This is a genomic window from Allobosea sp. 2RAB26, from assembly GCF_052115465.1.
In the GTDB taxonomy this organism is placed as follows: Bacteria; Pseudomonadota; Alphaproteobacteria; order Rhizobiales; family Beijerinckiaceae; genus Allobosea.
Genome location: NZ_JBFRGS010000017.1, coordinates 1 through 55,461, shown reverse-complemented (window position 1 = coordinate 55,461; position 55,461 = coordinate 1). Strand labels below are relative to the sequence as shown.

General features: G+C 62.2%; 54 protein-coding genes and 5 pseudogenes (1 of these 59 only partly in view). 34 read left to right on the top strand and 25 right to left on the bottom strand.

Annotation, left to right across the window (positions count from 1 at the left end; translation table 11 throughout):
* Positions 1-245: the 3' end of an NAD(P)/FAD-dependent oxidoreductase gene (locus AB4118_RS26705; protein WP_441492666.1), read on the top strand. 1,081 nt of this gene lie to the left of the window's left edge; only the last 245 of its 1,326 coding nucleotides appear in the window; the start codon falls outside the window, past its left edge; it ends in the stop codon at positions 243-245.
* Between the two features lie 72 nt (positions 246-317).
* Here AB4118_RS26705 and AB4118_RS26700 read toward each other — a convergent pair whose 3' ends face one another.
* Positions 318-1,844: an ABC transporter substrate-binding protein gene (locus tag AB4118_RS26700; RefSeq protein WP_441492580.1), complete on the bottom strand. Its 1,527-nt coding sequence runs from the start codon at positions 1,842-1,844 to the stop codon at positions 318-320.
* Positions 1,845-2,248: 404 nt separating this feature from the next.
* Between AB4118_RS26700 and AB4118_RS26695 the strand changes: the two genes are divergently transcribed.
* From AB4118_RS26695 to AB4118_RS26665, 7 genes are all read left to right on the top strand, one after another.
* Positions 2,249-2,677 carry a Rid family hydrolase gene (locus AB4118_RS26695; RefSeq protein ID WP_441492579.1) on the top strand — a complete coding sequence of 143 codons (429 nt, stop codon included), beginning with the start codon at positions 2,249-2,251 and terminating at the stop codon, positions 2,675-2,677.
* A 14-nt stretch (positions 2,678-2,691) separates the two neighbouring features.
* Positions 2,692-3,849, top strand: a complete 1,158-nt coding sequence (locus tag AB4118_RS26690; protein ID WP_441492578.1) for an NAD(P)/FAD-dependent oxidoreductase — start codon at positions 2,692-2,694, stop codon at positions 3,847-3,849.
* A 12-nt stretch (positions 3,850-3,861) separates the two neighbouring features.
* A complete protein-coding gene (locus tag AB4118_RS26685) occupies positions 3,862-4,575 on the top strand; it encodes an SDR family NAD(P)-dependent oxidoreductase (protein ID WP_441492577.1) in 714 nt (237 codons plus the stop codon).
* A 120-nt stretch (positions 4,576-4,695) separates the two neighbouring features.
* Positions 4,696-6,249, top strand: a complete 1,554-nt coding sequence (locus tag AB4118_RS26680; protein WP_441492576.1) for an ABC transporter substrate-binding protein — start codon at positions 4,696-4,698, stop codon at positions 6,247-6,249.
* A gap of 154 nt (positions 6,250-6,403) precedes the next feature.
* Complete coding sequence (locus AB4118_RS26675) at positions 6,404-7,342, top strand: ABC transporter permease (RefSeq protein ID WP_441492575.1); 939 nt, start codon at positions 6,404-6,406, stop codon at positions 7,340-7,342.
* The gene (locus AB4118_RS26670; protein WP_441492574.1) at positions 7,339-8,229 is read left to right on the top strand and encodes an ABC transporter permease; all 891 of its coding nucleotides are present in this window, start codon (positions 7,339-7,341) and stop codon (positions 8,227-8,229) included. Before AB4118_RS26675 ends, AB4118_RS26670 begins: the two co-directional genes overlap by 4 nt.
* Positions 8,226-10,040: an ABC transporter ATP-binding protein gene (locus AB4118_RS26665; RefSeq protein ID WP_441492573.1), complete on the top strand. Its 1,815-nt coding sequence runs from the start codon at positions 8,226-8,228 to the stop codon at positions 10,038-10,040. Before AB4118_RS26670 ends, AB4118_RS26665 begins: the two co-directional genes overlap by 4 nt.
* A gap of 197 nt (positions 10,041-10,237) precedes the next feature.
* Here AB4118_RS26665 and AB4118_RS26660 read toward each other — a convergent pair.
* Positions 10,238-10,459: pseudogene (locus AB4118_RS26660) on the bottom strand (ABC transporter substrate-binding protein); the annotation flags it as partial.
* Positions 10,460-10,629: 170 nt separating this feature from the next.
* Here AB4118_RS26660 and AB4118_RS26655 point away from each other — a divergent pair.
* Together AB4118_RS26655 and AB4118_RS26650 are read left to right on the top strand one after the other, a co-directional pair.
* The gene (locus AB4118_RS26655) at positions 10,630-12,123 is read left to right on the top strand and encodes an ABC transporter substrate-binding protein (RefSeq protein ID WP_441492572.1); all 1,494 of its coding nucleotides are present in this window, start codon (positions 10,630-10,632) and stop codon (positions 12,121-12,123) included.
* A gap of 854 nt (positions 12,124-12,977) precedes the next feature.
* The gene (locus AB4118_RS26650) at positions 12,978-13,976 is read left to right on the top strand and encodes a DMT family transporter (protein WP_441492571.1); all 999 of its coding nucleotides are present in this window, start codon (positions 12,978-12,980) and stop codon (positions 13,974-13,976) included.
* A gap of 16 nt (positions 13,977-13,992) precedes the next feature.
* Here AB4118_RS26650 and AB4118_RS26645 read toward each other — a convergent pair whose 3' ends face one another.
* Positions 13,993-14,400, bottom strand: a complete 408-nt coding sequence (locus AB4118_RS26645; protein WP_441492672.1) for a hypothetical protein — start codon at positions 14,398-14,400, stop codon at positions 13,993-13,995.
* A 494-nt stretch (positions 14,401-14,894) separates the two neighbouring features.
* Here AB4118_RS26645 and AB4118_RS26640 point away from each other — a divergent pair, with 494 nt between their 5' ends.
* The 10 genes from AB4118_RS26640 (at position 14,895) to AB4118_RS26595 (ending at position 24,837) form a co-directional block, all read left to right on the top strand.
* The gene (locus AB4118_RS26640) at positions 14,895-15,617 is read left to right on the top strand and encodes a GntR family transcriptional regulator (protein ID WP_441492570.1); all 723 of its coding nucleotides are present in this window, start codon (positions 14,895-14,897) and stop codon (positions 15,615-15,617) included.
* Positions 15,614-16,321: a type 1 glutamine amidotransferase gene (locus tag AB4118_RS26635; RefSeq protein ID WP_441492569.1), complete on the top strand. Its 708-nt coding sequence runs from the start codon at positions 15,614-15,616 to the stop codon at positions 16,319-16,321. The genes AB4118_RS26640 and AB4118_RS26635 overlap by 4 nt, the downstream gene beginning before the upstream one ends.
* Before the next feature lie 28 nt (positions 16,322-16,349).
* Positions 16,350-17,387 carry an ABC transporter substrate-binding protein gene (locus AB4118_RS26630; protein ID WP_441492568.1) on the top strand — a complete coding sequence of 346 codons (1,038 nt, stop codon included), beginning with the start codon at positions 16,350-16,352 and terminating at the stop codon, positions 17,385-17,387.
* A 2-nt stretch (positions 17,388-17,389) separates the two neighbouring features.
* On the top strand, positions 17,390-18,520 hold the full coding sequence (locus AB4118_RS26625) for a M24 family metallopeptidase (RefSeq protein ID WP_441492567.1): 1,131 nt from the start codon (positions 17,390-17,392) through the stop codon (positions 18,518-18,520).
* Positions 18,521-18,525: 5 nt separating this feature from the next.
* A complete protein-coding gene (locus AB4118_RS26620; RefSeq protein WP_441492566.1) occupies positions 18,526-20,217 on the top strand; it encodes an ABC transporter permease subunit in 1,692 nt (563 codons plus the stop codon).
* Positions 20,214-21,212, top strand: a complete 999-nt coding sequence (locus AB4118_RS26615; protein ID WP_441492565.1) for an ABC transporter ATP-binding protein — start codon at positions 20,214-20,216, stop codon at positions 21,210-21,212. Before AB4118_RS26620 ends, AB4118_RS26615 begins: the two co-directional genes overlap by 4 nt.
* Positions 21,213-21,238: 26 nt before the next feature.
* Positions 21,239-22,168: a dihydrodipicolinate synthase family protein gene (locus AB4118_RS26610; protein ID WP_441492564.1), complete on the top strand. Its 930-nt coding sequence runs from the start codon at positions 21,239-21,241 to the stop codon at positions 22,166-22,168.
* 278 nt (positions 22,169-22,446) lie between these two features.
* Entirely contained in the window at positions 22,447-22,899 is a 453-nt protein-coding gene (gene tnpA / locus AB4118_RS26605) for an IS66-like element accessory protein TnpA (protein ID WP_441492563.1), read from the top strand.
* Positions 22,900-22,925: 26 nt separating this feature from the next.
* Positions 22,926-23,252 carry an IS66 family insertion sequence element accessory protein TnpB gene (tnpB, locus tag AB4118_RS26600; RefSeq protein ID WP_441492562.1) on the top strand — a complete coding sequence of 109 codons (327 nt, stop codon included), beginning with the start codon at positions 22,926-22,928 and terminating at the stop codon, positions 23,250-23,252.
* A 361-nt stretch (positions 23,253-23,613) separates the two neighbouring features.
* The gene (locus tag AB4118_RS26595; RefSeq protein ID WP_441492561.1) at positions 23,614-24,837 is read left to right on the top strand and encodes a glycosyltransferase family 4 protein; all 1,224 of its coding nucleotides are present in this window, start codon (positions 23,614-23,616) and stop codon (positions 24,835-24,837) included.
* On the opposite strand, the pseudogene AB4118_RS26590 reads toward AB4118_RS26595, so the two are convergent.
* Positions 24,834-25,779 (bottom strand): annotated as a pseudogene (locus tag AB4118_RS26590) (IS481 family transposase). The gene AB4118_RS26595 and the pseudogene AB4118_RS26590 overlap by 4 nt on opposite strands.
* 13 nt (positions 25,780-25,792) lie before the next feature.
* Here AB4118_RS26590 and AB4118_RS26585 point away from each other — a divergent pair.
* Positions 25,793-26,002 carry a cold-shock protein gene (locus AB4118_RS26585; protein ID WP_441492560.1) on the top strand — a complete coding sequence of 70 codons (210 nt, stop codon included), beginning with the start codon at positions 25,793-25,795 and terminating at the stop codon, positions 26,000-26,002.
* Positions 26,003-27,379: 1,377 nt separating this feature from the next.
* Entirely contained in the window at positions 27,380-28,342 is a 963-nt protein-coding gene (locus AB4118_RS26580; RefSeq protein ID WP_441492559.1) for an IS481 family transposase, read from the top strand.
* Positions 28,343-28,374: 32 nt separating this feature from the next.
* Here the strand turns inward: AB4118_RS26580 and scpB are convergent, their stop codons facing one another.
* Positions 28,375-29,088, bottom strand: coding sequence for an SMC-Scp complex subunit ScpB (gene scpB / locus AB4118_RS26575; RefSeq protein ID WP_441492558.1), 714 nt, complete (start codon positions 29,086-29,088; stop codon positions 28,375-28,377).
* A 3-nt stretch (positions 29,089-29,091) separates the two neighbouring features.
* The gene (locus AB4118_RS26570; protein WP_441492557.1) at positions 29,092-30,048 is read right to left on the bottom strand and encodes a DUF1403 family protein; all 957 of its coding nucleotides are present in this window, start codon (positions 30,046-30,048) and stop codon (positions 29,092-29,094) included.
* Positions 30,049-30,317: 269 nt separating this feature from the next.
* Here AB4118_RS26570 and AB4118_RS26565 point away from each other — a divergent pair, with 269 nt between their 5' ends.
* The 3 genes from AB4118_RS26565 to AB4118_RS26555 all read left to right on the top strand — a co-directional run bounded on the left by AB4118_RS26565 (position 30,318) and on the right by AB4118_RS26555 (position 32,054).
* The gene (locus AB4118_RS26565) at positions 30,318-30,569 is read left to right on the top strand and encodes a type II toxin-antitoxin system Phd/YefM family antitoxin (RefSeq protein ID WP_441480374.1); all 252 of its coding nucleotides are present in this window, start codon (positions 30,318-30,320) and stop codon (positions 30,567-30,569) included.
* Positions 30,569-30,973 carry a PIN domain-containing protein gene (locus AB4118_RS26560; protein ID WP_441492556.1) on the top strand — a complete coding sequence of 135 codons (405 nt, stop codon included), beginning with the start codon at positions 30,569-30,571 and terminating at the stop codon, positions 30,971-30,973. The genes AB4118_RS26565 and AB4118_RS26560 overlap by 1 nt, the downstream gene beginning before the upstream one ends.
* A 61-nt stretch (positions 30,974-31,034) precedes the next feature.
* Positions 31,035-32,054 carry a tyrosine-type recombinase/integrase gene (locus AB4118_RS26555; protein WP_441492665.1) on the top strand — a complete coding sequence of 340 codons (1,020 nt, stop codon included), beginning with the start codon at positions 31,035-31,037 and terminating at the stop codon, positions 32,052-32,054.
* 489 nt (positions 32,055-32,543) lie between these two features.
* Here the strand turns inward: AB4118_RS26555 and AB4118_RS26550 are convergent, their stop codons facing one another.
* The 9 genes from AB4118_RS26550 to AB4118_RS26510 form a co-directional block, all read right to left on the bottom strand.
* Positions 32,544-33,062 carry an RES family NAD+ phosphorylase gene (locus AB4118_RS26550; protein ID WP_441492555.1) on the bottom strand — a complete coding sequence of 173 codons (519 nt, stop codon included), beginning with the start codon at positions 33,060-33,062 and terminating at the stop codon, positions 32,544-32,546.
* Positions 33,059-33,448 carry an MbcA/ParS/Xre antitoxin family protein gene (locus AB4118_RS26545; RefSeq protein ID WP_441480371.1) on the bottom strand — a complete coding sequence of 130 codons (390 nt, stop codon included), beginning with the start codon at positions 33,446-33,448 and terminating at the stop codon, positions 33,059-33,061. The genes AB4118_RS26550 and AB4118_RS26545 overlap by 4 nt, the downstream gene beginning before the upstream one ends.
* A 591-nt stretch (positions 33,449-34,039) precedes the next feature.
* The gene (locus tag AB4118_RS26540; protein ID WP_441492664.1) at positions 34,040-34,279 is read right to left on the bottom strand and encodes a WGR domain-containing protein; all 240 of its coding nucleotides are present in this window, start codon (positions 34,277-34,279) and stop codon (positions 34,040-34,042) included.
* A gap of 222 nt (positions 34,280-34,501) precedes the next feature.
* Complete coding sequence (locus AB4118_RS26535) at positions 34,502-34,651, bottom strand: ParB N-terminal domain-containing protein (protein ID WP_441480370.1); 150 nt, start codon at positions 34,649-34,651, stop codon at positions 34,502-34,504.
* 436 nt (positions 34,652-35,087) lie between these two features.
* Positions 35,088-35,402 carry a WGR domain-containing protein gene (locus AB4118_RS26530; protein WP_441492554.1) on the bottom strand — a complete coding sequence of 105 codons (315 nt, stop codon included), beginning with the start codon at positions 35,400-35,402 and terminating at the stop codon, positions 35,088-35,090.
* A gap of 184 nt (positions 35,403-35,586) precedes the next feature.
* Positions 35,587-36,816, bottom strand: coding sequence for a plasmid replication protein RepC (gene repC / locus AB4118_RS26525; RefSeq protein WP_441492553.1), 1,230 nt, complete (start codon positions 36,814-36,816; stop codon positions 35,587-35,589).
* Between the two features lie 284 nt (positions 36,817-37,100).
* The gene (repB, locus tag AB4118_RS26520) at positions 37,101-38,141 is read right to left on the bottom strand and encodes a plasmid partitioning protein RepB (protein WP_441492552.1); all 1,041 of its coding nucleotides are present in this window, start codon (positions 38,139-38,141) and stop codon (positions 37,101-37,103) included.
* Entirely contained in the window at positions 38,138-39,349 is a 1,212-nt protein-coding gene (repA, locus tag AB4118_RS26515) for a plasmid partitioning protein RepA (RefSeq protein WP_441492551.1), read from the bottom strand. Before repA ends, repB begins: the two co-directional genes overlap by 4 nt.
* Before the next feature lie 765 nt (positions 39,350-40,114).
* Complete coding sequence (locus tag AB4118_RS26510) at positions 40,115-40,363, bottom strand: helix-turn-helix domain-containing protein (protein ID WP_441492550.1); 249 nt, start codon at positions 40,361-40,363, stop codon at positions 40,115-40,117.
* A gap of 85 nt (positions 40,364-40,448) precedes the next feature.
* Between AB4118_RS26510 and AB4118_RS26505 the strand changes: the two genes are divergently transcribed.
* From AB4118_RS26505 to AB4118_RS26490, 4 genes are read left to right on the top strand one after another with little or no spacing between them, the layout of a single operon-like run.
* The gene (locus AB4118_RS26505) at positions 40,449-40,904 is read left to right on the top strand and encodes a hypothetical protein (protein WP_441480364.1); all 456 of its coding nucleotides are present in this window, start codon (positions 40,449-40,451) and stop codon (positions 40,902-40,904) included.
* Positions 40,905-40,910: 6 nt separating this feature from the next.
* Complete coding sequence (locus AB4118_RS26500) at positions 40,911-41,540, top strand: HAD family hydrolase (RefSeq protein ID WP_441492549.1); 630 nt, start codon at positions 40,911-40,913, stop codon at positions 41,538-41,540.
* 50 nt (positions 41,541-41,590) lie between these two features.
* Entirely contained in the window at positions 41,591-41,977 is a 387-nt protein-coding gene (locus AB4118_RS26495; protein WP_441492548.1) for a metallophosphoesterase family protein, read from the top strand.
* On the top strand, positions 41,953-42,381 hold the full coding sequence (locus tag AB4118_RS26490; RefSeq protein WP_441492547.1) for a metallophosphoesterase family protein: 429 nt from the start codon (positions 41,953-41,955) through the stop codon (positions 42,379-42,381). The genes AB4118_RS26495 and AB4118_RS26490 overlap by 25 nt, the downstream gene beginning before the upstream one ends.
* Before the next feature lie 202 nt (positions 42,382-42,583).
* Here AB4118_RS26490 and AB4118_RS26485 read toward each other — a convergent pair.
* A pseudogene (locus AB4118_RS26485) lies at positions 42,584-42,808 on the bottom strand (IS481 family transposase); the annotation flags it as partial.
* A gap of 81 nt (positions 42,809-42,889) precedes the next feature.
* Here AB4118_RS26485 and AB4118_RS26480 point away from each other — a divergent pair.
* Positions 42,890-43,205: pseudogene (locus tag AB4118_RS26480) on the top strand (IS110 family transposase); the annotation flags it as partial.
* Positions 43,206-43,363: 158 nt separating this feature from the next.
* On the opposite strand, the gene AB4118_RS26475 reads toward AB4118_RS26480, so the two are convergent.
* Complete coding sequence (locus AB4118_RS26475) at positions 43,364-44,038, bottom strand: LuxR C-terminal-related transcriptional regulator (protein ID WP_441492546.1); 675 nt, start codon at positions 44,036-44,038, stop codon at positions 43,364-43,366.
* A gap of 238 nt (positions 44,039-44,276) precedes the next feature.
* On the opposite strand from AB4118_RS26475, the gene AB4118_RS26470 reads away from it, so the two are divergent.
* Positions 44,277-44,636, top strand: a complete 360-nt coding sequence (locus AB4118_RS26470; protein ID WP_441492545.1) for a DUF7957 family protein — start codon at positions 44,277-44,279, stop codon at positions 44,634-44,636.
* Positions 44,637-45,831: 1,195 nt separating this feature from the next.
* Here AB4118_RS26470 and AB4118_RS26465 read toward each other — a convergent pair.
* Positions 45,832-46,308, bottom strand: a complete 477-nt coding sequence (locus AB4118_RS26465) for a Ros/MucR family transcriptional regulator (RefSeq protein WP_441492544.1) — start codon at positions 46,306-46,308, stop codon at positions 45,832-45,834.
* Between the two features lie 484 nt (positions 46,309-46,792).
* On the opposite strand from AB4118_RS26465, the gene AB4118_RS26460 reads away from it, so the two are divergent.
* The gene (locus AB4118_RS26460) at positions 46,793-47,329 is read left to right on the top strand and encodes a hypothetical protein (protein ID WP_441492663.1); all 537 of its coding nucleotides are present in this window, start codon (positions 46,793-46,795) and stop codon (positions 47,327-47,329) included.
* Positions 47,330-48,208: 879 nt separating this feature from the next.
* Here AB4118_RS26460 and AB4118_RS26455 read toward each other — a convergent pair.
* Positions 48,209-48,487: a hypothetical protein gene (locus tag AB4118_RS26455; protein ID WP_441492543.1), complete on the bottom strand. Its 279-nt coding sequence runs from the start codon at positions 48,485-48,487 to the stop codon at positions 48,209-48,211.
* A 392-nt stretch (positions 48,488-48,879) separates the two neighbouring features.
* On the opposite strand from AB4118_RS26455, the gene AB4118_RS26450 reads away from it, so the two are divergent.
* Positions 48,880-49,077 (top strand): hypothetical protein, encoded by a 198-nt coding sequence (locus AB4118_RS26450; RefSeq protein ID WP_441492542.1) that lies wholly within the window; start codon positions 48,880-48,882, stop codon positions 49,075-49,077.
* An 8-nt stretch (positions 49,078-49,085) separates the two neighbouring features.
* Here the strand turns inward: AB4118_RS26450 and AB4118_RS26445 are convergent.
* Positions 49,086-49,505, bottom strand: a pseudogene (locus AB4118_RS26445) (SOS response-associated peptidase family protein); the annotation flags it as partial.
* Between the two features lie 126 nt (positions 49,506-49,631).
* Here AB4118_RS26445 and AB4118_RS26440 point away from each other — a divergent pair.
* On the top strand, positions 49,632-50,219 hold the full coding sequence (locus AB4118_RS26440; protein WP_441492541.1) for a transglycosylase SLT domain-containing protein: 588 nt from the start codon (positions 49,632-49,634) through the stop codon (positions 50,217-50,219).
* A 198-nt stretch (positions 50,220-50,417) separates the two neighbouring features.
* On the opposite strand, the gene AB4118_RS26435 is transcribed toward AB4118_RS26440, so the two are convergent.
* The 5 genes from AB4118_RS26435 to AB4118_RS26415 all read right to left on the bottom strand — a co-directional run bounded on the left by AB4118_RS26435 (position 50,418) and on the right by AB4118_RS26415 (position 55,190).
* Positions 50,418-50,639 (bottom strand): hypothetical protein, encoded by a 222-nt coding sequence (locus AB4118_RS26435; protein WP_441480352.1) that lies wholly within the window; start codon positions 50,637-50,639, stop codon positions 50,418-50,420.
* Between the two features lie 41 nt (positions 50,640-50,680).
* On the bottom strand, positions 50,681-50,875 hold the full coding sequence (locus AB4118_RS26430; RefSeq protein WP_441492540.1) for a hypothetical protein: 195 nt from the start codon (positions 50,873-50,875) through the stop codon (positions 50,681-50,683).
* Positions 50,876-50,986: 111 nt separating this feature from the next.
* On the bottom strand, positions 50,987-52,534 hold the full coding sequence (locus tag AB4118_RS26425) for an SH3 domain-containing protein (RefSeq protein WP_441492539.1): 1,548 nt from the start codon (positions 52,532-52,534) through the stop codon (positions 50,987-50,989).
* Between the two features lie 409 nt (positions 52,535-52,943).
* Positions 52,944-53,489, bottom strand: a complete 546-nt coding sequence (locus tag AB4118_RS26420; protein ID WP_441492538.1) for a thermonuclease family protein — start codon at positions 53,487-53,489, stop codon at positions 52,944-52,946.
* Between the two features lie 1,404 nt (positions 53,490-54,893).
* Positions 54,894-55,190 (bottom strand): DUF7673 family protein, encoded by a 297-nt coding sequence (locus AB4118_RS26415; protein ID WP_441492537.1) that lies wholly within the window; start codon positions 55,188-55,190, stop codon positions 54,894-54,896.
* Positions 55,191-55,461: the final 271 nt, after the last annotated feature.

The following is a 55,461-nucleotide window of genomic DNA, read 5'->3' as shown; positions in this document are numbered from 1 at the left end:
AGGTCGCGCAGGCCTGGGGCGGCTTCATCGATGCGACGCCCGATGCCGTCCCGGTGATCGGCGAAGTGCCGCGCCTGCCCGGCTTCTTCATCGCCAGCGGCTTCTCCGGCCATGGTTTCGGCATCGGCCCCGGTGCGGGGCGGCTCGTCGCCGACCTCATCAGGGGGGCGACGCCGATGATCGACACCAAACCCTTCCGGCTCGAGCGTTTCGCCCGGCTGGCGCGCCCCACGCGCGTGGCGTGAGCCCGTCATATCGCGTCCGGCGCTTCCCGGAATGACCGAGCTCGATTGGGCAATACGTAGCCGTGCCGCCGCTTAGCCTAGTGCCGTCTCTTCCATTGCATAGGCCGAGAAGAAGTTCGTGCCGCCGGGCAGGCCCTTGAAGCCGGTGACACCCTTCACCATGCCATAGCCCTGCGAGCGCCAGGCCAGGCCGACCAGCGGCGCCTGCTCCAGCGCAAGCCTTTCGAGTTCGGCATAGATCGCTTTGCGCTTGGCGATATCGAACTCGGCGCGGCCCTTGGCAAAGAGCGCGTGAATCTCCGGTGTCGGCAGGCCGAAGCTGCGCGAGATATTGGCCGGCAATTCGCCGTCGAGCAGCGGGGCGAGCCCGTCGGGGTCATTATTGTCGGCGGTCGTACCCTGGACGCAGAATTCGTAGCGCCCCTTGCCGCCGAGATCGACACGCTGTGCCCAGTCCGGCAGGTTGAGCTTCACGTCGATACCGATTTCGCCGAGCTGGGCCTGCACCACCTCGGCCGTCGATTTGTGCATGCCGTATTGCGCGGTCGAGAGCAGCGTGCAGGGGAAGCCTTTCGGCACGCCCGCTTCCGCCATCAGTTTTTTCGCCCGGTCGGGATCATAGCTCCAGAACGTCGCGCGGCCGGTATCGTAGTAAGGGCTCGTATCCGGAATCGGGATTCCCTGCAGCGGCGTGCCACGCCCGTAGAAGGCGGCCTGGACGATCTCCTCGCGGCGGATCGCGAAACCCACGGCCTGACGCAGCCGCGCATCCTTGAAGGGCCCGGTCGTGCCGTTGAAGTTCAGCCCCATGAAGGGGCCATTGGCGGCGTCGAGCTTGAGGCGTGGATCCTTCTCGATCGAAGCCATATGTTGCCAGGGCACATATTCGATCAGGTCGATATCGCCGGCCTGCAGCCCCGCCACCCGAAGATTCTCGTCGGCATAGGCGGTGAGCTTGATGCCCGCAAGCTTGGGAAGGCCGGGCTTGTAGTATTTGTCGAAGGCCGCGACCTCGATCGAGACCCCCCGTTCCTGATCCTTGATCATGAACGGGCCGGCCCCGATCCCAAGCCCGCGCCCCTCGATCGAGTCCTTTGCGATGATCGGCGCATGGGGGCTCGCGAGCCAGATCGGCAAGGTCACCGTAGGCTGCTTCATCACGATGCGGACGGTGCGCGGATCGGGCGTCTCGATCTTCTCGATGCCGCCGAATTCGGATTTCAGAAACGCTGTGGAGTTCGGCAGGGCGATCTGTTCGAGCGTCCATTTCACATCTTCTGCCGTGACCGGCTTGCCGTTGTGGAAGCTCGCCGGCCTGAGCTTGAAGATCCAACCGGTCTCGCCGTCCTGCGTCCAGGATTCCGCCAATTCCGGCCTGACCTCGCCCTTTTCGTCGAAACCGGTGAGACCGCGGAAGATGAGCAACTTGACCGTCAGCGCGGCGGTGCCGGTGTGGACCCAGGGCTGCAGGCTCGGCGGAAAGCTCGACAGCCCGAAGCGCAGGATCTTCTTTGGTGATGCTTGCGAGAAGGCGGAGCCTTTGAGCAGTGGCAGGCTCGCACCAGCGGCGAGAAGGGCACGGCGCGAAATCATCGTCATCGGAGATCCCCTTATTATCGGCCTTCGGGGCAGCATGGATTGGTGTATACCAGTCTGTCAAATCATGATTTGGCTTACGGATGAGGCATCGTGTCCGGCCTGTTTCTGGCGATGCTACGCCGGTGGATGGAGGCGGGGGGATGGTGTTCGCTCACAGAAAGCCGCTCGGCGAGAATGATTGCTTCGGCAACCAACGGCGTTGGAGCAAGATTAGTGCTCCGCTCTCCTCGAAGACGGCGGGCGAGGCCGGCCGAGCGCAAGGGCCCCGCGCTCGCCTCGCACCACACATTCCGCCTCTCGCGACGTCCTTGACAGCTTCGTATCGCTTCGATGGTATATACCAATCTTGCCTGCCTTGAGCCGGCGAGGCGATTGACCGAGCTGTGCCTTAAGGGAGAAGCCCCGTGAGTGAGATCATCAAAGTCAAATCCGGGAGCAAATACGAGGAGCTGAACAGTTATTCGCGGGTGGTGGTCGCCGGCGACATGATTTTCGTCTCCAATACGGCGGGGCGGAATTACAAGACCCGCGCCATCGCAAGCGATGCCCGCGGCCAGGCTGAGCAAGCCTTCAGCAATATCGAGGGTGCGCTTGCGGCGGTCGACGCCTCCCTGAAGGACGTGGTCGCGATCAAGGTGTTCGTGCCTGATATCGCCGACATGGAGCAGGTCAACGACGTGGTCAGCCGCAAGTTCAGGGGGATCGATCCGGCCAACACCACGACCTGTACGCCGCCCGGCCAGCCCGAACTGAAGGTCGAGTTCGAGATCACCGCCTATAAGCGCCGCAACCCCGGCGAAGCCGAAAAGCGGATCAGCGTCGACCTCTCCTGAGCCAAGGCGCTGCCATGCCGGATGTCGTTATCGTCGGAGGCGGGATCAGCGGCGTCGCGGCCTCTTACGAGATCGCCCGTGCCGGCCATTCCGTGACGCTCTTCGAAGCGCGCCACCTGGCGTCGATGGCCTCGGGCTGGACCCTCGGCGGCGTCCGGCAATCCGGGCGCGATCCGGCCGAACTTCCGCTCGCCCGGGCCGCCGTTGAACGCTGGGGCGGGCTCGACACGGAACTCGATGCCGCGACGGGCTATCGCCGTCGCGGAAATCTGCGTCTTGCCCGGACCGAGACTGAAGTCGAAACCATCCGCGAACTGGTGGTGCAGCAACGGCGCCTCGGTCTCGAGATCGACTATCTGCCCGACAACGCGGCGATCCGTACGGTCGCGCCGGCAATCGGCCCGTCGATCCTCGCGGCCTCCTTCTGCCCTGGCGACGGCCATGCCGATCCGGTTCCCGCTGTCCGTGCCTTTGCGGCAGCGGCGTCCCGTCACGGCGCTACCTTCCGCGAGGATGTGACGGTCCGCGCAGTGACACGGTCCGGCTCCAGGGTCACCGGCATCGAGACGATGAGCGGTGAGCTGGTTTTGGCGGATTGCGTCATCGTCGCGACCGGCATCCACGCGCCTGAAATGCTGCAGCCGCTCGGACTTGCATTGCCGCTGATGGTGAAGCTCGTTTGCGTGCTGCAGAGCGTGCCGCTGCCGCCCCTGTTCGAGCAGGTTTTCGGCGTCGCCAATGCCGATGCCGCGGGCCGGCAGGAGATCGACGGGCGCCTACGCGTCACCACCGGCATCGGCGACTGGCTACATGAGCCGCGCTCCTTGACGGCGGATGCCCTCGCGCCGCGCGCCTGCGATATCGCGACACTGATCGCGCGGGTGACGCAGGTGCTGCCGGCGCTGGCCAATGCCGGGATCGCGCGGCTCTGGGGCGGGCTGATCGACCTGACGCCCGATGCGCTGCCGGCAATCGACGCCCATACCGGCATCGAGGGACTGATCATTGCCGCCGGCTTTTCCGGGCATGGGTTCGGCATCGGCCCGGTCACTGGCGAGATCCTGGCCGATCTCGCCCTGGCGCGGCAGCCGCGCTTCGATCTTGCGCCGTTCAGGCTAGATCGCTTTGCCGGCGTCGCAAGACGCGATGCTGAACTGACCCTGCACGGCTAGAGGACGCCCGACATGCTTGCCCCCGATGGACGCGTGATTCTGATTTCCGGCGCCAATCGCGGGATCGGCCGTGCCATCGCCGAGCTGCTCCATATGGAAGGCTACAGCCTGAGCCTGGGCGGGCGCGATCTCACCTCACTCAAGGCGATGAGTACCGGCTGGGATGCCGCGCGCATCCACATCGCCCGCTACGATGCGCGCGACTGGGCCAGCCAGCGCGCCTGGGTCGATGCTGCCACCGCCCGCTTCGGGCGGATCGACGGGCTCGTCAACAACGCCGGGATGCATAGCGCAATGACGCTGCGCATGCCGGATGAAGCGGAGCTCGACGCGATCTGGGCGGTGAACTGCAAAGGGCCGCTCAACCTGATCCATTGCGCCTTGCCGCATCTGGAGGCGAGCGGTGCGGGACGCATCGTCAATGTCTCTTCGATGTCGGGCAAGCGGGTGCGGAACGACCACATCGCCTACAACATGACCAAGCATGCGATGATCGCGCTGAACCATGCAGCGCGACGCATCGCCTGGGACAAGGGCGTTCGCGCGACCGCGCTTTGCCCCTCCTTTGTGCGGACCGACATGACCGCGGCAAGCACCGCGCTTGCGCCCGGCGCGATGACGCAGCCCGACGATCTGGCACGATTGATTGCCACCGTGATCGCGCTGCCCAACAATGCCGCCATTGCGGAGTTGCTGGTCAATTGCAGGCTGGAGGATACGCTCTAGGCGCAGGTTCCAAGACAGGGACAGGACGGGCCCAGGATCCCACGAGATCGCCGTCCTGCCTCGGTATCACCGGCGAGAAAGCCGGGATCTTCGACATCCAAGAAAAGCAGGGGAACAGCAATGAAACGAACCGGTTCAATTCTTGCAGCCATGCTGGCGAGCGCGCTGATGGCAAGTCCGGCGCTGGCCCAGAAGACGGTCCTGACCGTCGGCATGCAGAGCGCCGACGCGGGCGTGCTCGACCCGCATCTGAACTCCGGCACGCCCGGCAAGGCGATGCTGCAATGGATGTTCAACGGCCTGGTCCGCATCAAGCCGGGCGAGCTCTCGCCCGAATTCATGGAGCCCGATCTGGCGGAGAGCTGGACCGCCTCGGCCGACGGCAAGGAATGGACCTTCAAGCTGCGCCAGGGGGTGCAGTGCCACCATGGTTATGGCGAATTCACTTCGGAGGATGCGGTCTATTCGCTGAACCGCGCCGCGACCAAGGAAAGCTCGGCCTTTTCGTCGGATTACGGCGCTGTCGATAAGGTCGAAGCCCCCGACAAATACACGGTGAAGATCACGCTGAAGCAGGCGATACCGAGCCTGCTCGGCATCGTCATGAACTACCATGGCGGCAACATGATCTGTAAGAAGGCGGCCGAGGAGCTGGGCAAGGACGGCTTCGCCAAGAAACCGGTCGGCACCGGGCCGTTCATGTTCTCCGAATATGTGCCGCAGCAATACGCCAAGCTTGTCGCCAACCCGAACTATTTCCGCGGCAAGCCGAAGCTGACCGAGATCCTCTACCGTTTCATCCCCTCCGATTCCTCGCGCGATCTTGCCTTTCAAGCCGGCGAACTCGACATGATGCTCGGCCGGCAGGAGCAGGCCTGGGTCGATCGCATGAACGCCTTGCCTGGCGTCAAGGTCGTGGCAATGGGTCCGGCCGAGATGTCGGTGCTGCACCTCAACACCAGCCAGCCGCCGCTCGACAATCTCAAGGTCCGGCAGGCGATCGCGCATGCCATCGACCGCAACGCGATCTGGCAGTTCCGCGGCAAGAACATTTCGCGGCCGAGCGTCTCGGTGGTGCCGTCCGGCTATCTCGGTACCGATGAGAAGGCTCTGCTGCTGCCCTTTGATCTCGCAAAGTCGAAGGCCCTGCTGGCCGAGGCCGGGTTCCCCAACGGCGTGACGATCAAGGCGATCAATACCACGCTGCCCTCGATGCTGAGCTTCACCGAGGCTGTGCAGGCGCTGCTGAAGCGAGCGGGCATCACCCTCGAGATCCAGCCGGTCGAGCATGCGACCTTCCACCAGCAGATCCGCCAGGACTTGTCGCAGGTCGTACATTTCCAGGCCGCGCGCTTCCCGGTTGCAGACGTCTATCTCTCCCAGTTCTTCCACTCGCGCGCGATCGTGAAGACGCCGACGGCCGTGACGAATTTCTCGCATTGCAAGGTGGCAGATGCGGAGATCGACCAGGCCCGCTCCGAGACGGACAAGACCAAGCAGCTGGCTCTCTGGAAGACGGCGCAGGAGAAGATCATCGCGGAGGTTTGCGCGGTGCCGGTCAACGAGATGATGCAGCTCTGGGCCTACAAGGACAGCCTCGATCTTGGCTATGAGCTCAAGGCCTCGCTCAATCTCGGCCCGCCGGTCCTGGAAACCACGCGTTTCACCAAGTGAGCGTCCCGGTCCGGGGCAAGGGGTCACCGTCACCGAGTGCTTCGCACTCGGCGCTGGACCCAGGGGCTTCGGCCGGGATGACGAATGTGGTTCTGCGCGAGGCAATCCAGCCTCCCGCATCCGGGTCTTCCCTTGTGTCAGGCATGGCGGCAGCATGAGCGCCTTCCTCGTCAAACGCCTCGGCTTCGCGGTCGTCACGCTCTGGGCAGTGCTCTCCCTCGTCTTCGTCGTCGTTAGGATCGTGCCGGGCGATCCGGCGCAGGTCATCCTCGGCGATCAGGCGGATGCCACCGCAATTGCCGCGATGCGCACGCGGCTCGGGCTCGACGCGCCGATCGTCGAACAATACTGGACCTTCCTCTCCGGCGCCCTCAGGGGGGATTGGGGCGTCTCGCTCGTGACCGGCCGTCCGGTGATCCAGGAGATCCTCGCCGTCCTGCCCTGGACAATCGAGCTGACGATCGTTTCGATGGCGATCGGCATTGTCATCGGGGTGCCGCTCGGCGTCTGGGCGGCGATCAACCGCAACCGCATGCCCGACTATGTGACGCGAATCGTCTCGCTGCTCGGCTTGTCCTTCCCGCCCTTCGTCTCGGCGATCATCCTGCTGATCGTCTTCTCGATCATGCTGCGCTGGTTCCCGGTGATCAGCGCAGGGCAGGGCTCCGCCTCGGCCTGGTTCCAGGCGATGGCGCTGCCGGCGCTCAATCTCGGCCTGATCATGGCCGCCTACATCACGCGCGTCGCCCGCTCCGCGATGCTTGAAGTGATGCAGGAGGACTATGTCCGCAGCGCCCGTGCCAAGGGAGTCCCCTGGGGGGTCGTCGTCTGGCGCCATGCCCTGCGCAACGCACTGATCCCGATCATCACGATCGTCGGCCTCTACCTCGGCATCCTGATCGGCAATTCAGTGCTGACCGAGATCGTCTTCAACCGGCCTGGTCTGGGCAAGCTCATCGTCGGGGCGCTGAACCAGCGCGACTACACGATGCTGCAGGGCATGATGGTGATCTACACGCTGATCGTCGTGTTGGTGAACATCGCGACCGACCTGACCTATGCCCTCGCCGACCCCAGGGTGAAGCTGTCATGAGCACCTCAGTCCACGATGCCGCGCCGGTGACCCCGCCGCGCTTGCGTTGGCTCAAGGCGACCATCGGCGCCTTCAACGCCAACAAGACCTCCTGGGTCGGGCTTGTCATTGTCGTCGCCGTGATCCTGGCCGCCCTGCTGGCGCCGCTGATCGCGCCGCATGATCCGCTGGAGCAGAACATCCTGTCGCGGCTGCAGCCGCCGCATGAGAACTACTATCTCGGCACCGACTATTTCGGGCGCGACATCCTCTCGCGCCTGCTCTACGGCGCACGGATCTCGCTGGTGATCGGCATTGCCTCGACCGTCATCGCCATGCTTGCCGGTTCGCTGATCGGCATCCTTGCTGGCTGGTATGGCGGGCGGTTCGACGTGGTGGTGATGCAGGCAATGGATATCCTGCTCGCTTTCCCCTCGCTGATCCTCGGGCTGATCCTGGTCGCCATGCTCGGCCCCTCGATGGAGAACATCACCATCGCGATCGCGCTGACCTCGATCCCCTCCTTCGCGCGGATCGCCCGCGCGCCGACTATTTCGGTGAAGGAGCGTGACTATATCGAGGCCGGCCGCGCGCTCGCCTTCTCCGATGCGCGGATCATGACCAGGCATATCCTGCCCAATATTTTCCCGGAGATCCTGGTGATGGCCTCGCTCTGGCTCGCCAACGCCATCCGGACCGAAGCGTCGCTTGCCTTTATCGGGCTTGGCGTCAAACCGCCGACTGCTACCTGGGGCGGGATGATCCGCGAGGGCTTCGAGAACATCCTCGACAGCTATTGGCTGGTCCTGGCCCCGAGCCTCGCCATCCTGATCATCGTCTTCGCGCTCAATATCCTCGGGGACGGTCTGCGCGACGCCATCGATCCCAAGCTGAAGGGCGAGCGATGAGCGCACCTGTCCTTTCCGTCCAGAACCTGCAGACCGCCTTCCGCATCGGCGGGCAATGGCGCTGGGCCGTCGAAGATCTGAGCTTCGACGTGGCACCGGGCCAGACGGTTGCGATCGTCGGAGAATCCGGCTCCGGCAAGAGCGTCACCGCGCTCTCGATTATGCGCCTGGTCTCGGCTGCCAACGGCCGGATCGAAGGCCGGATCGCGCTCGAGGGGCGTGACCTGCTGGCGCTGCCGGAAGAGGAGATGCGCAAGGTTCGCGGCAATGATGTCGCGATGATCTTCCAGGAGCCGATGACGAGCCTGAATCCGGTGCTCACCGTCGGATTCCAGATTGCCGAGGCGCTGCGCTACCATCGCGGGCTCGACAGGGCGGGGGCCGAGGCCGAGGCGTTGCGGATGCTGGAGCGGGTGCGGATTCCCTCCGCGAAGGCCCGCTTCAGCAACTACCCGCACCAGCTCTCCGGTGGCATGCGCCAGCGCGTGATGATCGCGACGGCGCTCGCCTGCAAGCCAAAGCTCCTGATCGCCGACGAGCCGACGACAGCGCTCGACGTCACGATCCAGGCGCAGATCCTCGAGCTGATCAAGACGCTGCAGGATGAAGAGGGCATGTCTGTCCTCTTCATCACCCATGACATGGGCGTGGTCGCCGAGATTGCCGACCGCGTCGTGGTGATGTGGAAAGGGCGCAAGCTCGAGGACGCGCCCTCGGCTCAGGTCTTCAATTCGCCCGTCCACGGCTACACCAAGGCGTTGCTCGCCGCCGTGCCCAGGCTCGGCGACATGCTGGGGCACGGCCTCCCGTTGCGCTTTCCCCGGATCGACCCGGACAATGGCGAGGTGCGTGGCCAGCCGGTCGAAGCCGCGGATACGGTCAAGGCAGATGAGGCTCCGCTGCTCGAGGTCTCAGGGCTGACGACGCGCTTCGGCATTCGCGGCGGCGTGCTCGGGCGGCTGCGTGGCCGGGTGCATGCGGTCGAGGACGTCTCCTTCACCTTGCAACGTGGCGAAACGCTCGCGCTGGTCGGTGAATCCGGCTGTGGCAAATCAACGACCGGGCGCTCGATCCTGCGGCTGATCGAACCTTCGGCGGGCACGGTGCGCTTCGGTGGCCGCGATGTCACCAAGCTCGGCAAGGCCGATTTGCTCGATGTCCGCCGCAGCATGCAGATGATCTTCCAGGACCCCTTCGCCAGCCTGAACCCACGCAAGAGCGTCGGCAGCGCGCTGGCGGAGCCGATCCTGGTCCATGGCCTTGCCAAGGGCACTGAAGCGCAGGAGCGCGTCGCGGACCTCTTGCGCCGGGTTGGGTTGACGCCCGAGATGGGCGTGCGCTTCCCGCATGAATTCTCCGGTGGCCAGCGCCAGCGCATCGCAATTGCACGCGCGCTGGCACTCTCGCCCAAGCTGGTCGTGGCGGATGAGGCGGTCTCGGCGCTCGACGTCTCGGTGAAGGCCCAGGTGCTCAACCTGATGCTCGACCTGCAGGCCGAGTTCGGCCTCGCCTACCTCTTCATTTCGCATGACATGGCCGTGGTCGAACGCGTCAGCCACCGGGTCGCGGTGATGTATCTCGGTGAGATCGTCGAGCTCGGCCCACGTGAAGCGGTGTTCACCGACCCGCAGCATCCCTACACTCGCAAGTTGCTCTCGGCGGTGCCGGTGCCGGATCCGACCCGGCGCAGCCTGCGCCGCGAACTCGCGGTGGACGAGATCCCAAGCCCGATCCGTGCCCTGGACTGGTCCGCGCCAAGGCAAGCGCTGGTGGAGACGGCTCCCGGCCATTTCGTCAGGCAGGCATTGTGAAAAGATTCGCGCGCTTTCCGATCACGAGACCAAGACCACGTGAAATCCGGCAGGTCTTGGCCACCCACAGCCGGCGGCTCTTTCGGGCATGTTAGCGCCGGAACAACAACTGTTCCGCCAGACACGCTAAGGCCGAACGAAGTTTGCAGACGTTGCAATATTACCCAAAACCGGACATGGCCGACCGGGATCTGGTAGTTGCCGTTCTGCCAACGGTCCTGCTGGGCACCCCACTCTAACACCTCGACTTCGGCCTTGATGCCCGCAGCCTGGAGCATTGCCTGCGCAATAATGGCGACGTCGAAATTCGCGGCGTTCCGCTTGTTCGTAGTGATGACGATGGTCTCGCCCTTATAGCCAGCTTCCTTGAGCAGCTGCTTCACCCTGGCCGGATCATGCCGAAAGCCCTGCTCATGCACCTCAGTATGGTAGAACGGCTCGGCGAAGAAACGCCTCCATTGGATTTTGACCGCGAGAGAACGTTCTATTTTCACATGTCACAATAGAATTGTGGTCATTTCGGCGGGGTGCGAAACTGGCGGACTATCCGAAAGGCACAGGCCCCAACGCGCTCCAAAAGGACCAGGTGATGAAGCTCAAGGTTGGCAGATGGCTGGTTGCAGCCGCCTTGGGGTTCGCCACCCCTGCGCTTGCCAGTGCAGACCGATTGGTGGTGGATCTGGCGGCCGAACCCTCGACGCTCGATCCGCAGATCCAGTGGAATCCCGATAGCTACTACGTCTACCGCAACATCTTCGACAATCTCGTCACCCGCGACGACAAGGGCGATATCATCCCTCAGATCGCCACCTCCTGGCGCAGCCTGTCCAATACAGAAATCCTATTCACGCTGCGTGGCGACGTGACCTTCCATGATGGATCGAAACTCACCGCCGAGGATGTCGCCTTCAGCATCAAGCGTATCACCGACGCATCCTTTGGGAGTCCGCAGCGGGGGCAGTTCGACAAGATCGTTGCAGCCGTACCCCTCTCGACGACGGAGGTGAAACTTGTCACCGACGGGCCGTATCCGGCTTTGCTCGCCCAGCTCGTGAAGCTCTCAATCGTGCCAAAGGCGGTCGTCGAGAAAGTCGGCAACGACCCCTTCAATCTCAAGCCGGTCGGGAGCGGTCCGTATCGATTCGAAAGCTGGCAGCGCGGCGTTGCCGTGACCCTGAAGCGCAACGACGACTATTGGGGCACCAAGGGCCCATTCCCGACCGTGCTCTTTCGCGCCGTGCCTGATGGTGCGACACGCGTCGCCAATCTGCAGGCGGGGAGCTCCGACCTTGCCGTGGGGCTCGACAACGACCAACTCGCCCAATTCAAGATGTCGCAGCGGGTTAAGCCCCTGACGGCCCTAACCGAGCGCCTCGCCTATCTGCGCCTCAATCCGAACCAGCCCCCCTTCGATAACCCCAAGATTCGCGAAGCCGTGGCGCGAGCTGTCGACAAACAGGGCATCATCGACGGCATTCTGGGCGGGCAGGAGAAGCCCATCGCGCAGATGTTGACGCCGGCACATTTTGGCTGGGCCGAGGGCATCGCCGGCCCCACCTACGACCCGGCGCGCGCCAAGGCGCTTGTCGCCGAGGCCGGGGCTGCAGCCAAAGTGCCGTTTGCGCTGACCACCGCGCCCTTCTTCGATCAGCGCGTCGTCCAGGCGATCCAACAGCAATTGCGCGATGTCGGGTTCGAGGTGACCATCACTTTGGTCGACACGCCGAGCTTCCTTCAACGGACCCAGCGCGGACCCATCGACTCTCCCATCCTCGCCATCAGCCGCTCCTCCTGCGCTTGCCAAGACGCGGACGGTGCGCTGTACCAACTCTTCCACTCCGGCAATGGGTGGACGATCGTCGAGAACAACGAGATCGACGGGCTGCTCGACCGCGCGCGCGCGACGCTCGACCCCGCGGCACGATTGGCCGACTATCGCAAGATCCATGAAATTGTTGCAGCGACACTGCCCGTCGTGCCTCTTTACCAGACCGTCGTCGGCTATGGCGCCGCCAAGCCACTGCAGTTCACCCCGACGCCGAACGAAAGTCTGTTCCTCAACCGCATGCGTTGGGGGGAGTGATTTGAGTCGAGCTGGCATTGGCACGTTAACTGCCGGCGGGCGTCAGGGCCTGAACCGGTCGCCTTCATGTTCGGAAGCGCAAACCTACCCAGTCTTGGTCGATCGAATTCGGTTTCTCGCGAAAGTCATGCCCTGAACCCAGTCGGCCAATCATCCTGTTGCTGACCCGGTCGATTGGTCAGCCGACGGAGTCATACAAATGCCTCCGATCCCGAATGGGGGCGATTAATTCGGCGCGCCCTAGTAGCGAATACATCATTATCCGCTCGGAGCCACGGCCGCACGTCCTCTCAGACATCGGCCTAAATCATTCAAAAGAAACCGTAAGCACGGCAGATGGCTGCCCCGACTTTGCGCGTTTGCGACCGTCCAACAAGAGGCGCAGAGGCCATTCGGGAGCGGGTTATCAGGCCCATGTGGACCCACCCTCGGTTCGCCTGACAATCCACTTCCGGACGCGCGGCTACGCGCCAAGGTCATGGAACTCCTCACCTTGACGCTCCCGACAGCCAAGGCGTCCGATCTCGTCGATAGGCTCGGTAATCTCGACGGTATGTCGGACGTAAGGACGCTGCCTTTACTTTTGAGCGCCGAGCCCCCTCCACCGGTCTTCAGTTGATCGGATGCCGGCAGCCTTGGCGGATGTGGTGCTACCCGCCCGTCATGCATCGCCGTGGTTCGGCTTCGGGATCGCGCGGATGCAAGTAAGGGGCACCCATCGGGAAGGCAGGGCGCGACGACGGAGGACCACATCGCATGCAAATTTCACATGGCGGGTAGGGCTTCTTCGCTCGGCGATCGCGACGCGAATTCATAGTTTGATCACGATCATGCGTCTTGCTTGAACCAAGGATATGGCGCGCCGCCAGATCGAAATTCCCGATCGGATCGATATGTCACCCCCGTCTGCAGCTGCCACCGCGGCCGATTGCGATGCCTATTCCTCTGACGTCTCGATAAGGAAGCCCCCTACCCGTCCCCCCGCTATCTCGTTACCCGCAGACAACACCCTCCTCGCCATAGGTCTCATCCTGGCGAGCACATTGTTCTTCGCCGCCGGTGATGTCTCGGCGAAACTCCTGACGGCAAACCTTCCCGGCGTGCAGGTTGCCTGGTTGCGCTATCTCGTATTCGTCATTCTGGTTGTGCCGACCGCGTTCGCTATGAGCGGCAGGCGCGCCCTCGTGGCCGCCTCGCCCGGCATGCAGACTCTTCGTGGCCTCGCAGTGGCTGGCTCCGCGATGCTCTTCATTTTGGGCCTCACGCAGCTTCCCGTTGCGGAGGCAACCGCCATCAATTTCATATCGCCCATATTCATCACGGCCCTGTCCATCCCATTGCTCGGCGAGAAGGTGGGCCTTCGCCGCTGGGCAGCGGCAGCGGTCGGCTTTGCAGGCGTGCTCATCGTCGTGCGACCGGGCACGGCTGGGTTCAGCTTGGCGGCTCTTCTTCCGATGGGAGCCGCCATGTGCTGGGCGGTGGCCGCGATCGTGACGCGGAAGATGCATGCCGAGCGGTCGGAGGTGACGATGGCCTGGTCCGCGCTCATCGGTTTTGCGGTGCTGTCCGTGGGCGTGGCCTTCTCCTGGCACCCTTTGACACTGCGGGAGATCGGGATCGGCGTGGCCATGGGCTTGTTCTCGACCATCGGTCACTGGCTGGTCATCCTCGCCTTCAAGAAGGCCCCCGCATCGACGATCGCCCCGTTCTCGTACGTGCAGCTCGCCTCCGCCGCCCTGCTCTCCTTCGCCATATTCGGGGCCGTCCCCGAGGCCATGACCTTCCTCGGAGGAGCGGTGATCGCGGCGAGCGGACTCTACACGGCCCACCGGGAACGCATCCGGGCTAGGTAGCTGTCGGCGAGCGAGGCTATGGAGCGTCTCGCCAGCCATGTAGTCCTGGCCACCTGGCGCTTGAAATCAGGTGTTGTGGGTGCGGTGTCGGGCCATGGCTTAGGTCGTCGCGATCTTCGCATGGGCGAACACGCTGATGCAGCAATCGGGCGATCGATCCTCGTCGGCGGTCGAGTTCGCGCAGATTACGTGTGATCGCGTCGCATTCGTCTACGGCGAACGATCTCGGCTCAGAGCGGAGGATCACTTCCAACCGCCCGGTCCGGGTCATCAAAGGGGAGGTCGTCAGCTCCGCCTCGCCCTCTCCCTCATCGCCAACGCCAATCGAAACCGCCTCAGCCAGCAGCCTGTCCTTGCTCAGCAGGCCCGCGTCCTCGAGCTTTTCCAGGTCGGGCAGGTGGCGCAGGCTGGCGAGACTGAACACCGACAGAAACTGCCCCTACCCGTCGGGTTAGTGCTGGCAGCCTGAGCGATCTGAAACCTTCGGGCGTCTGGTGCTCAGAGTCCCAAGCGTAGATGCCGGTAAGGTTGATGTGTTCCCAACTGAATATTAGCCGTCGGCGCGAGCGCGGGATCCAGTCGCGTGGTCCCGTGTTTGACAAATCCCAGCGCCAGAGCCCGTCGCCTCACCTGCCCGAACGGGGCCTAAAACCGCCGGAAACGAACTCACGGATGGTTAAACCTTGGGGCAACGTCAGGGCGAGCAAGCCGTTTTCCCGGTGGGAGGCGCCCCCACGCTGAAGGCGCCCGAAATCACCGCGTCCGATCGGCTTCCACGGACAGCGACAGAGGTCGACCGCCCGGATGCCCGGTGATCTGCCATCAATCTCAAGAGATTGGTCGAAATGTAGGCGCTGGTGCCGCTCATTTTTGCAGCGGTCCGCTTGACTCAAGCTTGGTATACCAAAAGTATGCCTTATGCAGATTACCTCACCGGCCCAACAAACACTCCCCGAAGAATCGCTTGCGGCGCGCGCCATGCAGGAGATCCGCCGCATGATATTCGCCGGCGAATTGCCGGGCGGCACAGTGGTCCAGGACCGTAAGCTTGCCGAGCAGCTCGGGCTCTCCAGGACACCGGTTCGCGAGGCGCTCGGGCGCCTCGCTGGAGAAGGCTATCTGCGGCGCGATAAGCGAATACTCACCGTACAAAGCGTGTCGTTCGAGGATGTGATGGAGATTCTCGCGACACGCCGCCTCATCGAAGCCGAGACTGCGCGGCTTGCTGCGGGTCGTATGACGGCACGTCGGCTGGCCGATTTGCGCGCCGCCATCGAGGGAATGGTCGATCCCCGCGAGGTCTCTCACGATCGCCATTGGACCGTCGATGACCTGGTCCATCTGTCGATCGCCGAGGCCAGCGGCAACCGGATGATGGCGCGGCTGGTCAAGGATCTCCGCGAGCGCACCCGGATGTTCGGGCTATCTCGCATCCCCCGTCGCTTCGACCCGGGAAAGGGTGAGCACCTCGCGATTGTCACAGCATTGGAGCAAGGCGACGGCGACGCGGCGGCCCGCGCCATGACCGTTCATATCGACAATGCCCGCCAGGGAATCCTCGACTTGCTCGCCGGCACGCTAGCGCGCGAACCGGCGTTGGGCCCACGCGAAGACCAGAAGAACCAAGGATCGACGTTATGAGCGGACGCATGCTTTTCCTCCAGAATGGCCCCAAGCAGGAGTCTGTGGCGAAGCTGCCCGAACGCTTCGAGTCCTGGGGGCTCGATGTCGATGCTCGCTGGGTTTTCAACGGTGACTTCCCCCAAACCCTGGCCGGATATGACGGCATCTTCCTCTCCGGCAGTCCTCATGGTGCCTATGAGGACATCCCATTCATCAATCGCGAGCACGACCTGATCCGGGAGGCCGACGCCCTTGGCATCCCGATGCTTGGGGTCTGCTTCGGCAGCCAGATCCTGGCTTCGGCGCTCTGCGGGCGCGACCAGGTGTTTCGCCGGTCCTTCTGCGAAGTCGGCAACAAGTGGCTCGACGTATCGCCGGAAGCGAAGAGCGACCTCATCGCCGACGAGATCGGTGAGCGGGTCTACATGTTCGTCTGGCACAACGACGAGGTGCGCGCCGACCACCCCGACATGCGGATTCTGGCGTCGAGCGACCTCTGTCCCAATCAGATCTGGCGTTATCAGGACCGCAAGGTCTGGGGCATTCAGGGCCATCCCGAGATCACGAAGGCGCAGGCACAGCTTTGGTTCGAGCAGAGCCGGGCCACGATGGAACGCGACGGCGCCGATATCGACGATCTCAAGGCGACCGCCGACGAGGCCCTGCCGGCCAAGACCATGCTCAGCAAGTTCGCCGCGCTTTGCGGCGCAACCGCCGCCTAAACCGACATTCTGCAAAGAGGAGAGGGTTATGAAGAGGCTCATCGTAGCGGCCACAGCATTGGCGCTGTTCGCCCCGGGTATCGCCAGCGCCAAGGAGATGACGTTTTCTTCGTGGGGCGGTGCCTATCAGGAGGCAATTCGCAAGGCCTGGATCCAGCCGTTCACCAAGGAGAGCGGTATCAAGGTCGAAGAGGATACCGGGCCTGAGACCGCCAAGATCAAGGCGATGGTAGAGACTAAATCCGTGAGTTGGGACATCGTCACTGCCGGCGGCGGTGGGTTGATGCGCGGCGTCCGCCAGGGTCTGTTCGAAAAGATCACACCCGACATGGTCAATACGGATCACGTCATCCCCGGCGCGCGCAACGACTACGGCGTCGCCTCGGAGATCTTCTCTACGCTGATTGGCTTCTCGACCAAGGCCTTCCCGGCCGGCGGCCCGCAGCCCAAGAGCTTCGCGGACTTCTGGGACACGGCAAAGTTCCCGGGCAAGCGGACCCTCCCCGACAAGCCCGAAACCGTCATCGAAGCGGCGCTGCTCGCCGACGGCGTTCCGATGGCGGATGTCTACAAGACGCTCTCGACCGAGGCGGGCCTTAAGCGTGCTCTTGATAAAATCCGCGTGCTGAAGCCCAACGTGGCTGTCTGGTGGGCGAGCGGCGCGCAGCCGGTCCAGGCGCTGGGCTCTGGCGAGGTCGTGATGGCTCTGGGCTGGAACGGCCGCTTCCAGTCGGGCATCGAGTCCAAGCTGCCTATCGCCATGGTCTGGGAGCAGCAGATCCCGCAGGTCGGCTTCTTCATGATCCCGAAGGGCGCGCCGAACAAGGCCGAGGCCGTTGCCTTCCTGAACTACATCGCCAAGCCCGAGAACAACGCCCGCCTTTCCGAATACGTCGCCTACGGACCGACCACCGAAAAGGCCTGGGCTTCTATCCCCGCCGCGCGGGCCGAGAGCCTTCCTTCTACCCCGGAGCGGCTGAAGAACGCGCTGTTCCTCGACATCGAGTGGTGGGCCGACAACGGCGCAAAAGTGACCGAGGCCTACACCACCATGCTGAAGGATTGACCATGTCGATCGCCACCCCCTGGTTCCCGCGCGAGGACTATCTCGCGCGGGTCGAGAAAGTCCGCGCCGAGCTGGCGCGGACAGGACAGGACGCCTTCGTAGCCTTCCTGCCTGAGACCGTGACCTATCTCACCGGCTTCTTCACGCGCGGCTATTCGAGTTTTCAGTTCGCCGTCATCCCGCTCAACGGCGATCCCGTGCTGTTCTGCCGCGATGTCGAGGAATATTATCTCGACGCGACCTGCGTGTTCCCGAAGCGGGTCATGTGGACGGACTCCGACGACCGAATTGCGGTCGCGGCACGCGCGATCACTGAGGCGGTTGGCGCCAAGGCAAAGCTCGCCGTCGAGATGCAAGCGTGGACCCTTAGTGTCTCGCGCTACGATGCCTTGCGCGCCGCACTGCCTGAGACAATCTGGAGTGACGCCTCGCGCTTCACCACCGCGATGCGCTTCATCAAGTCGCCCGCTGAGATCGCGTATCAGCGCGCGGCCGGGAACGCGGCCGAAGCCGGCATGGCGGCGGGCATCGCCTCGGCCAAGGCCGGCGCGACAGAGCGCGAGATGGCGGCCGAAATCTGCGCCGCGATGATCCGCGCTGGCAGCGACCTACCCGGACCAGGCGTCCTGTCGTCCGGCGAGCGCGCTTATCACCTGCATGGTGGCTATTCCGACCGCGTGCTCGCGACCGGCGACATCGTCCAGCTTGAGACGACGCCGAATGTGCGCCACTACCATGCGCGCTTCATGCGTCCGATCAAGGTCGCCTCGGCCACCGACGAGGAGCACGCCATCGTTGCCAGGCTGATCGCAATTCAGGATGCGGCGATAGATGCCGTGAAGCCTGGTGTTGCCGCGACAGTGCCGGATTCGATCTATCGCGAGGGCGTGCTGTCAGCCGGTCTACGCGAAACCTATACCAACAAGACGTTCTATTCCGTCGGTCTGATGCTGCAGCCAAACGGGGGAGAACCGCTGGAGGCAGAGCCGACCGCGAGCTGGCACTTCGCGCCCGGCATGACCTTCCACACCTATGTGCTGGCGAAGGGCTTCGGCATGTCCGAGACCATCACCATCACGGCGGAGGGCTGCGAGCGGTTGACCAACTTTCCGCGTCAGCTCTTCGTGGCGTGACCGGCATGGCGACATTTGCATCCGCATCGGCACGGCGTCCCGCCGTGGCGGGACGAGGCTTCCCGGTCTGGCTCGGGCTTTTGCCCTTCGCCATCGTGCTAGCGGTGCTATTCGCCGTTCCGGTGCTGTCGCTGCTTAAGCTCGCCTTCGGCGAGGCCGGCTTCACGCTCGCGCATTTCCGACGAATGGTCGAGGTTCCGGTCTATCGTTCAGTGCTCGCCACGACGCTTGGCATCGCCGGGCTCGTGACGGTGCTGGCGGTCCTGGCCAGCTATCCGCTCGCCTATGTCATGGCGACGGTCGGGCCGCGCATGCGCGCCCTGTTGATGCTGCTCGTGCTGTTGCCGTTCTGGACGAGTGCTCTGGTGCGCACGACGGCCTGGATCATCCTGCTTCAGAGCAATGGGGTGATAAACAAGCTCCTGATGGGCGCCGGCCTGACTTCCACGCCGATCGCCTTCATCTACAATCTATCTGGCGTGCTGATTGGGATGACTCATGTGCTCATGCCGTTCATCGTGCTGCCGCTCTATGCAGCCTTCCGCAATCTCGAACTTTCGACAGTCCAAGCCGCCGAAGGCCTCGGCGCAGGGCCCTTCACCATCTTTCGTCGCATCATTCTGCCATTGACGGCGCCTGGCGTGGTCGCGGGAGCGATGATCGTCTTCATGAACGCAATCGGCTTCTATCTGACGCCCGCTTTGATGGGCGGCCCGGGCCAGACCATGGTCGCGCAAATGATCGCGACCAACATCAACACCGACCTGAACTGGCCCTTCGCCGCGGCACTCGCCAGCGTACTGCTGGTCGCGACCATCACAATGCTTGCCCTGTTCCAGCGCTTCTTTGGGCTAGAGCGGCTGATTGAGGGCGGTGGCGGAAAGGCCGGGGAGCCCTTCACCGTAACCTCGCGCGGCCGCTCGCCTGGCGGCTGGCTCGCCATCCTTTGTGCGGGGCTAATCGGCGCCTTTTTGATCGCTCCCATCGTCATCGTCTTTCCGATGAGCCTGGGCTCCTCGCCCTTCCTCAGCTTTCCGCCCGAGAACTACAGCCTCGTCTGGTACGAGAGCTTCTTCAACACGAGCAAATGGGTCGCGGCGCTAACGCGCTCGCTTCAGATCGCCGCACTCGTCGTCGTAATCTCTGTCACACTGGGGACGCTTGCCGCGCTGGGCGTGTCACGCATGAAGCCGCGTTGGCGCAGCACGGTCGAGACCCTCTTTATCCTGCCGATGATCGTGCCGGTCATCATCCTGGCCGTCGGTCTTTATTACCTGCTCGCGCCGACGGGACTCGTCGGTTCGATCTGGGCGGTCACGCTTGGCCACGTCGTACTCGCGACGCCCTATGTCTTCATCACTGTGCGCGCCGCGCTGAAATCCTTTGACCAGAATCTTGAACTGGCGGCGCTGGGCCTGGGGGCCTCCTGGGTTTCAATGTTCCGCCGCGTGATGCTTCCGGGGATCGCGCCGGGGATCGCGGCAGGTGCAATCTTCGCCTTCATCACCTCATTCGACGACGTCGTGATCGCGCTATTCCTGACCAATATCCGCAGCCGTACGCTCCCGAAGCTGATGTATGAAGGCGTCGCTCACGAGATCGATCCGACGATCATCGCCGCCTCCTGCCTGATCATCCTGGTCACGGTGCTGGTGCTCGGCATCAATCTCCTCGTTTCGAAGCGCAAGACATCATGAGCATCTCCGCTTTAGGAAAAGCCGTCTCGATCCGCTCGCTCGGCAAGAGTTACGGCACGACCCTCGCGCTTGACGGCGTCTCCCTGGAGATCGCCGCCGGTGAATTCTGCACGCTGCTGGGGGCTTCCGGCTCGGGCAAGACGACGCTATTGAAGACCATCGCCGGTTTCGAGACTTACGATGCCGGCCAGATCCTGGTCGGCGGTTCCGACATTGGCCCAGTGCCGGTATCGAAGCGCAATATCGGCATGGTGTTCCAGAATTATGCGCTCTTCCCGCATATGAGTGTGCGCCGCAACGTCGCCTTCGGCCTCGAGATGCGGCAGGTCTCGAAGCGGGATGTCGACGCACGCGTCTCCGAGGCGCTGTCACTGGTCGATCTGAGCGCCTACGGCGAGCGGTTGCCCCGCCAGCTTTCCGGCGGACAGCAGCAGCGCGTTGCCCTGGCCAGGGCGCTGGTAATTAGTCCCGATATCCTCCTGATGGATGAGCCGCTGGGGGCGCTCGACAAGAACCTACGGCAGTCGATCCAGATCGAGCTGAAGCGGCTGCATGCTGCCGTCGGCGCCACAGTGGTCTATGTCACGCATGATCAGGAGGAAGCGCTCTTCCTCTCCGACCGTATCGCGCTGATGGACAAGGGGCGGATCGTGCAAGCGGGCACGCCCCGGGAATTGTACGACAGGCCGGCCAACCGCTTCGTCGCCGGCTTCCTCGGCGAATGCAACTTCATCGCCGTCGAAGGGCGTCAGATCGCCATCCGCCCCGAAAAAGTCTGCGTCGGAACCGAGGCGGCCAGATGCGACCAGAGCCTCCAGGCTCGCGTCGGATCGGTCAATTTCATCGGGCGCGGCTTCCGCGTCATGCTCGAACGCGAAGGCTTCGAGGTCGCAGCCTTGGTTGACGCGTCCGACGAAATCGCTGCCCTGCAGCCCGGTGCGACCGTGTCATTCGGGTACCTGCGCGGCGACGTCATGAACATCGCCTCTGCCTGATCGCGAATAACGAAGAGAACTTCAAAATGCTCCTTACTGCCAGCGCCTCCGGCGTCTACCCGATCGCACCCACGCCGTTCCTGCCCGATGGAGCGGTGGATTGGGCCTCGGTCGACAGTTTATTCTCCTTCTACGACACGATAGGCGCTGATGGGACGACGGTGCTCGGGATGATGGGCGAAGCACCAAAGCTTGAGCCCGATGAATCGCTTGGCATCGTCAAGGCGGCAGTCAGGAACATGCCGGGCAAGCCGGTCATTGTCGGCGTCTCCGCGCCAGGTTTTGCCGCCATGCGCACGCTGGCGCGCCAGTCGATGGAACTCGGCGCGGCCGGGGTGATGATCGCCCCGCCATCGTCGCTGAGGACCGATGATCAGATTACCGGCTATTATGCTCAGGCGGTCGAGGCGATCGGCTCCGAAATCCCCTTCGTCATCCAGGACTTTCCGTTGGCCCTGTCGGTGATCATGACGCCGGCCGTGATCCGCAAGATCGTCATGGACAACCCCTCCTGCGTGATGCTGAAACACGAGGACTGGCCGGGTCTGGAGAAGATATCGACGCTACGCAGGTTTCAGAAGGAAGGCTCACTGCGCGATCTCTCGATCCTCACTGGCAATGGTGGAATGTTCCTCGATTTCGAGATGGAGCGCGGCGCCGACGGCGCGATGACGGGTTATGCCTTCCCCGAATTACTGATCGATGTCGTGACGCTTCAGAAGGCGGGCAATCGCGACGCCGCGCACGATCTCTTCGACACGCATATGCCGCTGCTGCGCTACGAGCAGCAGCAAGGCGCGGGCTTGGCCGTCCGCAAATACACGATGATGAAGCGCGGCATCCTCAGCCATGACGCGCAGCGTAAGCCGGGCTCCACCATCACAGCCGCCGCGAAGGCAGAGGTCGACTACCTACTAGAACGCGTGGCAAAAACCGACCCCAGAGCGAATAGCTGAGCCTGGAGTCGCGTTTCTCCGCCAATTTGCGAGATTTCAACTGCGGCTCAAACCGTGCCCCCTCTGGACCTATGTGGGAACGGTTGAACTGAAGGCGGGTTCTGCTGGGATGTGACGTCCACCCGAGAGGTCCAATGCTCACTCACCTGCTAAATGGCATCGGCGCTTATGCCGGAACAATAATGCAGCCCCCACCCGAACTGTAAGCGGTGTCCCGGCGCCACCTTTCCGGCAACGGTCTGAGCGACGATGTTGGAAGCCCCTGAGGGCTTCGGCACATGACGATTTCAGAGCTTACGCTTAAATCCAGCGACGATGAGCCGGTTCGGAGGTTCGAGGTCTTCACCGGGACCGGACGCCGACGGGATTGGTCGGACGACGACAAGGCAAGGATCGTGGCGGAGAGCTACGAGCCGAGCGCGACGGTGAGCGAGGTTGCGCGCCGCTATGCCTTGTCTCCGCAGCAGTTGTTCGGCTGGCGGCGTCTTTTGCGGCGAGCACCGGAGACGTTGCCGCCGGCATCATTGCCAACGTTCGTGCCTGCGGTGGTCGATGCAGCACGCCCGGCGCCCGAGACCGTGAGGCAGCCGGCGACGCGTCGTCGTCGTGGCGTAGCCCGGTCGAGCGGCGGGATTGAGATCGAGATTGACGGCGTCGTGGTGCGTGTCGGAACCAGTGCGAGCCCGAAGACGATTGCCGCGGTGATATCCGCGCTAAAGGGCGGCTCGTGATCGGCCCGACTGGCGCGGTCCGTGTCATGATCGCAACGAAGCCGGTCGACTTCCGCAAGGGCGCGGAGGGCTTGGCCGCACTGGTGCGCGAGAGCATGGGCGCCGATCCGTTCTCGGGCGCGGTGTATGTGTTCCGGGCGAGGCGTGCTGACCGGATCAAGCTCGTCTACTTCGATGGGACGGGTGTCTGCCTGTTCTCGAAGAGACTGGAAGACGGCAAGTTCCAGTGGCCCACTATCGCCGACGGCGTCGTGCGACTCACAGCGGCGCAGCTTCAGGCGCTGCTCGAAGGCCTCGACTGGCGACGGGTGCATCAGCGGCGCGAGACGCGCGTCCCCGTCGCGGCAAGTTGATCGCTCGGCGGTGGCAAGCCACTGTAATCCATGATTGAATCGGCTCCGTGAGCAACGCGGCCAACCCACTGACCAGCGATCCGATCGCGCTTCGGGCGATGCTCGCGGAGGAGCGCGCCGATCCCACGCGTCCTTTTCCGATGCGGCGAAGCGCCATGTGCATGATTGGCGTGCCTTTCACAGCGGCTCGAACCTGGTCAAGTCACTTTGCGAGACGGAGCGGTGAACCCGCCGCTTCAGACCGCGCTACGGTAAAGCCGGGCTTATGATGGCCCAACCTGCAAAGACACTAACTGCGGCAACGCCAGCCAGAGGGCGCGACGACGCGCGCGTTGCGGTCATATTCCCCGGAAGGCACCTGTTGGACGGCGCCGGCGCCGTTCAGGTGCTCCAGCAGCAAAGAGCCTGGCTCGTGGCGAACGGCTATACAATCGGGCTCATTCTGATAGCACCTCATTTATCCTGGTCTTGCCGCAAACGGAGGCTTCGGCGGAGGAATTTACGCGAGGCCGCACTGGCCCTTGGCTTCGAGGACATCACCATCATCGGGATCGGGTGGCGCAAGCTGCGGCGCTGGTCGGCCATAGCTAAGCTACTGGCTTCCGTTTTCGGGAAGAACTGGTCCATCGACATGGACCTCATGATTTCGGATTCTATTGCGGCCGATGCACTCCCGCTCACGGTCCGGCATCATTATGGTGGCGTAATCTGCAACTACCTGTCGGGGCTGTCTGCCGCGGACGCAATCGCGCCGCCCCCCCGCCAGCTCCTCGTGCTGCATGATTGGATCAGCACCGACATCCCCGCTCGAATTGCTGGCCTCTTGCGCGATGGTCGCCAACGGTTGGCGCTCAATGAGGAGGAGGCCGAGCGCATTACTGCGCTCGCGCCGGATCAGCCTTGTCTCGTTGGTCTTCCGGTCGGACTAACCCAGGCGGACCAGATGCCGGGTCCGCTCCGCCATGTGAATCTGTCCACCGTCTTGGCGGCATCGGGCCCGCGCCTGCCGCAGGAACCCGGACGGCCATCCCCCGCGCCTGACGCGCTCGCGCAGGGAACCCACTCTTCGATTGAACTGCTCTTTATCGGTGGGGCTCACCCGCCCAATTGCGAAGGGATCTCCGCGTTCGTGCGGAGCTGCTTTGGGCCGTTCCTGTCGCCCCGGGGCGTTCAGCTGGTCGTCGCCGGTGCGGCGGGGCCGGCTGCCGGCCTTCCCCCAATGCCCGGTCTCCATGTTCTCGGCCCCGTGCGCGACCTGCGCCCGCTCTATGCTGCCGCACAGCTCGTAGTAGTTCCCTTGTTGAGCGGTACAGGCGTCTCGATTAAAACTCTCGAGGCCATAAGCTTCGGCAAGCCGGTACTGACTACACCAATTGGCGTGCGCGGCTTGGGAGGAAATGTCGGGCCGGCATTGCCTCCTCCCTTTGATCGAAGATGGGCGGACCAGATCCTGGTCCTTCTGAGCGATCCCACGCTGCGCGAACGCTGGAGCCTCGATCAGCGCAACGCAGTTTCGCAACAGACTCTCGAAAAGGCCCTCACACGCGCGTTCGATCGAATTCGCACTCTCGAGCAGTCCGACTAGGTGTCGTTTCCAAGAAGGTTGTTCAGGCTTGTGCAAAGCGGCTTTCCACCGAGGGCTGAGTGAGGCCGGGAGAGATTGTAGTCGTTTGCCCATGGCCCGATGGCGGCGTGGCGCTCTGCCGAGTTCTGATAGGGTCTGGCGTAGGCCCATTCGCGCAGGCTGGTCTGGATGAAGCGCTCGGCCTTGCAGTTGGTTCGCGGGGTGTAGGGCCGGGTGCGGACATGGCGGGCGCCGGCCTTTGCGAGGGCCGTGGCGAAGAGCTTCGAACGATAGGCGGAGCCGTTGTCGGTCATCACGCGTTCGACCGTGACGCCGAGACGGCCGAACCAGGCGAGCGCGCGTTCGAGGAAGGCCGTGGCGTCCTCCCCACCGAGGCTTGGGAGCACTTTGACAAAGGCCAGTCGCGAGGCATCGTCGACAGCCACATGCAAATCCTCCCAGCCGATGCCGCGATTGCGGCCTTGGCCGGTGCGGTTGCCGGTGATGCGGTGGCCGACGCCGTCGATCCGGCCTAGGCTCTTTGATGTCGATGTGGATCAGCTCGCCCGGCGAGGCCCGCTCATAGCGAATGATCTCGGGTTTCGGCTCCAGCGCCGACAAACGGTTCAGTCCCAGGCGGAGCAGGATCGCTGCCACGGTCGAGCGGGGCATACCCAGCGCAGCCGCAATCTGCGGGCCGCTCAGCCGCTGACGTCTCAGCGCCTCGATCTCGGCGATGCGCTCGGCCGGCGTGACATGCGGACAGTGATGCGGGGCTGAACTGCGGTCGTGATACCTGCGCTCGTCACTCAGTCGATGCCGGCGCAGCCAGATATGCGCAGTCCGTGTCGACACGACCGCGGCCCGCGCCGCAGCCTTGACCGGCCAGCCTCCCTCGATCCGTGTTGCCAGCAGGGCTCGACCTGTCGGTGTCAGACGGGCATTCTTGGCTCGTCGATTAATTAAAAGGTGGCTTATGGCGACGGGAACAGTGAAGTGGTTTAATTCGACCAAGGGCTTTGGCTTTATCCAGCCGGACGATGGCGGCCAGGATGCCTTCGTTCATATCAGCGCGGTCGAACGAGCGGGCATGCGCAACCTGCGCGAAGGACAAAAGATCTCCTACGAGCTCGTGCCAGACAGGCGGTCGGGCAAAGCGTCAGCCGAGAATCTTCGCGCCGAGTGAGGCCTCAGATTGAATGCGAGGGCCCGGGCGGATCCGCCGACATGCTCTCGGCTCAGAGCCGAGGCTCAGTTCCACCGCTCGGATCCGGGTCATCAAAGGGGAGGTCGTCGCGTTCGGCGTCTCCATCCCGCTCGTCGCTAATGGACCTTAACTGCGAGAGTTGCGAGGTAGAGACCAGCGAACGTCGTCGTCCCAATCGCTGTCGCAGCAATCGGGCTCCCGCTGACCAACAAAGCAGCTAATCCAACCGCAGTGCAAAAGCCTGCTGAAACAATAGTGCTCATCGGCGCGGACCTCACATGCCACGGACGCGGTGATACGCTAGCACGCGGCAGCCGAAGTGCGCACTGCAACATGGAAAATTTCGAGGTCGTTTCGAGCTTTTCGCGACGCGCCTTTCCTACTCGCTGGCGGGCCTTATCTAGCCCGGGCACAAAAAAGCTACATTCCTCCTTCTTAGTGCCACAACTTCGCCACGAGTGTTACAAGGGGTTAGTATGGCGAACTTGCGTTGCTGCGCCGGCCTGGCCGGGCTGTTGATGGCTGGCTGCTCGGCCCAATCCGTGCCGACGGTCGAGTCGATTACGAAGCCGACGTTCGAAACCTTTGCCGGGCTGACGAGTTGGCGGCCTTGGCAATCGGCTCAACAGGAGAAGCCTCAACCGGCTCCTATCGTGCTCTCTGATGCCCCGTCGGAGCCGAGCAAGCCGCTGTCGATCACGCCTGCGCAGGAGAAAGTTACGAGGCCGGCCCCCAAGCCCGCGCCCGTCGTCGCAAGCGCACCGAAACCAGCCGCCCCGCCAACACGCCGTATTGTGCCCGCTGTGATGTCGGAACCACCGGTTAAAAGCGGGTCGGTATTAGTCTCGTGCCACACGCAAAACGAGCCCGGTCAGCGCGTGCGCATGGAATGTATCCCTGTCGACTGACAACATTCGCCCCAGCTACGGCCTACAGGCCCCTCCAACAAGCAGATGGCCCGATCCGCGATCCTACAGTCGCTCTGGCGCTAGGAAGGCATCAAGGCCACGTGACATGAGCCGACCCACGGGCGACGTCACGCCTCGCATTAGCGACGGCTTCCACCCGCGTCAGGCGCAGATCTCGGTGCCCGGAGCGTGGCTCAGGCGATCCGTGCCGCCGCCACCCCGCGGGTTTTATGCGGCGGTCGACGCGGTTTCATGCGAAGCTTGCGTGAGGTGTTCACCCTAACGTTCTCACCCGCAGCAGAGGACATCTGAGATGACCCTGGTCTGGACCGAGAAGGATTTCGGAAGCGGCGCGATTGCCCTCCAAGACGATGACAACCACTAGGTGTGTAGTCCCGAAATCTGATGGTGCATCATCGATCCTGAGTCGTCAGGAGGAGGATGCATTATGGGAAGCGTTCTTCATGGCAGCGCCCGCACGACGGCGCGTGTTCGAGCCGAGCTCCAAGGGTCGAAAGAGAGCAGCCGGGCCCTTGCCGTCCGCTACGGCTTGAATCCGAAGACTGTGCTCAAGTGGCGCAAAAGGACCACCACATCCGATGCGCCCATGGGACCGAAGGACCCTCGAAGTACGGTGCTGACGCCGGCCGAGGAAGCCATCGTCGTGGCCTTCCGGCAGAAGACACTGCTGCCGCTGGACGACGTGCTGGGTTGCCTGAAGGACACCATCCCCGGCCTCAGCCGCAGCGCCCTGCACCGTTGCCTCCAACGCCACGGCATCTCCCGACTGCCTAAGGATGAAACGGCGGACAAGCGCAGCCAGTTCAAGACCTACGCCATCGGCTACGTCCACATCGACAGCTGCGAACTGCGCCACGCCGAAGGCAAGCTGCACATGTTCCTGGCTATCGATCGGGTCTCCAAGTTCACCTACGTTGAGTTCCACGCGCGCATCGGCAGCAAGATCGGCGCAGACTTCCTGCGGGCTGTGGCCGAGGTATTCCCCTACCAGATACACACGGTCCTTACCGATAACGGCATGGCTTTCGCTGATCTGCCCAAGAACCGTTCCGGTCCGACAGCCATGATGCGCGGCCATCCCTTCGACCGCGCTTGCTGGGAGCTCGGCATCGAGCACCGACTGACCAAACCCTATCATCCATGGACCAACGGCCAGGGCGAACGGATGAACCGCACAATCAAGGACGCCACGATCAAGATCTTCCACTACGATTGCCTGGAAAGCCTGAAGGCCCACGTCCTGGTCTTCGTTACCGCCTACAACTTCGCCAAGCATCTCAAGGCGCTGCGATGGCGAACGCCCTATCAGGCCATCTGCGACGCCTGGATCAGTGACCCGTCACCCTTCAAAATCAATCCGCACCATCTCATCCCGAGACCGCACACCTAGTACGGGCGCCGCGCGCCTGCTGGCTCCGCTCATCATGCTGGCCCGGTTCTGCCCGTCGCGGCCCGATCGTCATTGGCGATGCCGTTGCGTTCCGTGTCGACGTCCCCTTCGTGATCGACGCCCATCGGAATCTCATCAGCCAGGAGCTGGTCCTTGCTCAACAGGCCGGCATCCTCGAGCTTTTCGAGATCGGGCAGGTCGCGCAGGCTGGCGAGACCGAACACCGAAAGGAATGTATCGGTCGTCACATAGGTATAGGGCGCCCCCGGCTCCGGGCTGCGCGGTCCGGCCGTGATCACGCCGGCGCGTTTTAGCGCCGCAACGCTGTCGCGGCTCATCTCCTTGCCAAAGACCTTGCCGAGCTCGCTGCGGGTGATCGGCTGCAGATAAGCGATCCCGGACAGAAACAGCATCTCGGTCGGCGACAAGCCGGCGGTGGGCTGCGGCGCTCCGGACACCGCCCGGATCACTGGGGCAAAGGCGCCACGGGTCCGGTGCTGCCAGCCCCCGGCGACGGCGACCAGGTCATAGGGGCGGCCGCGCAACTCCTCGCGGATGTCGGCGATGATCAGATCGATCGCACAGTCGCGCCCGACAATCTGCGCCAGCACCTCGCGCGGGACCGGCTCGGGCGCGGCAAAGATCACGGCTTCGACCCGGCCCATCCATTCCCGCCAGCGCAATTCGGGCGGCAGCTCGGCCAGTTCGGTGTCGAGCGCACTCTCCGGTTTAGAGCGACGCGCCACGGCTCACAGCCCATAGAGGCGAAAGCTCGGCCGACCTGACAATTCGCGGACAGCGCCGAGCGAGACGAGCCTGTCGAACAGACGGCGCAGGCCGCGATCCGAGATGCCGCCGATCTCCGCCGAGCCCGCCAATGCATCGTCGCTTAGCAAGGCTGCGATCACCGCACCCGAGCCTTTGGCCCGCAATTTTGGCGCCGCCCCTGCGAGAACATCCGCCCGCCGCGCCAGCTCACCGGCCAGGTCGATCGCGCCGCTGGCCGCCCGCGCATAGGCCAGGGCGAGCGCCAGCTGCCAGCCCTCCCCGCCCGGGCGCGGACGTTTTCCGGTCGAGCCGACGCGCACGCCAGGATCAAGGATCGTCGTTGCCAGGAGCGGCACCGGCAAAAGCCATTTGAACTTTTGGGCGAGCACGGCGTCAGCCAACCAGAGCGCCAAGAGTTCGGCATCCGGGCGCACTTTGACGACGCGCTCGCTCAGCTCGGCCACGGCGACGATCGCCGCCCGGGCCGAACCGGTCGCTGCGGACGCCAGCTCGGCAACCGCCGCGAGGTCTGTCGCACTCAGGGCCAAACCAAAGCTGGCGGCGGCTCGCGCGGTCGCTTCTGGCGAACAATCCGGCGAGCGTGCGACGAGGTGCCGCCAGGCCAGCAGGACACGCCCGGCCGGACCAGGGTCGTCGCCGGGCCGGCGCAGCAGCTGGACGTCGCGCAACTGGTTTTGATCCTCGCGGCGGCCGAGCAGGCGCAGGCTGGCGGCCGCGGCCTGCAGCGCCAGGCGCTGCCGAAACACCCCGCTCCACGGCAGCGTGTCACGGGCGATCGCATCGAGCACCGCGAGGCTGGCGCCGGCCTGAAAGGCCGCGTCAACACCCTGATCGGATTGCGGTTTTGTCCGCACCCAGCCTGGGACCGGCTGGACGGCAGAGGGTGATGGGATCAGGGGCGTGGCGCGGCGAAGCATACCAACAGCATAGCAAGCAGCGGCGCTTCTTGCTACCAATATGTGAGCAAAGCGCCGCACCCGTCATCCTAGAATAACGAACGATAATGTTGCATTATCATTCATTCCTGCCATCATCCGAAAATGCTGACTCTGGCTGCGGGAACGTCCGACCAACCTCCGAGACGAAACCACCGAGCGTCCGCTCCGGTCGTCCGGTCGGCGATCACATTGCACATGGTTAATGACGGGCCTATCAAGCTAGCCTGTCTAGCTAGGAGATTCGCGCGATGGAGTGGCCGTTGCAGGATGCCAAGAACCACTTTTCGAAGGTGGTCCAGCGCGCGCGCAGCGAAGGCCCGCAGGTCGTGACGCTGCGGGGCGAAGCGGCGGCGGTCGTCCTCTCCACACAAGCCTATGAGGCGCTGCGTGCGGCACGGCCGACACTCGTCGATGATTTGGTGGCCGCGCCGCTCTGGGACGAAGCGCTTGCGCGAGGGCTCACACCCGCGCGCGGGACGGCCGGTCGCGAGGCCGTCTGATGTACCTTCTCAGCACCGATTTCGTTGCCGAGGTTCGCACGGGATCACCGCCGGCGGTCGCTTGGCTGCGCGCCATCTACCCCTTGGGCGTCTATCTGAGCGTGATCACGCTTGGTGAGCTCGGCCGGGCCATCGGCGCACACCGGCCGCGCGAACCCGACCAAGCGGCCCAGCTCAGCGAATGGCTGCGCAAGCTCCGCCATGACCATCACGATCGAATCCTGCCGGTCTGCGATCGCGTCGCGGCCGCGTGGGGCCGGATCCCCTCCCCCGCCCCCGATGCCGTAGCGGACGCGCTACTTGCGGCGACGGCGATCGTGCATGACATGATCGTGGTCAGCCGCCGGTCAGACCAGTTCGAGACGATGGGCGCCTCGGTCGTCAATCCCTGGGACGTCCGTTGATGGGGGCGCGGTCATGAGCAGCGAGACGGGGTCATCCGGAACAATCACCCCCTCACCTCCCATGGCGCCCGATGTCGCTGCGCAAAGTGTCCTCTCACCGCAGCTCGAGGATCTTGCCGGTCGGGCCCGCCGCTATGTCGAAGCGGCCAGCTCGCCCAATACACGTCGCGCCTATGCCTCGGACTGGAAGCAATTTGCTGGCTGGTGCCGTCGCCAGGGCATTTCGGCTGTGGAGCCCGATCCCCAGGTCATCGGGCTCTACATCACCGCCCTTGCCTCCGGCACCGCCAGTGGCGATCGGCGGCCGTCAACGGTGAGCACGATCGAACGCCGCCTCTCTGCCTTGGCCTGGACCTACGCTCAGCGCGGTCCCCCCCTCGACCGGCAGGATCGCCATATTGCGACCGTGCTCGCCGGGATCCGCAACACCCACGGTCGTCCGCCAGTCCAGAAAGAGGCAGTGCTGCCGGAAGACGTGATTGCGATGCTGGAGACGCTCGATCGCGGTAGCCTGCGTGGCCTGCGCGACCGCGCCATGCTGCTGCTTGGCTTCGCCGGAGGTCTCCGGCGCTCGGAGATCGTCGGCCTCGATGTTGGTCCGGACCACAGCGAGGACGGCCGGGGCTGGGTCGAGATCCTCGACAAGGGCATGGTCGTGACGTTGCGTAGCAAGAACGGCTGGCGCGAGGTTGAGATCGGCCGCGGCTCGTCGGACACGACCTGCCCCATCGCCGCGCTGCAAACCTGGCTCAGGTTCGCCAGGATCGCACACGGGCCGCTGTTTCGCCGCGTGACCGGCCAGGGCCAGGACGTCGGTCCTGAGCGCCTCCTTGATCAGGAGGTGGCGCGTCTCGTCAAGCGCGCGGCCCTGGCTGCCGGCGTGCGCGGCGACCTTCCTGAAGGGCAACGGGCCGAGAAGTTTTCCGGTCACTCGCTCCGGGCCGGTCTCGCGTCCTCGGCCGAAGTCGACGAGCGCTATGTCCAGAAGCAACTTGGTCACGCCAGTGCCGAAATGACCCGGCGCTATCAGCGCCGCCGCGATCGCTTCCGGGTCAATCTCACCAAGGCAGCGGGCCTTTAGAGCTTAGCCTCGGGCCCGGAGCGACATTCTGCTCGGAACGGTCGGCCGACGGGGCTGAGGGCTGAGTGTATCTGCGACTTTCAACGTCGCTAAAACACAGGGGCGGACATAGTCCCGCATGTCAGCGCGCCAGCGTTCCGTCATCAGCTCCCAGCGCAGCTGATGCTGACGTCGGACCGTCTCATGAAGAGCCTTCGCTGCCGCTTCGACAGCGAGTTCAACGCGATTCGTCATCACCCCACGCCCCTCGTCTACGCATCCCCGACCGCTATGCTATGGGCAATGCAAGCCAAGCGAAACGGGCGGATCGCCCATTCAGCCCACAATTCACTGCGCAACAGCTTGGGAGCCACGCTGCACCTTGCGGCTCAGCCAACCCGGTCATGCCCCGCCCGTGATCAGCGCCGGCGCGATCGGTTCAGGGTGAACCTGCCCAAGGCCGCCGGGTTATAGCGGCCAACGTCCCCTCCCCTTCTGCCCGATCGGAGGTCAGCGCCACGACAGCTGATCCTTCGGAAGCCGACCGCTGGGATCGAAGACCGTCACCTTGTGCGGCAGATCCGGTCCCCAGCGCCAGAGCACGAGGTTGAGATCATCCGCTTCGGCGCCTGGTGCGAAGCTTGGCACACGCAGACCGGCGATCCCCCGCGCTTTTAGCCGATCATGGACCGACCACGAAGCCGGCCGTTCGCCCTCGGCAAGAGCTCCTGCCCAGGCACAGGCCAACTCATCGCGCTCGACCGCATGCTCTCTCCTGCCCTGCTCCGTCGTCAGGTCAGCGATATCCTCACAATCGATCTCATAAGAACACAACACACAGGGGTCGATGCGATGCGCAAAACCCTGGTTGGCCTCCTTGATTGCGGTCATGATGCTCAAGCCGAGATACAGCGCAGGGACCCCCTTTGGGTTGAAGCGGGCGCCCCTGATCGCCGCACCTTCCCCCGACAGCGGCTTGAAAGCCCAGCGCGGATCATGTGCCCGGTAGCAGGTGCCGACAAACCTCACGCAAAGCCGCCAAGCGCCATGTGGTCGAGATAGTCCCGAACGGCCGCAGCCTTGCCCTCCTTGACCAGTGCCTCGGCGGTTCGTCCGCCGAAGGCCGGCAGGGGCTGGGCCCGATACCAGGCCATCGCCTGCTCCTTGCCACCCGCCCATTCCGAGACGCGGCTGATGATTTCGAGCATCTCGCGGAGCCGGCCCTGGGTCCGTTGCGCTCCGCTCCGCTCGGCTCGGTAAAGCGTCTCGCGAGCGAGACCCGCGGTTTCGGCGAGCTGGGTCTTGGACATGCCGAAGCCGTCCGCCAGCTGAGTGATCGCAATCCTGCCGGCCCGGTCCATATAGGACAGGATCAGGGATTCGCTCTGCAGCGGAGCCTTCACAGCTTGAGCCATTCTGCCTCCTTTGCCACATCCAGGCGCACATCCATCTGGCAGAATATATGGCATTCATCGCCCAGTTTCAACCTCAACACGTCGAGGCCGAACTTATGCTCCTGGCAGGCCCAGCACCCGATCGACCATCGCCAGCTTGGCTCGAATCTGTCGCACTGAGATCCAATCCGACCATACAAAGAGCCGCCGCCATCCCGGCCCGCTGATGGCTGCAGATCTCGGCCATTCTCCTCCGAGCTGATCGCTCTCGCCGAACTAAGCCGCAAAGTGCGCCGCCATGGCGTTCAGCCGTTCGACCGGAATGGCGGGCGCGGCGGCACATTCCAGCTGCTGTGCGAGGAAAGCATCCCCGAGAAAATGCTGACTTCACCGGGCAAACGGGCCTCAAAGGTTCAGCGAAGCAATAGCAAAGCTGAACCAATCGCGACGACGGCGCTCCGAAGCAGAACCGTGTCACCAGCCATTGAGGCTTCCGCGGTTTCAGGCGTACGCATACCGATGGCCTCCCTATCGAAGGCAGCTTCCTGCAGGCTGACGCCGGGTACAATGCCTCTCCACGACAGCCGGCGCGCAGCTGTGACCACCCGGCAACTAGGAGCCCCGCTCCTCATCCGATTCAGGCTCATTGTCTCCAGCCGCGGTCCTGACGATGCGATAGCCGCGCCTGGTCTTCCGGAGCAGCCAATGCTCCAGCGCCTCAGCGGCTTCATCGAGACCTCTGTACAGATCCAACCGCCGCCGGCCGGAACGGCCCCATCGGCCCCATTCGCGGACAAGGGCAACATCTCCGAAAAGCGTTGGCTCGACGGAGAGCACATAGAACCGCGCCATGTTCTGCTGCGGATCGGTCCGATCCAACACCAACATTTGCAGGCGAGGCGAGGTCGTCACAATGGCGCTGTCCATCCGCGCATTTCGCGCCCAGTTCGGGTTTCGGTCCAATGCAAAGGTTGAATCGGTCGGGCGCCACTGATTCACGCGGTTGATGGGAGACGGAACGCGCGAGCGACTAGGCTCGTTTCTTCTCGCGCTTCCGGCTGCCGATCAGGGCCATCAGCATCGGCCGATCGGCGTGTCCTGCCCACGCTCCCGGATGGCCTGCAGGATCTCGTTGAACTCCTGCTCGCTCTCATCGATGCGGTCTTTGCGGAATGAGGGATCGACGCTGTCGGGATCGAGCTCAACGATCGGCTCGCCTTCCATCAGCTAATCGGCCCGCGCAGTGAACTCATTGAGCGAGCTTAGGAACGACTTGGACACGCCCTTGACCGCATAATCGAGCGCCGGCGTGCTCCTGCACGGGAACGTCATCGGTGAGCAGGTTCGCGAAGTGGTTTATGCGAGCCAATCCGCGCGCTCGTCATTTGAAACAGGCCATTAAAATCGCGGCCTTTTTCCTCGTTTTTTACTGCAGTCAACATCACAGCCGCCCCCAAGCCTGATGGTTGAGGCCTTGCACTTCGAAATCGACAGCATCCATGCATTCAATCGCGGTGAAGTTTGCGCGCTCGACCTCAGCGAGCCATTGAGGCTTCCGTACTTTCAGGCGGGTGCATAGCGATCGTCTCCTTCTGAAAGGCAGCTTCCTCCAGGAGCATAACGATGGCGGTAGCCCACACGCGGCTGTTGCCGCTCGGCACTAAAGTGCCCTCCCCTGATCCAACTCAGGCTCATTTCCTCCCATCACAGTGCTGACAATGCGATAGCCGCGCTTCATCTTTCTAAGCAGCCACTCCTCCAGCGCGTCAGCCGCTTCGTCGAGATCTCCGTACAGATCCAACCGACGCCTGCCGAAATTGCCCCATCGCCCCCACTCGCGCGCGAGCGCGAACTCGGCAAACAAAGTCGGTTCGACGGCCAGGACATAAAAGCGCGCCATGTTGCGCGCCTGGTCCCGCCGTTCGAGGACCAGCATTTGCAGCTTGTAATGAGGTGGTTCGAGCACGTGTTCCATGCCGCCACTCCATCCTCGCGGCAGGACGACGTCCAACGCAAAGCTTGAATCGATTGGCTATTGATGCGAGCCACCCAAATGAACACTCTTGTGGACTCCCCTCCCCACCCGCGAGCCAGACATCGCCTCATCACGCGAGCGCAGGCTGCTGCTTCATTAACCTTAACGAACTTCCCCCGCGCGATTACGCGCTTCGCTTTTCGCGCGCTCGGGATCCAATCAACGCCATCAGCATTGGCCCTAATGAGAACTCACCCGCTTCGGCTCGCCGCGTTAGGTTTCTCAGATAGCCCCCCGCGCTGTTGATCGCTTCAGCCTTCTGGAGAATGGCGGCGACCACGATCGATGCCTCTATCTCTCCCAAGACCGCCAGTGCCCCGGCCCAGGCGCTCGGACTAATTCCGAGGATAGGCCTGACCACCGCTACGGTCGCCACCAAATCCCTCCAACTCGAGATACCGCCACGGCTGTATTCAATGATGTCCGGGCAGGCGTCCAACACCATCCCTAAGGGATACTTGCGAACCGGCTGGCGCGTCGTTTCAAGTTCTCCCTCCGAAGCGACCACCCTGCTTTCTGGAAAGCTAGGTTCAGAGTCAGTAAGGGAGTCTGGTTTTGAATTCTGTATGTGACGCTCAATATGAGACTCATTGCCGCTCATATTTTGGTTTTTTACGTGCATTTCCAGAAGGCTGTGCACTTCGTCCGCAAGCATTGAAAGCTGCTGCGCTATCGGCTCCAGGACGACCGCCGAGCCCTTCCGCGGCAACCGGCTGAGGAGGGTCAGGAGTTTGCCTTGAATATCGGCCCAACTAGCGGGACCTACCCCCTGGCGTTGGGTCGGGATGCTCTCTTCTATCCCCATCGCTATCATCTTCGCGAGGTCGCGACGGCAGATTGTGATGCGCTCTCGCACAAGCTTCAGCGCCCGCTCTTCAGCGCGAACCTCTTCTGCCCAGGCTTCGAACTCCTCGGCCCGCGCAACCAGCGGCGCTAGGTCGAACCCAAAAGCGAGCTCGATCTCGCCGTGGCTGCCCTTGCGCGCATAGCGCTTGCCGTTCGGGCTGTCGCGGCGAACGATGAGCCCCGCATCTACAAGGACAGCAAGATGCCGCCGCAGTGTCGCCGGTGCCATACCATGGGCACGCAGACAGAGTTGGTGGTTGGACGGGAAGACGATCAACCCTTCGCCAGTCAGCACGGTCTCCGGATGAAAGGTCAAAAGGGCATCCAGGACGGCAAGCGCCCGCTCGGACACGCCGACTCGAGTCTTCGCCGTGCAGATGTCACGAAACACATTCCATTTATGAGTCGCCTTGGCGGGCGGGCAAGCGTCTGCGATCACTTGGCCTGCAACATGAGCAAGCGTTAGCGTTCGCCGCCCAAAGGGCGTCGTCGAAAGTCTTTTTTCCATGGGTCTTCGCCTGATTAGGGCAAAAGAAGTCCGCTCGCCGAAAAGGCGCTCAAATCCCAACGGGACTCTTGACGGGGATTCAGGGAAGTGCGATTCTCAAGTTGCCGACTATGAGAAGGGCTTCCGGAACACCGTTTCGGGGGCCTTTTTCTTTGCCTACTGCCGTTAGCTTCGTTGTTGACCAGGCCTTCGAGAACTCCACACCGTCGGACCTAGTCTAGCTGCTCCCATTCCCTCTCCTTCATTCCCAGCGTTTCAAAACCTTGCCAGCTGACAAGATCTCCTCACCCGGCGTCCTTCGCAGCACTGGCCTGGCTCAAGTACCGGTCCATTAGTGAAGGCAGTTCGCCCCTGAGGAACTCTGCGAATGAAGCCGCATGAGCTCGATCAACGACGAGACGCACCTCTTTGGACGTAAAACTCGCTCGCCCGAGTCGGTCTCCGGACCCGGCAAGCAGTGCGACTTCTGTCTGAGACGGCGAGCCTGATGGCTGCAAAACCCCAAGAACCTCGCGAAAGCGTTCGTCAGAGGGCAGCGCCAAAACCTTGTCAGCTGACAAGGTTTTTCTAGCCAGTTCGAGCAGCCCTGGTTTTTCCCCAACGGCCCCCGCCAACTCAAGCCAGCGCGGCCGCCCGACCTTTGGCGCGCGACCAATCATCGTAATCAGATCGATGGGTAGCGCGCGCCAGACGGAACGCATCCGCGCCATCTCCTGATCGTCCAACGACAGTGCCGCTTTGATGTCGCGCGGCTTAATCCCCGCGTTCTCCATTCGCCACGCGAACAAGGCGCGCTCTATCCAGGTCAAGTCCTGGCGGCTGCCATTCTCGAGGCCCTGTGCAACCACCAACTCAGAATCAGAAAGTGACCGGACCAACGCCTTTACCGGGACACCTAGGTCGCGTGCAGCTCGCACACGACGGTGTCCGTAGATGACCTGGTAGCGCCCCTCCAGCTCCGAATGCGGCCGAACCTGGATTGGGATCTGTTGTCCTTCTTCCAGAAACGTCTTTCGAAAGGCTTCAAATTCGGCAGGAGAATCGTCCGCTAACCGATCAGGGAACGGCGACGGGTCAATCAGCGCCGGATCAAGTTCCTTAAGGCCAGCGGCCCCGGACTCGACCAATGCTTTGAGTCGATCGCGCTCCTCGCGAATATCGGATAGCGTCCGCTGAGTGGCTCCGATTACTCCCGCAGGAACTCTCGGAGGCGGGGTGTTCAGCCCGCTGTCGAGGTTCGGATCCGTTTCGCCTGCGGCGGAACTCGCGGTCAGCGAGAGCGCCCCAAAGCTGGAGACGATCGAGCGGCGAGGCGGCTTACTCATGCCCGCCCCCAGGTCTGCTTTATCAGATCCAGAATTCCTTCATTAACTGCGTCGAACGACTCCCGTGCGCGCTTGAACGCATCTCGGCCGATCTCCCCCGACTCGAGCTCATAGATGCTACGCTTGGCGAGCCCCGCCGCCTCAACCGCAGTGCTTTCGACTGCCGTCGGCGTCATGACGTCATCAGGGAATAACGTCCGCAGCATCGAAACAATCTCGGTCTGCGGCTTGTCGTACGGATTGTTGCGAGTGACCAGATAGCGAAAGAAATCCTGGCGCATCGTGGCATTCTCGCCGGCGATCACATTGATCAGGTCACCCATCATCAACAAGAATTGGCTCATCGACGCCACATCGAGCATCGCTGGATGGATTGTCACGATCATGCCCGTCGACGCGTAGATCGCGCCGAGCGTCAAATAGCCGAGGGAAGGGGGCGTATCGAGGACGACAACATCGTAGTCAGCTTCCACCTCGTCGATGGCCAAGCCGAGGCGCTCGAAGAATAAGCTGTCTGTCTTTGCTCCTCGTGCGAGCACACGGGGCGTGTCGTACTCGAACTCCATAACCTCGAGGTTGCCCGGGACAAGATCGACGCCGTCAAAGTAGGTTTTCCGGATGATCTCGCGCATCGGCCGGCGCAACTCGTCGTATCGCAATGCCGCCCAGATCGTTTCGTTGTCGCCAACGTCGATCTCGGGCTGCGCACCGAACATCGCAGATAGTGAAGCCTGGGGATCGAGATCTATGGTCAGCACCCGATAGCCCTGAAGGGCGAGAAAGTGCGCCAGATGCAAACTCGTGGTGGTTTTCGCCGAACCGCCTTTGAAGTTCGCGACCGCGATAACTTGCAGGTGTTCGCCGCGGCGACGGTGAGGCAAAAAACGCAGTGCCTCCGCAGGCTTCTGCTGGGCAAACAGGCGCCGCAACTCATTTACCTGCGCGAGCGTATAAGCCCGATGATTGTTCTCAAGCCGAGCGGGCAGGGGACCTTTGCCCTCGTTCGACATCAGCTTCAGCGTCGAGTCAGGAATGGATGTAAGCTTCGACACCTCATTCGTTAGAAAGTGTCGCAAATGCTTCTGTGCGTGAGGCGGGTACATCCGTTCACGCAAGACATTCAGCTGACGTGACAGGACACCAGCGTGCCGCCAGACGCGCTCCGCGGCTTCACTATGGCGGATATCCTTCGCCAGGGGGTCGGCCATTGGCGCTTCTTGTCCTCATTGTCGGGTTAAGGGCGTTTTAGCGCCCATTGCCCGACAAGCTACGCCACGATTCTCTGTGGGCGTCCAGCCATTTAACGTTAATGGATTCTTACCTATGTGGAGCTTTTGCCGAGTCTGAAACTTAAAGGTTGGGATCAGAGCAGGAAAGCCATTAAATATCATTGGCTTATCGGAATGCTCATGGCCTATTTCCGGACACGCTCCAGGCAACTGGAGTATATGCCCTAGACGCGTCAGGAGATGGCAAAGTGACGCCCCCTGACGCGTCTAAGGGCAGATTGGTAGAATCAATCCTTGCCCAGAGGCCTAGTTGCTCGAAGCCGACAGGCGAAGTTGGGTGGGGTCGACAGTCTGCACGCCGCATATCCACCGTCGTCAAAACACGTCGCGGGAGCCGCAGCGCCGCTGGCTGCGGCAACGTTGCGATGAACCATCGGCTGGATGAACCATCGGCTGGATGTCTAAGACGCCGGACAAAAAGCTCACGCGCGCGTGGTAACGCAGCGCCGGAAGTAAATCGGGATTGCTTCGACGCGGTTGTCATTTGACCAGCGGACCCGGTGCTTGCCGTCGGAGAACATCTTTTCGGAACGTTCGCCTTAGATCTCACGCTTGCCGACGAGGACCTCGACGGCTTCGAGTACCCGATTTGTCCGCATGGGCGAGGGCGCAAGAAGTGACGCGGGACGTCCCGTCGAGCACTTTTTTGCGGCAGTTTGCGTCAAACCAGCTTGTGACTCCGAATTACGAGCAAGGCCACTCGTCCAGCAGCTCCCTGAGCTTCACGTTCAGCGCGATCGCTGCACGCTCTAAGGTCGTCAAAGTGGGGTTGCGTACCCCCCGCTCCAGCCCGCTGACGTAGGTCTGCTCCACGCCCATACGTACCGCAATTTCATCCTGAGACAGCCCGGCTGCGATGCGGGCTCTCCGCATATTTTTCCCGAAGGTCTGCCGAACGTCCATGAACTGAACGAAGCGGAGCGCCTCTTCCATTTCTAGGTATTATAGTATCTAAATCGAAGCCCACGTCGCTACAACGCGGATAGAACGGATCTCAATTCCTCCTAGGTGCCGAACCATGAAAGAACCAACCGACGAAGAGCGGGCGCGCTTGAGCGGCTCCGTCATGCGCGTGTTCGTCAACATCGCGAAGCGATGGGATCTCCCAGAGCGGCGACAGCTTCAACTGCTTGGCTGCAGGCAGCGAGAATTTCACCGCTGGGTTCGCCTCTCCCGATGGCACAAGCCGCTGGTTCTCGAAACAGACACCATGATGCGGATTTCGGCGATCTTAGGAGTCTTTGGCGACCTCCGGCAGTTTTTGAGAACGGCCGAGGAGGAAAGGCGTTGGCTATTGCGCCCAATTGAGGCCGAACCGTTCGCTGGGCAGGCACCGATGGAACTTTTGTGCGTGTCGTTCGAACGTCAAATGGAAGTTCGGCAATGCCTGTCAGGCGTCGTCCGTCACATCGCCCCAAACGAAGCTGACGAGAACTTTCGGCCGTACACCGTCGACGACATAAAGTGGCACTGAGACTCGATGACTGAGATCCGCGCGATTTGCTTCGATGCCTTTGGCACCGTTGTCGAGATCACCGATAAGCGGCAACCATTCCATGCGCTTCTTGCGAGCGAGCCTTCAAGAGCCGCCGCCGTGCAGGCGCTTACTCAGCCGCTTGGCCTTCGCGAGCTTTCGCGCGAGATCGCCACCTTCATTGATGAAGACAAGTTGGCGGAGCTTGAGGCTGATCTCAAGGCCGAGTGCGCTTCGACCCGGGCAAGGCCGGGCATGGATGGGGTTTGGGCTGCACTGCGAAGGGCGAGGATCAAAATCGCCATCTGCTCGAATCTAGCGGCGCCATACGAGGAAGCGCTGATCGAGTGCCTCCCGGGCTTCCCGGACGCGTTCATTCTTTCCTTTCAAAGCGGGCTGATGAAGCCACAGAAAGAAATCTATCAGCTGGTTTCCTCGCAGCTCGAACTTCAGCTGTCACAGATATTGTTCGTGGGCGATAGCCGCGAAGCCGACGTGATGGGCCCCATCGCCGCAGGCGCCTCCGCAATGCCGATTGCCGAGTTCGAAGCGTCCTTTGCCACGCAGCCATCGATCTATGCGCCAAGTAGGATCGTCAAACTCTTCGCCCGAATTGCCGCTGCCAAGACAGGCTGAAAACTTCGGCCGCCCGCTCGATCGCGCGGCCATCTTCGAATGGACATAGAATGCGCCTGCTAGTGATTTCCGACATTCATCTCGAATGTGGAAAGTTCGAGTTTCCAGCCCCAATGCCCGAATTCGACGTCGCCGTTTTCGCCGGCGACATCGGTCAGCCAATTTCCGCAGCGGCCCAGTGGCTGTCCACGCAAAGGGAAATCGGACCGCTGCAAAATCGGCCGATCGTCTACGTTCCAGGGAACCACGAGTTCTACGGAACCGAATTCAAATCCAATCTTGCTAAGGGCGCGGAGGCGGCCGCGCTCGCCGATGTTGATCTGCTTTTTCGCCGGACGGCATCAACGGCGTCCGCTTCGTCGGATGCATCTTATGGACCGATTACCGGCTGTACGGGACGCCGAAGCCATCCATGGTCTATGCCGGCGAAACGCTGAATGATCATCGCCTCATTCGCTATCGGGAAGAGGGAGGGCACTATAGCCGGTTCATGCCATGGCACGCTGCGGCAGAACACAGGCTGGACTTGACGTTTGTCCGGCACGAGCTTGGCATACCTCACAGCGGCCCGACTGTCGTGGTCACTCACCACGCCCCCCATCCACATTCGATCGCGTCGCGGTATCAGGGCAGCCCGCTTACGCCTGCCTTCGCTTCTGACCTCAGCAACATTATTGAAGAGTTTCAGCCTGAACTCTGGATCCACGGTCATGATCACGGGTCGCATGATTATCGAGTCGGACGGACACGCGTCTTCGCCAATCAGGCCGGCTATCCAAATCTTCACGGCGACCGGGAAAATCACGCGTTCAACCCTCGCTGCGTCGTCGAAGTTGCTTAAAGGGAAGGGGCCTCGTCGACCTGTCGACGCTGCGTTCGGGCTTGAACAGGGGTCGCGATAGACAGGGTCGCCGAAGGTGACTAGCGCCCGCTCAGTCGCGCGGGTGCACGGTGATAACTGGGCACGTCTTGCGCGCGATATCAGTCAAGTGCCGAATGACCTGGCTTGTGCCCGGCATCGCAGCGAACAGCCGGCAGGCTTAGCGGTGCAATGATGAGCGCGTCAGATGCGGGATCGTCGCCTGCAAAGCATAGAGGCAATCGTCGAGCGGCAGCAGAGTATGCCGACGAAAGGCGACGATGACCGCCTCCTCCTCGATCTCGGGTGGACCGGTCTTGAGATCCGCCGTCGAGCTCCGTCTCTTCCACTTGGCCACCGTCTTCTGGTTGATGCCATAGCGCTTCGCCAGAGCCCTCAGGCTCTCTTGATGGGATGGACGGCGCCTGCACCGGCACCATTCTTAGGGCAGGCGCGTTGCCATCACGGACCATTCCGAGGAGCCCCATCCATGCGCAAGCAGCACACCGACCTGTCCGCGGCTGTAACGGTAGGTCTCGATTTGGCAGCTGATCTTCCAGGTTCACGTGGTCGACGGCTCGGGCGGTGTGCTGCTGACGAGAGCCATCAGACGTCGGGACCTCTTGCCCTTCTTCGAGCAACTACCGCCATGCCTGGTCGGGCTTGAAGCTTGTGGCTCCGCCCATCATTGGGCGCGTAGGCTAATCGGCTGTGGTCATGATGTGCGGCTGATGCCGGCCTACGTGAAGGCCTATGTCCGGCGCCAGAAAAATGATGCAGCAGATGCAGCGGCAATCTGCGAAGCTGACCGTTCATAAGCGCTGCGATATTGGAAGCAGGGTGCATCTCGAGATCCCTCGCACGAACCACCGTGAGTACCCGCTCTGCTCGTAAGAGAGTACGGAACTTGAGATAATGCGCGCGATGGTTCGATGACGCTAACGGGCTCAACTCGGGCGGCGTTCTATGGCCGAATCCGTGTGACCGATGTGCCGCTCGGCGGCGGGATGTGCTTTTGCGCCGCGATGACGACCTCAAGTCGATTTCGGACATGCATCTTGACCATCAGGTTCGTCATGTAGCCCTTGACGGTTTTGGCGCTGAGCGAAAGTTCGTGGGCGATCTCGTTGTTCATCTTCCCGAGCAGCAGCAGCCTTACGATCTGCTCCTCTCTGACGCTGAGCCTATCGCTGGCTGGCTTCTGGCGCTCCCGGTTCTGGTCTTTCAACGCGCCAATCAACTTGGCGGCGAAGGAGGGGGTGACATGCACGTCGCCTCGTTGCGCTGCATTTAGAGCCTGAAAGAGATCGTCGGAAGGGCTGCCCTTCAGAACGTAGCCCTTGGCGCCTGCGTTCAGAGCCGCAATCGCATCATCCGTGCTGGTTGAGGCTGTGAATACGACAATTCTGGTCTCAGCAGCGATCTTCAATGTGTCGGAGATAGCCTGAAAGACATCCCCAGCCATGCTCAGATCGACGATCATAAAATCGGGCTGATGGGTCTTGGTGATCGACAGGATATCATCCGCGACGTTCCCCGTCGCAGTGAGCGTGAAACCGCCCCATCGTCTCAGTAGTGTAGCAACGCCCTCGGCCAACAATGGGTGATCGTCAACGATCGCGACCGTCCGGTCCGGCATGGGCCAGTTCCCTTCTGATTCGTCTCCCCCCGGCCAATGATCCCGATGGTTGCGTAGCCAATGATCGATGTAAACGAGTTCGAACAGGAAGAATGGCGACCCAATTAACTCTGTCGGACGCTGTGTCTTTGCGGTGCCCCGGCTGTGAAGTCGTCACCACGCAATGCAGACGGTTTCGAGAGACAAATAGCCCGCCCCGAGTCATTCTCTGAAGCCGCGAGAGTAATCGGGGAGGGCAATGGGAGCGATTGTTTTCACGGCGAATGGCAATTTCATCGTCGTAGCGAACGGTGACGGGCCGTTGGCTGTGAAAGGCCTCTATCGGGGTGCACCCATCAAAACCGCTATCCCATTCGGCCCGGAGCGATGCATCGTCCTGATAGATCCCGAATCCAGCAGGGCCAATCTCTTCGAGAACCTGCTCTGCATTGGCAAAACCGGCCGAGCGCTATGGCGGGCGGCTTTACCGAGCATGCCTGATACGTTTATCGACGCCAGCCTAAGTGAGGCCGGCATTCTGGCGCATAGCATGAGCGGCTATCGCCTGGTGATTGATCCCACGACGGGCGGTGAGATCGAAAAAGAGTTCGCCAAGTAGGTGCCATTGTCCGACCGACCTGCGCTAATGCCGTGGATCGTGCACAGTGATAGCCGGGCAGGCGCAAGGAGCGATACCTCCCGGGAACGGTCGCGTTTTTGCCACTGCTGTCAGGCTACGGCTCGGTCGTCGCGTAGCGTAGCGTCATTCGGGAATGGCACCCCAGGCTTAGGGGACGACAGTGGATTTTGCCCGACGGGCAAGCGGTCCGTTACCCATTCGACGAATCCGCCAGCCAGCCAACAACAGGTCGCCGCAGAAACACTTCCTTCATGTGAAGTTAGAAGTATCTGAAGGCAGTCGTGGTGGCGGTTCGGAAATGCGCAGCATCCTCAGTGCCGCCAAGGCGGTTTGGCCGTACCTGTTCTCTGTAGTTTACGGGGTGCTTGACCGCCAGTTCGGGGATCGAGTGTTCGACTGGATCAAGCCGTCGATCCCACAAGGACTGTCTCCGGAGATTTTGCGCCTGCTAGCGACATACGTGCCTCCATTGCTGTTCATCGCGCTAGGATTCTACTTGAATTTCGGAAGAAAGCGCAGTTCACGTGCGGCAAGTTCGAAAAGAAATAACATAACCGAAACGGGAGATCCCGCTAGATTTCATATCATCTCTCAATCCGGCCCATTTCCAAGAGATTCATGGCATTTATACGTATACCGTATTAAATTGACTAAGCCGACATCCCGAATTTCCGTAAGAGCGCAGGGCGATAACGTGATCGCGTTGGACGTCTCTCGTCCAATCGTTGGGCTCCGTTCCTCGACATCGAAAGGCGAGGTTTCCAGATCCGCATTGCCTGGCGGGCTCGGATTAGTGGAACAGTTTTCCAATGCCAGTGGCGAATACGAGATAATCGTCGTGTGCAGTACGGAGGACGCTCCGTCGCTCGCATGTGACCTTACGCCTTAAGGTACGCGGACCGGATCCAACACTCCATTCCGTCAGTTCCAGATCGCGTGGCCGGCGCTGCATGCATCACGGGGGAAGCGTCCGGCAATCCCCGGCAACTGCGGCGGGTGAAATCCTATCGTGAACTAACGCGATCCATACGGTGCTTCTCGGGGATGAGAAGCTCATGTTGTCTGAGCCTTCCGAACGTCGCCCAGTTGAGGGAAAGCGTGTCGGAATGGCGCGACGTCGAGTTCATGCAATCGACGTCGCGGCGCTTCGATTTCCAAACAAGCCTTGGATGCGTCAGGTCTTGGGCTCGGATTTCGAGCCACGCTTGGCCCGGGCAGGCTTCGCAGCGACGGGAGGGACCGGTTCAGTTTTGGCCTTTCGTCCCAACCCTGACGCTCTTGCGAGAGCCGCCCTGGCCTGGGAATAGTTGGGTGCGACCATTGGATAGTCGGGAGGCAGGCCCCATTTGGCGCGATACTGTTCAGGGGTGAGATTGTAGGCCGTCCCCAGGTGGCGCCTGAGAGATTTGAACGCCTTTCCGTCTTCCAGGCAGATGATGGCGTCCGGCGTTATGGACTTCCTGATCGGAACCGCCGGCACAAGTACGATAGGTTCGGGCGGGGCTTCGGGTTTGGCGCCGAGCTGCGTGAACGCGGAGTGGGTGCTCGAGATTAGCGCCACGAGATCCCCGGACGGGAGGTTATTATGCGCGACATAGGCCGAAACAACCATCGCCGTCAGCTCAATTACATTGTCGTTTTCTTCGTTCATGGCGATTCCTAAAATAAACATTTCGCTAAATTATCTTCTAACCTATTGATACTTAGAAGTGCAATGCTCAGTCCAAATTTTGAACGCGATAATCCTGTGGTTCCTCATTGGCGAACCGATCTTGTCGTGTACCTCTAGCGACCGCGCGTATGTGACCATCGCGTTGGTGGTGCCGCCCGGTTTGGCTCCTGGCCTTCGGTCTAGGGGCGAATGCGCGCAATCCCTTCCATGGAACAAGTGCCTATCGGTGCCGTTTCTTGGGCACAGAAAAATTGCTGTTTCGATGCCACCGCGCTGCTGACCGGCTCAAACAGCTTCACCGAGGGCCAGGCGAAGAGCCGGCTCGAGGCCAATGGGTGCCGTGTCAGAACTCAGGAAGGACGACATTGGCGTCTTCAACGGCAGGGCGAGCCATGGCGGCCAGGCGGCGTGAGCCTCGATTGGCGAGGCAATATCACGCGCAACTGAGAGGGTCTCTCACATGATCCAGACAATCACTCGTTCGTACGACACCTACGATCAAGCTGAATCCGTAGTTCGAAAGCTGAAAGATATCGGCGTCGTCGATTCCGATATTAGCTTTGTTGGCCGCCGAGCGGATGTCGATGGCGAGAACCATGCAGGGGAGGGCGCCGGGGTCGGCGGCTTGATCGGCGGTGCTGCCGGACTACTCGCTGGGCTCGGCCTGATTGCGATCCCCGGCATTGGCCCTGTAGTCGCGGCTGGCTGGCTTGCCGCAACTGCCGCGGGGGCTGCGACCGGTGCCGTCGCCGGCGGCCTCGTAGGCGCTCTGACGAAGTCTGGCGTCGATCAGCAGGATGCCCACTACTATGCGGAGGCGGTGAGGCGTGGCGGCAGCGTTGTGGCTGTTCGAGCAAACGAGGAACAGGCTCCGGCGATCGTTGCAGTCATGGACGGCGCGACACCGATCGATGCGGTCGACCGCCGGACCACCTATGAGCGGGAAGGTTGGACGCAATTCGATCCCGAAGCTCCGCCTTATGTGCGGCCGCCGATCTAGGTGCCGCTGGGCATCGCCTGGCAAACTGGCGTCCAAGGCCGAACCCAGGGGGGCCGCTTGCTGACTGATCAGAGCGGCCGCGCCGCCAGTTGCGGCCGCCGCACCGGTCGCTGCTGTTTTGGCAGCCCCCAGCAGCGACGAGCTGGCGATCGCTACGATTAACGCCCCGGCAGCCCAAACGACCGGGCCATGAGCACCGTAAACATTCGCGAAAGGCCATCCAAGTTCACGCAGCTAGCGCGCCAGTGAACGCGAGGAGACGTCTCGGATCTTCATGACCGGCATCAGTTCGGGAAAGCTCGATCAAACTGACTGCCGGCGCGAGAAATTCGACAGGGTGCTGACGCAGTCTCTGCTGTTCCAGCGCGTAGAACCAAGTAGCGAAACTAAGTGAACCGACCAGTTGATCGATGGCTTGATATTGTAGGTTCAGTCGCCGGCTAGGACCGCCGTCTCGAAAAACCGCGCGGTTTAGTCGAACATGCGAAGGGGCCGCTGTAGAACACCATCACCAAACCTCAGCGTTCGCTTCTCACAGCTGGGACAAAGATGAAGGCCGCTCGAAAGCGTGTCCTTATCCCAGGACGCGACAGTACGGCCAGACACGTCGGATATTGCGGGATCGCCGTACTTCACAACCGCCTCTGATCCGCATCTGAGACAACGGTACGGCACCACCTGAAGGTTCACTGAGGTAAGGTCGGCGCAGTTCGTGCAGTGGCACGGCCAAGCCGAGTGCTCTCGAAACGCCGTCCTAGTTCCCCCGATCACGACGTCGCGTTGTAGATGGCAAGCCTCGCAACTTGCTGAAATGATCTGGCCCATCTGGAAACTCCCACTACAGCCCGCCCCGCATGGTCTGGCAGAGGGCGTTTGCGATCATGCCACGGGGCGCTTTTGAGCTTTTCGCATGTCGTTCGCCCGCTCCAGCAACAGGTTCCTGGCATTCGGAATGAGCTCGGCGCCCGGGCCTACCCATGTCTTTGCATCATGCTTTTCGGTGCCGCTATTCAGCTGCACCCCGTTACTGGGGACGTGGCTCCACTCGTGCTGGACGTAGAATTCGTTAGTGTCGGTCTCGTAGCAGAGGTGCCACCAATCTTCGTTCTCGGCCATAGGCCCTTTGATGCGGGACGCGAGCTGTTCGAACAAAATCATATTGTCTCCGTGCTTTTCGATAACACATTGGAGGTAAAGGCTGATTGCAACAACCGCCGTACTGGTGAAGGCAGGTACGCGGGAGATTGTCGACATCACGTCACAAGAGCCAGTGGGTGCGCCTGCGCTCCCAAGGAACCCTCCAGCGCCGGTCGATCCGCGCCGAGCGGTTTCAACGACGGGATACCGGCCTGGGGCACATTCCTCGGAACATGATCGCCGCTAGCCGCGGAGGCTGCAGCTTTCCATCGGCGGCGATCCCGTTCGGTCGGCGCCTGACACATCTGGCGAAAAACCCCGTAGACACCAGTTTGGGAGAGCCCTGGCGCTACGGGGTCTCCTGCACCCGGCAGTGTCACCCGGGGAAGGGGGTGCCGGGGAGCCTTGGATAAGTGTCGGCCTATCCGCTACCCTCACCTCCTGCCGCCGAAGATTGTCACGGCAAGGTCGTGCTGTGCCGTATGGTGCTGACGATCGGCAGCTTGGTCAAGCAAGGACAGAAATCGGCCAATGCTTGTCTTGTCTTGCCCACCTGGAAGGAGCGCCTGCCTGCGTTGGTAATGGCGTTCACAGCTGCGCTGCGCAGGTAGGCCATTAATTAGAGGAGGGTCTCCTCGAAGAGCTCGGCCTTGGCTTCCGGAGGGTCCTTTTTATGGCCGCGTGAAACGATCTGCAGCGAGCCATCAGGCATCGGCCTTTGAAGACCCTTTGCGATTTCCCATGGCGAGGACATCCAGAGTTCCAGATCGACAGGATTGGTCAGGATCACCGGCATCGCCTTGGGATGGATCGGCTGCACCTCCGCATTCGGCTCGGTCGTGAGAAAGGCGAAAACGTCGATTGTCTCTTCGCCGGACTTCATCTTGCGGACGCTGGTCCACTGCGGTGCCCAGATGCCTGCGAAGAAACCGAGCGGTCTGTCCTCCCCGAGTGCGAACCAGACATCGCCTCCCGCTTCACGGTTGAACTCGCTGAAGGCGGTGAAGGGCACCAGGCACCGGTTCTCGACGCCGAGCCAGAATGATAGCCGCGAAATCCAAGTTGGGCTGCATGAGACGACTCAGGCGCCACGTCACCTGTTCGGATCGCGCCTACATTCGGTTGTGCCTTGAGTTGGCGTCCCCGTGAGCAGGTTCATCAGCTGATGGAGGTCAGATTGCCGTGGCAAAGACGTCTCGTTGCAGCCGGTATCACCTTACTGTCTGCCGGAGTTGGAGGATGCATCGTTACGGACGACGCGTCCGCGGAGGCAGCGAAACCACTTGCTTACTCCAGTGAACAGTCCGTTGATCCGCGGTCGCCAGGCGGCCCGGCGCGCGCAGGCATCGACCGGATCATCGAGCAGAAGTCAGCGCATTACAAACTCCCCTCGGATTGGGTCCGGCGAATCGTCAAGCGCGAGAGCAACTTTCGCCCAACCGCCCAGAACGGTGGTCATTTTGGATTGATGCAGATCAAGCACGCTACGGCGCGCAGCATGGGTTACACCGGGTCGGCAGCGGGGTTGCTCGATCCCGAGGTCAATCTCACCTATGGGCTCAAATATCTGCGGGGAGCCTGGCTTGTGGCCGATCGCGACCAGGCCCGCGCCGGCCACTACTATCGGAGCGGGTACTACTACGATGCCAAGCGGAAGGGGCTTCTCGAAGCGACCGGCCTAGGCAAGGACCGTACGCGGTCAGCCAAACCGCTACGCGTCGGACAGAGTTCTTCCAACTCGCTAGTCGATTGATCGGAACGGAGGATCCCTGCTTGGGTGTCCGTGCGTCGGGATGATCTGCGACACAGCCGGATGGGGACAGTCAGCGGACCCGGAAGGCACATTCCCGACGGCGCCGATGAAATTAAAACGCGGACCGCCCGTGGGGGCCAGCGTTCGCCGCTTACCGGGCAACCGGGCGGCAGTTTCGCGGGTGAATGCTGGCTTCCGTCACCCAATGTCTCCTGGCTTTGGTGTCTTGGGAATTGCGGTTGCCAGGAAAGCATCAGAGGCGAGTAAGGCGGCCTCGACCATGGGGCGTACGAAAGCCCGGATGTCCCGCCTCCACTCCTCGGACGACTGCTCCCACTGGAATTGCCGCTTCTCGCGGGCGTTCTCATGGAAGGCTCTCGCAGCTGCTTCGACCGCGAGTTCGGTGCGTTCGTCAGGCATCGGTCCGGCTCCAATAAAGTCGAACGGTTCGCGTACGGCGTCTATCGACCGGCAAGCCAATATCGGACCGCACGAGCCGCGACCCAAATAATGATGCCCGTGCCAGCGATTGCCAATCCAAGGGGGTCTTTGTCCGGGCGAGCGAAGTAGAGCCAGACGGTGATCCCAGCGGTGATCACGATCACGGCGATCCATGACGCCACCCAGTACAACAGATAGCCGAGACGGGGTGCCATTCGGCGAATTCCTCAGGACCGGCCCAGATTCAGACCCCACACTCGGTGCCCCGTCGAACAAGCCTTTATGCGCCTCTTTAAGCGCAGGGACGGCCTTGAAAACCTGAGTTGTCAGGTCTTTTTCAGGAGAACCATATTCACCCAGCCCCAGGGCTGGTCATCCCCGACCTCTATCCATCGTCCGTCTCGCCTGAAAACGGTAACGACCATTCCTTTCGGAGCGACGCGCAGGGATGAGGAGGATCGCACAGGTCCGGATCGGACGTTTGCATGCTGGAGGAGAACGAGCCGCTCGCGTGTCCGAGCTGGGTTCGTCAAGACGGTTCCAATCTGTTGAGCCGGAGCGCCGGGCCTCACTGGCGCGGCCGAGACGTTGGTTGAGGGGAGGCCGGTTATGCGCGCTTCCGCAGGGTTCGAGCGCAGAGCGGCGATGATTGGGGGCGAGCTCGGAGGTTGTTGCCGCCAAGACACCAAAATGGGTGCGACAGCGAGCGCGACAGGAATGAGGATGAGCTCATAGGCGCCGCAGACCCGGTGGAGTTCGGGCAGGGGTTTCTCAGGCTCTGAGGTCGATGCAAATCGCATGGGAGGCGGCGGAGCGGCGCCGGGTTGTGGATTGGCCGCCTGACGGATCAGAGCCGACTTGAAAGCCGCGAGCGCATCTGCAAACCGAAATGCCGCTTCGCAGTTGCTTGCCAAAAATACCTCATGGAGCCCCTTTCCGCTGGTGATGGTGATCTGGCCATATTTGACGATCGGAAGCTGGTCGTTGCCCCTGAAACGTCCATCGGATGATTCATCCCTGTTGGATATGGCCGATACATGGTCGATCACCTGCGCGTCCGCGGGAACGGCTTCATTTTCGATGAACGGGATATCTGTCGCTTCGACAAAGACTTCACAGAAATCGATCACGGCGTAATCGCTGGCGCCTTTTGAGCGCATCAGGACGAAGCCGCCGAAGATATCGAGATTGTCTCCGTTTGCGTTCTCGAGGCGGACCCCAGGAGAGCCTGAGATAATTCCATCCAAGATGGGATGCAGCCGAACCTGGTATCGTGTGACGGCCGACGAAGAAGTGGGTCTCTCCTTGGCCCGTTCGTCCTCGCTCGACGAGGCTACGTCCCAGAGATAGTCAGAGCGAGCCAAGGCAGCATGGGAGTGCTCCACTTCGGCCCAAGCGCTCCGGGCATCCTGATCGAGTTCCATCTCAACCTTGATTTCGCTGGCTGAGAGCGCAGACAGCACCTTCCTGGCTTCGCTCTCGGACTCTTCAAAGGCCCCGCAGAGCCTTGGGATCGATGATTTCAGGAACCATCTCAGCGGGAGCTGTTCGCGCCGGCGTAGCTTGCTCCAGGCTGCCATGCGGCTTCTGAGCGCTGCCCGGTAGTCCGATTGGAGGGCCGCCTTCTGATGAGCAGCATCATTGATCAGGTCCTTTAGACCCTGAAGATCCGAACTTCTCAGCCGCGCGATCGCCTTGCTGGGTATCTCGCGGGGACGTTGGAACTCGGAAGGTTCGGCTTCGAGTGTCAGGGAACTGTCGAGAGGTCTGGAGGTGGTTTCGCTTACAGCCGCGGAAACGCTGATGCCGGTTTCGCTGAACGTCAGCCGAACACCAGGAAACAGACGCACTGAATGACCGAAGCGAAACCTCATAGGTCAGCGCCCCAACGAAACGTAACTGGCAGAGTAGGGTATCGAGCGCCGCTGGTCAGTTCACGACGCCGCCATCAGATTTAAACCAGGACGGCCCAGTACAGGACAACAAGCCAGACGATGATCGTCGGAATCACCGCCGCGACCGGAATTGGCCGCCAGCGATACCGCGGCAGAAAGCCTACGTTTCGGTCGCGGGGCGTGGGCTGGTTGCGCATCATCACAGGACAATGCCCGGACATGATGCAGCCGTCTTGCTATTCGCCGCCAATCAGTTGCGGTAAGCGGCGGGTCCGAGAGGGCGCCATTTGCGGGAGCATTCGTTTGGCAGACTTTTCTCCCACCATTGCGGTCCTGCTGATCCAGGAGGGGCCGAAAGACATCAGCTTCCCACGGTGGCGAGCGGAAATTAACACCAGGGGCGTCGGCCGCCATTCCATGGTCGGGCAAAGCCCTCGTCGACGAGTTGAGCGCCGATCGAACCACCGCCGTTCGCGACTATACGAAGTTTGCGGCCGTACGAATCTACGTCCCGGCTGCCAATCGCTTCCAATCGGAAGGGCCTCGAGCTCAGCAACTCGGCCAGCCTCAAGGTGGCCCGTTGACCGAGAGCTGCTTCGTCGGCGCATTTGGCTCTGCCTGTTTCCGGCGCGTCAATGTCAGCGATCCGGATCTTCTCGCCGCGGAACCGGAAGGTGTCACCGTCGATGACGCAGTCGCCGGCGCCCCGCCCACATAGCGGGAAGGAAGATTGCGCCTGGCTGGATCCTGCAGTCGCTGGGCGGATCACCTCGATCTCGTTCGGGCGCGGGTTTGATCTCAAAGACAGGGGATCGAGTAGCGTCGCCGGGATCTGATCCAGCCGGTTAGGGGAGGGCGTTAGCAAGCCGAGTGCGGCCCCCATCGAGACGATGAAGGTGCACACGCAGACGACTGCCCATTGGGCCGAACTCATGCCGGCCAAGTCTCGTCGGAACGACATTGCTGGTCCTCCAGGCTGGAGAGTGCCAGAGGCGTCCTAAGGGACAGCCAAGGGAGACAGCACGGTTTGATGGTTCGCAGAACGAAACCGTTAGTGAAAATGGCCCGGCTCGCGGGCCTCAAGCGATAGCTTCTGACGCCGGATGGCGGCAGCAAACCTGAGGAAGCGAAGCAGCCTCACTGGCCAGGGTTAGGAGCCCGATGAGGGCGACCAATAAGGCATCAAAATTCGCTCGTGCGCAGGCACGCGGAAGGGTCACGGGAGGCTCTTTGGCGAAGGCCAAGGCGCCTATCCCGTAGCCTCGTCATGAGGCGTCGGACACGCGAATTTCTGTGCCTTAATTCGAGGCCAGTCTACGTCTCCAAGCCCCATGAGCGCGCAGGCGCTAGACCGCCATTCAAGAGCCGCCGAAGGGCGGCCAAACGACATCCGAAACCGACCAGGCCCGGGCGAAGGCAGGGCTGGCGTGCGCAGGCGCGCATCAAGGTCGGAAGAGGATGGAAGTGGTGTGGTCCTGGGGGCTGTCGGAGACCGAAATGACGCGAAGGCGTCACTCAGTTTTTGATGCTGGCGAAGGCCTGCATAAAAACTGAGGTATTGAGCCTATTTTTTATTTTGGGAAATGAGGCCCATTCCGGGCCTGTCCTTGGTGGGAGGCAGCCCCTGTGAGGCTGCGCATTTGCGGGGGTTTCTGCCGTCCTTGCCTGGGGCTTCTCAGGCGCCCTGAGCGGGCAACGCCGTCAGCTCGGGGCAGGGCCTGGTCCTTGGCGGGGAGGGAGGCTCAATGGGGTCTTCAAGCCCGTCTATGGAGCGTCCGTCTTTATTGGGGAACGCCGGCGGCAGCTGCCAGTGCTTCAGCCAGCAGATGCCGCCAGCGGAATCGTCGCTTCGAAGCGGAGTGTCGTCAGCCACCGCGGGGTTTGCACGAATCCACAAAGCTGGAGCGTAGGCGCCAATTTCGAGCACCTTTTAGGGAAATTGGGTGAGTTTATCGGGGTCTGGCCCCGGTACGTGTCACACACGAATGCAGGTTCAAGCCGTCGGCCGCTGACGCTAGTCTCGATCGCAGGGAGAGGGACTATGGCAGATCTGCGGAGCTATTGCCTCGAGCGGCACCAGGAGAGCCGCATTCTCAATGCCTTATGGAGCGCGCAACACGAGGACTGGCCGCGGCCGAGAGGCTAGCATCCGCGCCCTGACGAAGTCGCGGCGCTGCGCCTCGAGGTCGTGATCGGCTTGGGGTTTGTCGGGCAGGAAATCGTCCGTTCATGGCTCGAAGACCACGGATTTCCGCGAAAACCGGACACAAGGGGCCGGGCGAGTAAATCCGGATGGGTGTCGCGAGACAAGCGTTGGGAGCGGTTTCGATCCCGACATTCAGGCTTGTGAACGGGCCCAGATCTGGGGGTGCCAGCGCCGGATGATCTCCTCGATCTGCGGCCGGCGATCGTCGGGGTAGGTGCCATTGGAGCGCGTCGCCAGGTAGTTGAAAACGCGGGACATATCCTGCGCGATCGCGGCATCGACGGCGAAGAGGTCGGCAAGGTCGAAGCCGCCGAACGTGTCCGCGTTCCACCACGCCAGGACGAAACTGGCGACCCGGCGGGCTTGCCCGGTATCGCTGCGGGCATGTCCGAGCAGCCGATCAAACGCGGCGCGGGTGACTTCGTTCATGTCATCCTCCGGAACGAAGCTTAGGCGACGCTGCGGCACGGGCCAAGGGTGGGGCAGCCATCCATAAGTAGTATGTCGAGCCATGCTCGATACACCAGATGATGCGTTTCGCTCCCGGGTTTTGTTGCAACAGCTTTGAAATGTCTCAGGGTTTCGCAATTTAGAAATGTCACAGCCACGGTCTCGACGGAGCCTCTGTTGGGGCTGCGGAGACCTCACATATCGCAGCAGCCCCAGCAGAGGCGTGGGGAAGGGCGCCTTTGGCGGCGAT

Excerpts from the sequence above, each read along its gene's own strand:
- AB4118_RS26700 (WP_441492580.1), bottom strand. The coding sequence starts at position 1,844 with ATGACGATGATTTCGCGCCGTGCCCTTCTCGCCGCTGGTGCGAGCCTG.
- AB4118_RS26690 (WP_441492578.1), top strand. The coding sequence starts at position 2,692 with ATGCCGGATGTCGTTATCGTCGGAGGCGGGATCAGCGGCGTCGCGGCC.
- AB4118_RS26685 (WP_441492577.1), top strand. The coding sequence starts at position 3,862 with ATGCTTGCCCCCGATGGACGCGTGATTCTGATTTCCGGCGCCAATCGC.
- AB4118_RS26680 (WP_441492576.1), top strand. The coding sequence starts at position 4,696 with ATGAAACGAACCGGTTCAATTCTTGCAGCCATGCTGGCGAGCGCGCTG.
- AB4118_RS26675 (WP_441492575.1), top strand. The coding sequence starts at position 6,404 with ATGAGCGCCTTCCTCGTCAAACGCCTCGGCTTCGCGGTCGTCACGCTC.
- AB4118_RS26670 (WP_441492574.1), top strand. The coding sequence starts at position 7,339 with ATGAGCACCTCAGTCCACGATGCCGCGCCGGTGACCCCGCCGCGCTTG.
- AB4118_RS26665 (WP_441492573.1), top strand. The coding sequence starts at position 8,226 with ATGAGCGCACCTGTCCTTTCCGTCCAGAACCTGCAGACCGCCTTCCGC.
- AB4118_RS26655 (WP_441492572.1), top strand. The coding sequence starts at position 10,630 with ATGAAGCTCAAGGTTGGCAGATGGCTGGTTGCAGCCGCCTTGGGGTTC.
- AB4118_RS26650 (WP_441492571.1), top strand. The coding sequence starts at position 12,978 with ATGGCGCGCCGCCAGATCGAAATTCCCGATCGGATCGATATGTCACCC.
- AB4118_RS26640 (WP_441492570.1), top strand. The coding sequence starts at position 14,895 with ATGCAGATTACCTCACCGGCCCAACAAACACTCCCCGAAGAATCGCTT.
- AB4118_RS26635 (WP_441492569.1), top strand. The coding sequence starts at position 15,614 with ATGAGCGGACGCATGCTTTTCCTCCAGAATGGCCCCAAGCAGGAGTCT.
- AB4118_RS26630 (WP_441492568.1), top strand. The coding sequence starts at position 16,350 with ATGAAGAGGCTCATCGTAGCGGCCACAGCATTGGCGCTGTTCGCCCCG.
- AB4118_RS26625 (WP_441492567.1), top strand. The coding sequence starts at position 17,390 with ATGTCGATCGCCACCCCCTGGTTCCCGCGCGAGGACTATCTCGCGCGG.
- AB4118_RS26620 (WP_441492566.1), top strand. The coding sequence starts at position 18,526 with ATGGCGACATTTGCATCCGCATCGGCACGGCGTCCCGCCGTGGCGGGA.
- AB4118_RS26615 (WP_441492565.1), top strand. The coding sequence starts at position 20,214 with ATGAGCATCTCCGCTTTAGGAAAAGCCGTCTCGATCCGCTCGCTCGGC.
- AB4118_RS26610 (WP_441492564.1), top strand. The coding sequence starts at position 21,239 with ATGCTCCTTACTGCCAGCGCCTCCGGCGTCTACCCGATCGCACCCACG.
- tnpA (WP_441492563.1), top strand. The coding sequence starts at position 22,447 with ATGACGATTTCAGAGCTTACGCTTAAATCCAGCGACGATGAGCCGGTT.
- tnpB (WP_441492562.1), top strand. The coding sequence starts at position 22,926 with ATGATCGCAACGAAGCCGGTCGACTTCCGCAAGGGCGCGGAGGGCTTG.
- AB4118_RS26585 (WP_441492560.1), top strand. The coding sequence starts at position 25,793 with ATGGCGACGGGAACAGTGAAGTGGTTTAATTCGACCAAGGGCTTTGGC.
- AB4118_RS26580 (WP_441492559.1), top strand. The coding sequence starts at position 27,380 with ATGGGAAGCGTTCTTCATGGCAGCGCCCGCACGACGGCGCGTGTTCGA.
- AB4118_RS26570 (WP_441492557.1), bottom strand. The coding sequence starts at position 30,048 with ATGCTTCGCCGCGCCACGCCCCTGATCCCATCACCCTCTGCCGTCCAG.
- AB4118_RS26565 (WP_441480374.1), top strand. The coding sequence starts at position 30,318 with ATGGAGTGGCCGTTGCAGGATGCCAAGAACCACTTTTCGAAGGTGGTC.
- AB4118_RS26560 (WP_441492556.1), top strand. The coding sequence starts at position 30,569 with ATGTACCTTCTCAGCACCGATTTCGTTGCCGAGGTTCGCACGGGATCA.
- AB4118_RS26555 (WP_441492665.1), top strand. The coding sequence starts at position 31,035 with ATGGCGCCCGATGTCGCTGCGCAAAGTGTCCTCTCACCGCAGCTCGAG.
- AB4118_RS26545 (WP_441480371.1), bottom strand. The coding sequence starts at position 33,448 with ATGGCTCAAGCTGTGAAGGCTCCGCTGCAGAGCGAATCCCTGATCCTG.
- AB4118_RS26540 (WP_441492664.1), bottom strand. The coding sequence starts at position 34,279 with ATGGCGCGGTTCTATGTGCTCTCCGTCGAGCCAACGCTTTTCGGAGAT.
- AB4118_RS26535 (WP_441480370.1), bottom strand. The coding sequence starts at position 34,651 with ATGGAAGGCGAGCCGATCGTTGAGCTCGATCCCGACAGCGTCGATCCC.
- AB4118_RS26530 (WP_441492554.1), bottom strand. The coding sequence starts at position 35,402 with ATGGAACACGTGCTCGAACCACCTCATTACAAGCTGCAAATGCTGGTC.
- repC (WP_441492553.1), bottom strand. The coding sequence starts at position 36,816 with ATGGAAAAAAGACTTTCGACGACGCCCTTTGGGCGGCGAACGCTAACG.
- repB (WP_441492552.1), bottom strand. The coding sequence starts at position 38,141 with ATGAGTAAGCCGCCTCGCCGCTCGATCGTCTCCAGCTTTGGGGCGCTC.
- repA (WP_441492551.1), bottom strand. The coding sequence starts at position 39,349 with ATGGCCGACCCCCTGGCGAAGGATATCCGCCATAGTGAAGCCGCGGAG.
- AB4118_RS26510 (WP_441492550.1), bottom strand. The coding sequence starts at position 40,363 with ATGGAAGAGGCGCTCCGCTTCGTTCAGTTCATGGACGTTCGGCAGACC.
- AB4118_RS26505 (WP_441480364.1), top strand. The coding sequence starts at position 40,449 with ATGAAAGAACCAACCGACGAAGAGCGGGCGCGCTTGAGCGGCTCCGTC.
- AB4118_RS26500 (WP_441492549.1), top strand. The coding sequence starts at position 40,911 with ATGACTGAGATCCGCGCGATTTGCTTCGATGCCTTTGGCACCGTTGTC.
- AB4118_RS26495 (WP_441492548.1), top strand. The coding sequence starts at position 41,591 with ATGCGCCTGCTAGTGATTTCCGACATTCATCTCGAATGTGGAAAGTTC.
- AB4118_RS26490 (WP_441492547.1), top strand. The coding sequence starts at position 41,953 with ATGGTCTATGCCGGCGAAACGCTGAATGATCATCGCCTCATTCGCTAT.
- AB4118_RS26475 (WP_441492546.1), bottom strand. The coding sequence starts at position 44,038 with ATGCCGGACCGGACGGTCGCGATCGTTGACGATCACCCATTGTTGGCC.
- AB4118_RS26470 (WP_441492545.1), top strand. The coding sequence starts at position 44,277 with ATGGGAGCGATTGTTTTCACGGCGAATGGCAATTTCATCGTCGTAGCG.
- AB4118_RS26465 (WP_441492544.1), bottom strand. The coding sequence starts at position 46,308 with ATGAACGAAGAAAACGACAATGTAATTGAGCTGACGGCGATGGTTGTT.
- AB4118_RS26455 (WP_441492543.1), bottom strand. The coding sequence starts at position 48,487 with ATGATTTTGTTCGAACAGCTCGCGTCCCGCATCAAAGGGCCTATGGCC.
- AB4118_RS26440 (WP_441492541.1), top strand. The coding sequence starts at position 49,632 with ATGGAGGTCAGATTGCCGTGGCAAAGACGTCTCGTTGCAGCCGGTATC.
- AB4118_RS26435 (WP_441480352.1), bottom strand. The coding sequence starts at position 50,639 with ATGCCTGACGAACGCACCGAACTCGCGGTCGAAGCAGCTGCGAGAGCC.
- AB4118_RS26430 (WP_441492540.1), bottom strand. The coding sequence starts at position 50,875 with ATGGCACCCCGTCTCGGCTATCTGTTGTACTGGGTGGCGTCATGGATC.
- AB4118_RS26425 (WP_441492539.1), bottom strand. The coding sequence starts at position 52,534 with ATGAGGTTTCGCTTCGGTCATTCAGTGCGTCTGTTTCCTGGTGTTCGG.
- AB4118_RS26420 (WP_441492538.1), bottom strand. The coding sequence starts at position 53,489 with ATGAGTTCGGCCCAATGGGCAGTCGTCTGCGTGTGCACCTTCATCGTC.
- AB4118_RS26415 (WP_441492537.1), bottom strand. The coding sequence starts at position 55,190 with ATGAACGAAGTCACCCGCGCCGCGTTTGATCGGCTGCTCGGACATGCC.